This is a genomic window from Sphingobium sp. D43FB, from assembly GCF_002312805.1.
In the GTDB taxonomy this organism is placed as follows: Bacteria; Pseudomonadota; Alphaproteobacteria; order Sphingomonadales; family Sphingomonadaceae; genus Sphingobium.
The window spans coordinates 1-53578 of record NZ_NMUA01000026.1 but is presented as its reverse complement, the minus strand read 5'-3'; the positions used below and the strand labels follow the sequence as shown (position 1 = coordinate 53578).

Genomic DNA, 53578 nt, shown 5'->3' with positions numbered 1-53578 from the left:
GCATCGGCAAAGTCGCCGATCGCGCCGGGGCGGATCAGCCGACCGGTGACACCGTCCGTCACCAGGCTTTCGCTGCCGGTCGCCCGCGCGGCCACGGTGGGCAAGCCACAGGCCATCGCCTCCAGCGTCACATTGCCGAACGTCTCCGTAACCGACGGATTGAACAGCATGTCCATGCTCGCAACCGCGCGCCCCAGATCCGGCCCGCCCTGAAAGCCGGTGAAGACGGCGTTCGGCAACCGGTTCTGGAACCACTCGCGCGCCGGGCCTTCGCCCACGATCAACACCTGATGCCGCACCTGCCGCGCCGCCAACTGGTCGATCGCATCGGAAAAGACGTCCAGCCCCTTTTCCATCACCAGCCGCCCGATAAAGCCGATCACCGGCGCGTCATCGGCCATGCCCAGCGACTGCCGCCATTCCAGGCTGCGGCGGCCGGGGTTGAAGATGTCGCGATCGATACCCCGCGTCCAGATGCCGACATCATAGCTCATCCGCTGTTCGCGCAGCAGCTGCGCCATCGAATCGGACGGCGCGACGATCGCATCGCAGCGGCGATAGAAACGCCGCAGCATCGATTCGATCAGCGGCTCCAGAAAGGCGAGGCCATAATAGCGCGGATAGGTTTCGAACCGGGTGTGGACAGACGCCACCGTCGGCAGGCCATGATCCCGCGCCCAGCTGAGCGCCCGATGGTTGAGCGGGTCGGGGCTGGAAAGATGGATAAGATTGGGCTGGAACGCCTTGAGATCGCGGCGAACCTGCGCCGACATGCGATAGGGGACACGATATTCCTTGCGCCCCGGCACCGGGAAAGACGGCGTGCTGACCAGGTCACCGGCAGGCGCGAACGCCGGCGTGTCGGTTGTCGGCGCATAGACCCGCACCGCCGCGCCTTGCCGCAGCAGATAGCCGACAAAGCGGTTGAGCGCCTGGTTCGCCCCATCGCGCACATAATTATAGTTGCCGCTGAACAGGGCAACGCGAAGGCCGGATGCATCCATCGCCGCCCCTTAGCCCAACAGAATGTAAAACCCAAGGGAACCGGTTAAGCCGTTGGGAATTTTGACCTTCGCTTGTCATGTAAACCGGCTGGCGCAGCATGCGCCCGACAGGAAGAGGATGCCCTGATGACCGAGACATTTCGCAAGGGAAAGCGGGTCAAGTGGAACTGGGGGCAGGGCGTCGGCCGGGGTCACATTACCGAGCGGTTCGACCGCCATGTCGAACGCACGATCGAAGGATCGCTGATCCGTCGCAATGGATCGCCCAACGATCCCGCCTTCCTGATCCATTCCGACAATGGCGGCGAAGTCCTCAAGCTGCGTTCGGAAATCAGCCCAGCCTGACGCCACCTGCCGCCGATCGGCCCTCGCCAGCGGTCCGCAGCCATGGCAACATGGCGGCATGGATACGCCCTTCATGACAGTCGATGCCTTGCTCGTCGGCAAACCAGCGCCCTTTCGCGGCCCCGACTATAGCGCCATCGCCAAGACCCCCGTGACCGGCCCGGTGCGGATCGGCTGGGGCGGTCTGGAGGGCGATCAGGTCGCCGATCCCATCCATCATGGCGGCTGGGACAAGGCGATCCATCTCTACCCGCAGGACCATTATGCCTGGTGGCGCGACCGCAAGCCGGGCCATCCGCTGCTGGACGCGCCCGGTGCCTTTGGCGAAAATATCGCCGCGCGGGGCATGACCGAAGAGACGATCTGCTTAGGGGACCGCTTCACCCTGGGCAGCGCGATCGTGGAGGTCAGCCATGGGCGCCAGCCCTGCTGGAAGCTCGATCATCGCTTCGGCGCGCGCGATGTCTTGGCCACCATCGTCAAGACCGGCCGCAGCGGCCTCTATTTCCGTGTGATCCGCGAGGGCGAGGCGCAGGCAGGCGAGCGGATGGCCTTGCTCGACCGCCCCTTGCCGGAATGGCCCATCGCAAGGGTCTTTCACCTGCTGATCGGCGGCGGGCATAAGGCAGACCGCGACGCGGTGGCGCAACTGGCCGACATGCCGGTCCTGGCGGAAGCATGGCGGGACCGGGCGTGGCACTTGGCGGCGTGACCCGTCCGCCGGTGGCTTACGATAGTCGGTTTCTCGCCACGCTCCGGCAGGCCAAAGCCGCGTCATGATCCACGATATATCGTCCATTGCCATCCTGGCCGTCGCAGGCATTTCCGCCGAAAGCGGCTTTGCCACCTTTCGCGGGCCGGATGGGCACTGGGAAGGGCATCGCGTCGAGGATCATGGGCACGCCCATGGCCAATGATTTCTGCAAGCGACCAAAGCAGGTCATAGGTAACTAACGGATTAAAGCCTCAAAGCAGACGTTTAAGTGAGCGGTTGCCAGAGCGCCATCTCAGGCGCTGTATCGGCTGAATGAAGGCTGTATTGACCATCTGCACGATAGGCAAAGACGTCGTCTGGCCCATAAATGAACCATTGTTCTGTAGTCGGATCGTCGCCGGCTGGCCAAGTTTCGAGAAGGCCTCCAAGATCAAATTCAAATTTGGATCGGCCAGCAGAAGGAAGCACCGAAATCTTAGTCAGTTTTTGCCCATCGAGGTTAGCGGTGGCGCGGGAGATGTCATCTCTACTATCTTCGCTCCACGCGATTGGCTGACTGTCAACGATTACACGCCACTCGCAGCAATAAATCCAGACGTGCCACCGGCCTTGAACATAAGCCTGCCGTCGAAAGCCTCGCTGCTCCGAGCGCCATTCTTGTATTTTTAATTCAGGGTCGCCGAACTCGAAGGTCAAAAAGCTGGCATAACCTTGCTTGGCTCCCCACGTTGGTTGGCCGATCATTGGCAAGGTAAAACTATCAAGAGCTGTCATGAGGAGTTGATCGCACCGATCGCGCAAGTCTGCAATGCATGGCTAAATCTTCGAAACCAGACAGTCTGCTTTCCACCTTTGATCGCCGTTCGCAGCGGTGGTTTACGCTGGGTCTACGTGATTGAACCATCACTACGGCCCTTGGAAAATCGTCACGATGCCGATCGCGGCCATAAGAAATGAGAATAGCATTCCTATCGAAGCAAAAATCGTTGTCGCACCGTAAGCTACAGGCGTTTCGCCCTTTGAATATATAACGCCTTTGACGTTCAACTCGCCCTTGGTCACAAGCAGGTAAAGCCTCGTCGCCATAAGGCATCCGACAATTGCGAAAAATACCGTAAAGAGAATGTCGCTCATCGGGGACAGCTACCATGAAAATGCCCGACTGGTCAGCAGCCAATTGACGGCTTCTGATTGTGTCTGCTTCTTCCTCTAATCGAACGAAAGCTGACCGTCCCCATTCCACCCATTCTCGTCCCAGCAATTTCGGCTATAGTCATGCCATGAATCCCGACCTCCAGACCATCGTCATCCTCACCGGCGCGGGCATCTCCGCCGAGAGCGGCCTTGCCACCTTTCGCGGGCCGGATGGCCTGTGGGAAGGGCATCGCGTCGAGGATGTCTGCACCCCTGAGGCACTGGCGCGCAATCCCGCGTTGGTGCATCGTTTTTACGACGAGCGTCGGGCGAAGCTGGCAACCATTTCCCCCAATCCGGCGCATGAAGCGCTGGCCGCGCTCGATGCGGCCTGGCCGGGCGAATTGCTGATCGTGACGCAGAATGTCGATGACCTGCATGAGCGCGCCGGGGCAAAGCGGCTGATCCATATGCATGGCGAACTGCAATCCGCGCTCTGCGCCGCGTGCGGCAAGGCGGTGCCCTGGACGCAAGCCTTGCCGCCGGGGACGGTCTGCGCCGGATGCGCGCAGCCCCGTCTGCGTCCCGACATCGTCTTCTTCGGCGAAATGCCCTATCAGATGGATGCCATCGACGGAGCGGTGCGCCGCGCCGATCTGTTTGTGTCGATCGGCACATCGGGCGCGGTCTATCCCGCCGCCGGGTTCGTGCAGACGGCCCGCCATTTCGGTGCCCGAACAATGGAACTCAATCTCGATCCATCGGCCGGCAGTATCTATTTCGAGGAAAGCCGCCTCGGCCCGGCCAGCCACCTCGTGCCGCAACTGGTGCGGGAGCTATTGGGTTAAGACCTGTCGCCCTCGCTCGCCTGCGTCGGTTCTTCGTCGCGATAGAGCAGCATGACCGATCCATCCTCGCCCCGCACGGTACGCACCGGCAAGGTGCGTTCCAGCGCCGATAGGAATGCGCGACTGTCATGCACGCGGAAGCGGCCGCCGATTCGGAGCGGAGACACGCGGGTATCGCCGATCAGGATCGGCGCTTTGCGATAGCGGTTGAATTCGGCCGTCGCCTGCTCGATGGTTTCGCCATCCAGTTCCAGCATTTGATGGCGCCAGGCGATGCGCTGGCTGACCAGCCTGTCGCCCAACCGCGTCAGCACGATGGTCCGCGGCTGTATCACCGCGCCATTGCCAGCGGTCACCCGTTGCTGCGCCTTGTTGCCGCAATGGACCGTCACCGTGCCGTGCGTCACCGTCAATTCGGTCAGCGCTGGCCGCATCCGCACGTTGAAGGCGGTGCCGACGGCGCGGATCAGGGCGGATCGCACTTCCACGTCGAACGGGCGTTCGCTGTCGGGGGCCACCTCGAAAGAGGCCTCGCCCTTGACGATCCGCACCTTGCGGCCATGGCCGGTAAAGCGGACTTCCACTTCGCTGTCGCTGTTGAGGTGAACGATCGAGCCATCATCCAGCGTGACGTCGCGAATTTCGCCCAGGGCCGCTTCATAGCGATCGACGCCGCTGAACGTGCGGACGGTGACGATGGCGGCAAAGATGAAGAACAGGATCGCGACGGCAGCGGCGATCATGATGTTGCGCGACAGGCGGCGCTGCTGTTCTTCGCTGACGATCTCCGGCATCGAAGGCAGGGTGACATCGGCGGCGGCGCTCTTGAGGCGCTCGGCCGCATCCCATGCGGCTTCGGCACGGGCAAAGGCTACGGCATGGCGTGGGTCGCACTCGACCCAGTCGCAAATCTCGGCTTCTTCCTGGGGTGTCGGATCGCTATGGAGCTTAGCCAGCAGGCGCGCGGCTTCCGCTTCGATCGCGTCCCTGGGACCGCTGCTTGAAGTTGGCCCCGACGCCTGCACGCTCGAAATCCGTTTCCTCACGTTCCGCCCAGGCCCGCATAACTATTGCGATTGCTTTGGCTAGATGTTTTTCAACAGTAGAAACGGATAGCGACATGTCCTCCGCTATTTCCAGCATCGATTTTTCGTGGATGCGACGAAGAATGAAGACGCGCCGACATTGCGGCGGCAGCGATTCGACAATGGTTTCGACCTGACGCAGCGCCTCGCGGGCGTGCAATTGCGCTTCGATATTATTGTCGCCACCCAGCAATTCCAGATCGGCGATCGTTTCGAAACTGACCACCTTGTTGCGGCGGGCCGTGTCGATCACGAGGGTGCGGGCGATGGTGAACAGATAGGCGCGGCCCGTCGTCACATTTTCCCAATTATCGGTGGCATAGGCCCGCGCCATGACTTCCGCGCACATATCCTCCAGCTCATGGGCTGAGGGAAGGATGCGGCGAAGGCGACCGCGTAGCGCGGCCTCCTGCGGCAATATCACGGTTTTGAACCATTCTAATTTGGCGCGAACCTTATGCACGTCGACCCCCTTATTTTATCAGCCGCGCCTCTCCCGATTTCTTTTTTCTTTCACAATTCAATCATGCTTGCAGGGGGCTGTCCAGCGGCGCGGCGACGAAATTTTTGCGATCGACCAAATTGTTCCAACTTTGAGTAAGAAAATTATCGATATGTGGTTTTCATCACACTGTTCGTTACTCAGTCAGGGGGAAACTCTGCCGGTGCGCGGTTGGGCTGGTCATAATCCGGGCCGACAGGCACGATTTCGTCCGGCTCTGTCATCGGCAATTCGACCGGAGTCGCGGGCGGGGGCATCTCATCGGGCGACTGCGGCTCGATGATGTCGGGTGGGGGCAGGCCGTCGGGATTGGGATCGGGCTGGGTAGCCATGATTGCGGCACTCCTTTATGGGGTTGGTCGATAGGCTACGCACGGCCCGGCAACAGGGTTCCCGGCATCATGCCACTATCCCTTGCCTCTTTCCCCGCTTTTCTCTATGCCGCGCCGACCGGCGACCGATGCGGGCGTGGCGAAATTGGTAGACGCGCCAGATTTAGGTTCTGGTATCGCAAGATGTGGGGGTTCGAGTCCCTTCGCCCGCACCAGTGCGCCAGGCCCCGGCCCATCGCAGGCGCCACCGAAATTCAGCTGAAGAAAGCGTTTGAGAGAAGAGATGCAGACTGTCGAGACGTTGAACGAGGGCCTTAAGCGCGCCTACACCGTAACCATCACGTCGAAGGATATCGACGCGCGAGTGGAAAAGGAAGTCAAGACCATGGCGCCGCAGGTGCGGATGCCTGGCTTCCGTCCCGGCAAGGTGCCTGCCAACCTGGTCAAGAAGATGCATGGCGAGGCTTTGCAGCGCGACGCGCTCAACAACAGCATCCAGGAAAGCATCCAGAAGCTGATCGCCGACCAGAAGCTGCGCCCCGCGATGCAGCCTTCGGTCGAACTGGACGAGGGTTTCGAGTTCGGCAAGGATGCCGAGATCAAGGTCGCGCTGGAAGTGCTGCCTGAAATCGCCGCCCCCAGCGTCGATGGCCTCAAGCTTGAGCGCCTGACCGTTCCCGTCAGCGACGAGCAGGTTGCGGAATCGGCCGGTCGCATCGCTACCCAGCAGGGCGCGCTTGAAGAACATGCCGACGATCATGTCGCGCAGGACGGCGACACGCTGGTCATCGATTTTGTCGGCAAGGTCGATGGCGAAGCCTTTGAAGGCGGTTCGGCCGACGACATCCGCCTCAAGATCGGTGCAGGCCAGTTCATCCCCGGTTTCGAAGAACAGCTGACCGGCGTGAAGAAGGGCGAAGAAAAGACCATCGAGGTCACCTTCCCCGAAGATTATGGTGCGGAACATCTGGCCGGCAAGGCGGCGACCTTCGACGTCACCGTCAAGTCGATCCTCGACGGCGACAAGCCCAAGTTGGACGATGAATTCGCCAAGTCGCTGGGCCTGGAAGGGCTCACGCAACTGAACGACCTGCTCAAGGGGCAGATCGAGCAGGAGCATAACGGCCTGACCCGCACCCATATGAAGCGCAAGCTGCTCGACCAGCTCGCCGCCTCGCACGACTTCGAGGTGCCGCCGAGCATGGTGGAAGCCGAATTCGAGCAGATCTGGGCGCAGCTTCAGCATGAAGCGGGTCATGAAGAAGACCCCGCTGCCGCGCTCGCCGAAATGGAAGCTGAAAAGGAAGACTATCGCGCCATCGCCGTGCGTCGCGTCCGCCTTGGCCTCCTGCTTTCGGAAATCGGCCAGGCCAATGGCGTGACCGTGTCGGAACAGGAAATGAACCGCCTGATCATGCAGGCTGCGCAGCAGTACGGTCCGCAGGATCGCGAGCGTTTCGTGCAATATGTCCGTCAGGACGCGATGGCCGCCGCCCAGCTGCGCGCCCCGCTCTATGAGGACAAGGTCGTCGACTATCTGTTCGACAAGGCCGAAGTCACCGAACGCACCGTGACCAAGGAAGAGCTGGAAGCGGCGATCGAAGCCGAAGACGGCGACCTCAAGCCGCATGTCCATGGCCCCGATTGCGGTCATGACCATGACGAAAAGCCTAAGGCCAAGAAGGCTGCGCCCAAGAAGAAGGCCGAGGCAGAAGACGCCCCGGTAGCCGACGAAGCACCTGCCGCCGAAGAAGCCGCGCCCAAGAAGGCCGCGCCGAAGAAGGCTGCCGCCAAGAAGGACGTCGCCGAGGACGCGGTCGCAACCGAGGAGGCGCCCGCCGCCGAGGCCGCGCCCAAGAAGAAGGCCCCTGCCAAGAAGGCCGCTGCCAAGGCCGAATAAGGCCATAGCCCGATGAAAAGAGCGCCCGGCTTCCTCGTGAAGCACGGGCGCTTTTCATGTCTGGCCCGCTATGGCAGAGGAAATATTAACCCTGCCGGTCCATGTCTTGGTGCGCGGACGACCAGAGGATAGGCTGACGATGAAGGAATTTCCGCCCGTGGATATGGCTCTCGCCAGCGATACTGCCGCCGGATCGCCGCGCATCGCGGTCATCCTGCCTTGCTATAATGAGGCCGGCGCCATCGTGCAGACGGTGGCCGACTTCCGCCGCGCTTTGCCGCAGGCGGTCATTTACGTCTTCGACAATAACAGCAGCGATGGCAGCCGTGATCTCGCTGCCGAAGCAGGCGCGGTCGTCAGGCGCGTGTCGCAACAGGGCAAGGGCCATGTCGTCCGCCGCATGTTCGCCGACGTCGATGCCGACATCTACATCATGGCCGATGGCGACGCGACCTACGAAGCCGCCGCCGCCCCGGCGATGGTGGCCGCCATGCTCGCCGACAATCTCGACATGGTGGTCGGCTGTCGCAAGAGCGAGGCGGAGGAGGCCTATCGCCCCGGCCATCGCCTCGGCAACTGGGCGCTGACCGGCCTGCTCAAACAATTGTTCGGCCGCAGCTTCACTGACATCCTGTCGGGCTATCGCGTCTTTTCCCGCCGCTTCGTCAAAAGCTTCCCGGTGCTGTCCGCCGGATTCGAGATCGAAACCGAGATCAGCGTCCACGCGCTCGAACTCGCCATGCCGGTGGCCGAAGTCATCACCGCCTATGGCGCGCGACCCGAAGGATCGGTCAGCAAGCTCAGCACCTATCGCGATGGTTTCCGCATCCTGCGCACCATCATCACCCTCTATCGCATCGAGCGGCCGGTGCTGTTCTTCGGCATCATCGCCGCCTTCCTGGCTCTGCTCGCGCTCGGCCTCGCTGCACCCCTGATCGTCACCTATATGGAAACGGGCCTCGTGCCGCGCTTCCCGACCGCGATATTGGTGACTGGTCTCATGATCCTTGCCACCCTTTCGGCGATGTGCGGCCTGATCCTCGATACCGTCGTGCGGGGCCGCCGCGAAGTGCGTCGTCTGGCCTATCTCGCCCACCGCGCGCCGTCCGATTACGCCGCGCGCGATTAGCCCGATCCCGCTGCACCTGTTCCCCCTTGAACCTGCCGCCTTTTGTGACGATGTAGGGGTGGGCAAAAGCAGCTGACTGAAAGAGCATAATGACCGATATCATGACCAACCCCATGGCCGCGCTGGTCCCCATCGTGATCGAACAGTCGAACCGTGGCGAGCGCAGCTTCGACATCTTCTCGCGCCTGCTGCGCGAACGGATCATCTTCGTGACCGGCCAGGTCGAAGATCATATGGCCTCGCTGATCGTTGCCCAGCTGCTGTTCCTCGAATCGGAAAATCCGAAGAAGGACATCTGGATGTACATCAACTCGCCCGGCGGCGTGGTGACGTCCGGCATGGCGATCCACGATACGATGAAATATATCCGGCCCAAGGTCGGCACGCTCTGCGTGGGCCAGGCCGCCTCGATGGGCAGCTTCCTGCTGGCCGCGGGCGAGCCGGGCATGCGCTTTGCCACCACCAACAGCCGGATCATGATCCACCAGCCTTCCGGCGGCGCACAGGGCATGGCGTCCGATATCGAGATCCAGGCCAAGGAAATCCTGCGTATCCGCCGTCGCCTGAACGACCTGTATGTCAAATATACCGGACGGTCGTTGGAAGAGGTCGAAAAGGCGATGGATCGCGACACCTTCCTCGAAGCGGATGAGGCCAAGGCTTTCGGCCTTGTCGATGAAGTGTTCGACCAGCGGCCTTCCTTGGCCGATCCGTCGGATAGTTGATGGCTGACTTTGCCGCGGCGCGCCACTTCTCCCCTTGTGGAAACGGCGCGCCACGGTCTAGGATGGCCTTTGGACCAGAATATCCCTCGCCGATGCGATCAGGTCGATCGTGGAACCGGCAGGGAAGAAAGAATGGCGAATGACTAAGCTTACCGGCTCCGATTCAAAAAGCACGCTTTACTGCTCCTTCTGCGGCAAGTCGCAGCATGAGGTGCGGAAGCTGATCGCGGGGCCGACCGTGTTCATCTGCGACGAATGCGTGGAACTGTGCAACGACATCATTCGCGAGGAGACCAAGGGCGGTCTCGTCGGCAAGAAGGATGGCGGCGTGCCGACCCCGCAGGAAATCTGCGATGTGCTGGATGATTATGTCATCGGCCAGAACCGGGCGAAGCGCGTCCTGTCGGTCGCGGTCCATAACCATTATAAGCGCCTCAACCACGGCTCCAAGCCGGGCGAGGTCGAACTCGCCAAGTCCAACATCCTGCTCGTCGGTCCCACCGGTTGCGGCAAGACCTTGCTCGCGCAGACGCTGGCCAAGACGTTCGACGTGCCCTTCACCATGGCGGACGCCACGACGCTGACCGAAGCGGGTTATGTCGGCGAGGATGTCGAAAATATCATCCTCAAGCTGCTCCAGGCGTCCGACTATAATGTCGAAAAGGCGCAGCGCGGCATCGTCTATATCGATGAGATCGACAAGATCAGCCGCAAGGCCGAGAACCCGTCGATCACCCGCGACGTTTCGGGCGAGGGCGTGCAGCAGGCGCTGCTCAAGCTGATGGAAGGCACAACCGCGTCGGTGCCGCCACAGGGCGGGCGCAAGCATCCGCAGCAAGAGTTCTTGCAGGTCGATACGACCAACATCCTCTTCATCTGCGGCGGGGCCTTTGCGGGTCTGGAAAAGATCATCGGCGACCGTCTGGAAGCCAAGTCGATCGGCTTCGGTGCCTATGTTGCCGCGCCCGAAGAGCGCAAGACCGGCGAATTGCTGCGGTCGAGCGAGCCGGAAGATCTGCTCAAATTCGGCCTGATCCCCGAATTTGTCGGTCGTCTGCCCGTCATCGCGACGCTCGAAGATCTGGATGTCTCCGCGCTGGTCAAGATTTTGGTCGAGCCGAAGAACGCGCTGGTTAAGCAATATGGCAAGCTTTTCGACATGGAAAATGTCGACTTGAGCTTCACCGACGACGCGCTGACCGCGATCGCCAAGCGCGCCATCGAACGCAAGACCGGCGCGCGCGGCCTGCGCTCGATCCTCGAATCGATCCTGCTGGACACCATGTTCGATCTCCCCTCGATGCAGGGTGTAGGCGAAGTGGTGGTCGACAAGGATGTGGTCGCAGGCAAGAAAGAGCCGGTCCGCGTATTCAGCGAAAAGCAGAATCGGGCCGAAGACGCCGCCTGACGTCTTCCTGTCCATAACTGATCCCAAAGGGGCCGACGCGCGATCGTCGGCCCCTTTTTTATGATCTGCGGGTGCAGCGCACAAAAATTCCTGCTGCGTTGCAAAATTGCACCACTGTCAAACTAAGTCCCCACCGCACCATTAAGTCACTAAAATGCAATGATTTATGGCCAGAAGCGGGGCGTCCCCAAGCGCAACGGCGCGGGGTGGAGGGGGAATGTGACAGTCTGGATGCTGCATTGTAACAAATTTGCAATCAGAGCATCACAGGGCCGTCGCCAGTAACCGCCAAATGCGGTCCCGGCTTGAGAGAACAGCACAGCACAGGCGCCCACGCGCCACCTTTGAAAAAGGGAAAAGGGTCAAATGAAACAGTTTCTAATGGGCAGCGCCGCGATCATCGCCGTCGCCATTCCGGGCGCCGCCTTCGCGCAGTCGACCGGTTCGCAGGATTTCGACGATTCCATCGTCGTCACCGGTGCCAAGGTTGATCAAGGCATCGGCGGTGTACGCATCCCCGACTCGGCCAAGGCCAAGGTCGTTCTGACCCAGGAAATCATCGAGCGTCAGCGCCCTGGTCAGTCGGTCAATGAAATCATCAACTTGGTGCCTGGCGTCAGCTTCACCAACAACGATCCCTGGGGTTCGTCGGGCGGCAGCTTCACCATCCGCGGCTTCAGCTCGGATCGTATCGCGCAGATCCTGGACGGCATCCCGCTGAACGATTCCGGTAACTACGCAATCTACACCAACCAGCAGTTGGACCCGGAACTAGTTGAAAGCATCAACGTCAACTTGGGCGCAACGGATGTCGACAGCCCGACGGCCGCAGCTGTTGGCGGCACCGTCAACATCAACTCGCTGACGCCGACCGACGATTTTGGTGCGATGGCGAGCGTGAGCTATGGTAACATCGTGGCTGAAGGCTCCGGCGATCGCCCGTTCCACCGCGTATTCGGCATGATCCAGACCGGCGACCTGACTGGCCAAGGCACCAAAGCCTGGCTCTCGGCCTCGCGCGCCTACAATAAGGCGAGCTTCTCGGACTACGGCAAGATCGAGAAAGCCCAGTATAACGGGAAAATCTGGCAGGACATTGGCACCAACGGCGATTTCATCTCGCTTGCAGGCCATTATAACGTCAACCGCAATAACTTTGGTGGTTCGCCAGCGTCGGCTGCTGCGTTCAGTGGTGACAAGAGCGCTCGCTTCTACAATGTGTCCGGCGGCATTCCCTGCGCGATCAACACAGTCGCGGATGCAGGCATCGCTGATCAGACGAACAGTTGCGGTACCCAGTTCGAGCGTCGTTACAATCCGTCGAACACCGGTAACGCCCGCCTTAGCACGCGCCTGACGCTGACGGATCGTTTGATCTTCTCGGCCGACGCAGCCTATCAATATGTGAAGGCCAACGGCGGTGGTACGACCTCGGCCTATGAATCGGCCTTTGCTCAGGGCGACAACCTGTTGTCCGGCTATTTCAACGGCAGCGCCTATTTCAACCGTGATCTGAACGGCGACGGCACGCTTGGCGTTGATCTGAACGGCGACGGCATCATCCAGGATTACACAATCACCAACTCGGACGGGACGCGCACGACCGTTCGCGAATCCGATCGTGTTCTGATTGGCAACCCCAGCCAGACGCAGACCAAGCGTTGGGTCGCCATTGCGAACCTTTCCTACGAACTGGACGACAACAACCGCGTTCGTCTGTCGTACAGCTTCGATCGCGCACGTCACCGTCAAACGGGCGAGGGCTCGCTCATTCAGTTCAACGGTGAGCCAACCGACGTATTCCCGGTGAACGATCCATTGGCCGATGCCGCTGGCAACATCCTCCAAAAGCGTGATCGCAAGTCCTATGCGATCCTGCATCAGGTTGCCGGTGAATATCGTGGTACGTTCTTTGACGATCTGCTGACGGTCAACCTTGGTGTTCGCGCACCCTTCTTCAAGCGCGACCTGACGCAGAACTGCTTTACGAGCGCGCCAAACGGCAATGTGAACTGCATCGCCAGCGGCAATGTTGCGGCCTATGCCGCTGCTAACCCGACCTTCGCGGCGCCGCAGAACCGCGTCTATAATTATGACAAGCTGCTCCCGAATGTAGGTGCGATCTTCAAGATCACGCCTGAAATCAGCCTTGCGGGTAGCTATGCTGCGAATATTTCGGTCCCCGGCACGGATACGCTGTATAACTCCATTTACCTGCCGAGCAGCAACGATGCATCGAAGCCAGTGGCGGAAACATCGGACAGCTTCGACCTCGCCCTGCGTTACCAGAACAATATCGTTCAGGCGGCTGTCACCGGTTGGTATGCGAAGTATAAGAACCGCATTGCTTCGGCCTACAGCTTCGAATGCGATTGCAGCATCGACACCAACCTGGGTGGCGTGAAGAAATATGGCGTAGACGCCAATATTTCGGTGCGCCCAATGGACGGGCTGTTGCTCTATGCCTTCGGTTCGTACATCGAGTCCGAAATCGGTGCGGATGTCCAGACCGGTGCGACCACCTTCGCGGCAACCAAGGGTAATCGCGAACGCGGTGCCCCGGCCTATCTGTGGGGCGGTCGCGTTCAAGGTACACTGGGCCCGGTCGATCTGGGTGCCCAGATCAAGCGCACCGGTTCGCGTTACCTGAACGATATCAACACGTTCAAGGTGGCGGGTTACACCGTCGTCGATCTTGACCTGCGCTACAATTTGGCGAACCTTGGCCTGGAAAAGTCGTTCTTCCAGCTGAACGTGTCCAACCTGTTCGACAAATTCTACATTGGTTCGTTCAGTGGCGGTCTGACGACTGCGGCGAGCACCTTCGTCAACTATGGCGCGCCCCGCGCGATCAGTGCGTCGATGATTGTGGCTTTCTAAGTCCAGACGATCAGAAATCGGGAAAAGGGCGGGGAGCAATCCCCGCCCTTTTTCCATGCCTGCAATCGCGCTGTCCTACTTGGCTACGCCCGCCTATAAAAGGATGTGGCCCGTTCGGCCGCACTTGCCGATAGGATCAGCCACGCACAACTTTATATCGAAATCTGCGGGAAATATGCGAAGTTAAGAGGGGGCGTCACCGCAAACAGCTATCCAGCCCGTCCCGCTGCACTGCGCCGATCCGTGCCGCGATCGTGTTGCCATAGCGGCGGGTGAACCCCGTGGGCGCAACGGCCGCGCGCTTCTTGGGGAGGGGGAGAACGGCGGCGATGCGAGCGGCTTCCGCGCGCGTCAACTGGCCCGCGCCATGATTGAAATAGCGGATCGCGCCCGCCTGCGCGCCATAGGTGCCGATACCGGTTTCGGCGACGTTGAGATAGACTTCCATGATCCGCGGCTTGCCCCAGATCGCCTCGATCAGCACCGTGAACCAGGCCTCCAGCCCCTTACGCACGAAACCGCCACCCTGCCAGAGAAACACATTCTTGGCGGTCTGCTGGCTGATCGTCGATCCGCCCCGGATGCGTCCGCCGCTGGCATTGTTCAACGCAGCCTTGGTGATGGCATCGACATCGAAGCCATGATGGGTGCAGAATTTGCCATCCTCCCCGGCGATCGCCGCGCGGGCCATATCCGGGTCCATCTCGTCGAGCGGCATCCAGTCCTTGGTGATGCCATTGGGATCGAGCAGCATGGTCATGGTCACCGGCGGCGGCACAAAACGATAGACCACCACCATCAGCAGCGACAGGACGACAAAGCCGAGAATGATCTTGAAGGGAAGGACGATCCAGCGCGAACGGCGACGGGGAGAGCGGAGGGGTTTTGCGGTCATGGCCGGAGCGTAACGCACTCCCGCCACGCCGCTCAACCCGCGCGCACAAAAAAGGCCCCGGCTTTATGCCGGAGCCTCTTAATGCCGGTAGTGCTATCCGTCAGGCAGCGGCGAAACGCGCCATCTGGCCCAGCCGGTCACCTGCAATCCGCATCATCGCCTTTTGCAGCTTCTCGAACGCCCGGACCTCGATCTGGCGCACCCGCTCGCGGCTGACGCCATAGACCTGGCTCAGTTCTTCCAGCGTCTTGGGCTCTTCGGCCAGACGACGCTCGGCCAGGATATGCTTCTCGCGATCGTTGAGGTCGGTCATCGCTTCTTCCAGCATTTCATGGCGCTGGGTCCGCTCCTGCTCGTCGGCGACGCGCTCTTCCTGCAGCGGATCATGATCCTGCAACCAGTCCTGCCACTGACCTTCGCCATCTTCGCGCATCGGCACGTTGAGCGACGTGTCGCCGCCCATCGCCATGCGACGGTTCATCGACACGACATCCTGTTCAGACACGCCAAGATCAGTGGCGATCTTGGTGACGTCCTCAGGCTTGAGATCGCCATCCTCGAACGCTTCGATATTATTCTTCATCCGGCGCAGGTTGAAGAACAGCTTCTTCTGCGACGCGGTGGTGCCCATCTTCACGAGCGACCAGGACCGCAGGATGAATTCCTGGATCGAGGCGCGAATCCACCACATGGCGTAGGTCGCCAGGCGGAAGCCGCGCTCGGCCTCGAATTTCTTCACGCCCTGCATCAGTCCGATATTGCCTTCGGAAATCAGCTCGCTCACCGGCAGGCCATAGCCGCGATAGCCCATCGCGATCTTCGCCACGAGGCGCAGATGCGAGGTGACCAGCTGCGCTGCCGCTTCAGGATCCTGATGTTCCTCATAGCGTTTCGCCAGCATATATTCCTGCTCAGGGGTGAGCAGCGGAAATTTGCGAATCTCCGACAGATAGCGGTTGAGGCTGGCTTCACCGCCCAGCGCCGGCACCGCGGGGACATTGCTCTTGTTGGCCATGTCGCTTCACCTTTCCCTTTCATGCGCGGCGGGACCCAGAAGAGGCATCCAAATCGCCGTCACAAACGTGTCGAAACCTATACTCTAAGCTCGCTTAACAGTTCCTGCATGTCCATGGGCAATGCACTTTGGAACAGGAGGGGCGAGCCCGTCACCGGATGTATGAACCCTAGGGTTTTGGCGTGCAATGCCTGCCTTTTGAAACCCAGCGTTTCCAGTATTGATTTGAAACCTTTTCTATCCCTACTGTAAACCGGATCCCCGATCAAGGGGTGCCCGATATGCGCCATATGCACGCGCACCTGATGCGTTCGGCCGGTTTCCAGTCGACATTCGACCATCGCCGCGCCGCTCAAGCGTTCTTCTATCTTATAGAAGGTTATCGCCCGTTTTCCCCGTCCCTCACGATGAACCGCCATTTTCTTTCGATCGGCGTCGGATCGGCCGATCCATGTATCGATCGTCGCACTGGGCGGGACGGGATGGCCATAGACGATCGCGGCATAGAGACGGTCGATGCTGTGATCCTTGAACTGGACGGACAGGCCTTCATGCGCCCGGTCTGTCTTAGCAACGACCAACAGGCCCGATGTATCCTTGTCGATGCGATGAACGATGCCGGGACGAGCGACACCGCCGATGCCCGACAACTGCCCGGCGCAATGATGGAGCAAGGCGTTGACCAATGTGCCATCGAGATTGCCCGCCGCCGGATGAACCACCAGGCCAGCGGGCTTGTCCACCACGATCAGGTCGGCATCTTCATGGACGATGGTGAGAGGAATATCCTGCGCGATCGCATCCAGCGCCGCGGGGGCAGGGAGGGTGATCGCGAAACGCTGCCCGGTCGCGACCTTGGCCGAGGCGCTGAGTTTGATGGTCTCGCCCTTCGCGCGGACATGACCTTCGCCGATCAGTGCCTTGATCCGTTCGCGCGAGAGGTCGGGCAAAAGGTCGGCGAGCGCACGGTCGAGCCGCTGGCCATGCTGGCCCGCGTCGATAATTGCTTCGATGATGGAAACCCCCGCGGCCATTGGCTAGGGATGTAGGCATGAGCGTGACTATTTCAAGCCTGTTACGGGACCGGATCGTGACGCTGGCAGCGGCGGACGATCGGGAGATTTGCGGGCTGTTGCTGGGGGTGGCGGGCCACATCGAGGCGATTGCCCCGGCGGCCAATGTTGCGGCCGACCCGGCACGCCATTTCGAACTGGACCCGGCGGTGCTGATCGCCGCGCACCGCGCTGCGCGGTCGGGTGGGCCAACAGTGATCGGCCATTATCACTCGCACCCGTCGGGCGTCGCTATCCCCTCCGCTACGGACGCAGCCTGTGCGATGCCCGATGGAACGCTATGGCTGATCGTGGCTGGCGAGGCGGTGCGTCTGTGGCGCGCGCAGCCGGGGCAGGGCGGGACCGTGGCATTCGTGGAGGCGTTGCTCGACATAAGGTGAGGGAAAGGCGGCGAGCCGGGGTTGCATCGCGCGGCGGGGCAGCGCATTAGCCGTGAGAGCCCATTTTCCTGACCCCTATCCGGCGATCCAGACCCCGCATGACCAACCCGACCGACAGCATCGAATTTGCCAGCCTGCTCTGTTCGCGCCTGTGCCATGACCTGCTCAGTCCGGTCGGCGCGCTGAACAACGGCCTGGAACTGATGGCCGACGAGACGGACCCGGAAATGCGCCAGCGTTGCCTGGAACTGCTGGGCGACAGCGCGCGGACGTCGGCCAACAAGCTTAAATTCTTTCGCTTGGCGTTCGGCTCTGCCGGCGGGGTCGGCGATGTGGTGCCGCCCCATGAAGCGCGGGTCGCGATCGAGGGCATGTTCGTCACCACCGGTCGGGTGAAGGTCGGCTGGATGGTCGATGAACAGATGCTGGGCAAGCTGGCTGTCAAAGTCCTGCTCAACCTCGCGCTGATCGCGGGCGATGCGCTGGTGCGTGGTGGGCAACTCGACATTGGCGCGGAAGTGCGGCCGGGCGTGACTGAGATCGTGGTGCGTGGCGAGGGACCAAAGGTAGTGCTCGACCCCGATCTGCGCGCGGCGCTGGCAGGCACCTTGCCGATCGAGGGACTGGCATCGCGGACGGCGGCAGCCTGGATGGTGCGCGCGCTGGTCACCGGCGCAGGCGGCGAGATCGCGCTGTCGCCACCAGGTGACCCCATGCTGCTCTTCGGCGCTTCGATACCGGGCTGAGGCGGGCGGCGCAGGCATTTTGCGCTTAGCTTCGCACTTTTCCTGCACATTTTGATATTTTATTGCGAGCCGCTGATCCTATCGGTTGGTCGCGTGCGCCTCTCGCTGGTCTTCAGTGCGCCTAAATGGAACCTGGCAGAATTCGCCGTGATAGGACAGCGCAATGACGCAGCGGCATAGGCTCAACTATGACGAAAGGCCCGGCCGCTGCCAAGCGACCGGGCCTTTCGCGTGATATCGGACTGAAAGGATCAGCCGCTATAATACATGTCGAATTCGACCGGCGAGGGGGCCATTTCCCAGCGATATACTTCGGGCCACTTCAGTTCCATATAGGCGTCGATCTGGTCCTTGGTGAACACGCCGCCCTTGAGCAGGAAGTCCTGATCCTTTTCCAGGCTTTCGAGCGCTTCGCGGAGCGAACCGCAGACGGTCGGCACCTTGGCCAGTTCGACCGGCGGCAGGTCATAGAGATTCTTGTCCATCGCTTCGCCGGGGTGGATCTTGTTCTCGATGCCGTCGATGCCCGCCATCAGCAAAGCGGCGGTGGCGAGGTAGGAGTTGGCGAGCGGGTCGGGGAAGCGGAATTCGACGCGCTTCGCCTTGGTGCCGGCACCATAGGGGATGCGGCATGACGCCGAACGGTTGCGCGCCGAATAAGCGAGCAACACGGGGGCTTCGAAGCCCGGCACCAGGCGCTTGTAGCTGTTGGTGGTCGGGTTGGTGAAGGCGTTCAATGCCTTGGCATGCTTGATCACGCCGCCGATGAAGAACAGGCAGGTCTCCGACAGGCCGGCATAGCCGTCGCCGGCAAAAGTGTTCTGACCCTTGTTCCAGATCGAGATATGCGTGTGCATGCCCGAACCATTGTCCGCCTTGATCGGCTTGGGCATGAAGGTCGCGGTCTTGCCATAGGCCTGGGCGACCATCTTCACGACGTACTTGTAGATCTGGATGCGGTCGCAGGTTTCCACGAGCTTGCCGAAGGTCAGGCCCAGTTCGTGCTGGCTGCCAGCGACTTCATGATGATGCTTGTCCATGGGCAGGCCCATTTCCATCAGCGTGGTCACCATTTCGGCGCGGATGTCGGTGGTGACATCGACCGGGCCGACCGGGAAATAGCCGCCCTTGGCGCGCGGGCGGTGACCCATATTGCCGCCATCATAGCTGGTGCCGGTGTTGGTCGGCAGCTCGACATCGTCCAGCTTGTAGAAGGAGGAGGCATAGGTGTTGTCGAATTCGACGCTGTCGAACATGAAGAATTCGGGCTCAGGGCCGATATAGACAGTGTCGCCGAGGCCGGTCGACTGCAGGAACATTTCGGCGCGCTTGGCGGTCGAGCGCGGATCGCGCGAATAGAGCGAGCCGTCGAGCGGTTCGACGATGTCGCAGACCAGGATCATCATCGGCGTCGCGCTGAACGGATCGAAGAAAACCGCGTCCAGATCGGGCTTGAGGATCATGTCCGATTCGTTGATTTCCTTCCAGCCCTCGATCGAGGAGCCGTCGAACATCAGGCCGTCAGTCAGTTCATCTTCGCCAATGACGTTGGCGCACATGGTCAGGTGATGCCAGGTGCCCTTGGGATCGGTGAAGCGGACATCGACCCATTCGATCTCCTTTTCTTCGATCATCTTCAGGATGTCTTTTGGCGTATTGGCCATGTGCAGTTGCCCTTCTCTCAAAATACCCCCCCGAAGGGGTAAGGTGGATGCCCATCATGTTCCGGTCCGCGAAGAACCGGGCAGAAACTTACATAGTGCCAGCCTGAAAGTCGGGCTGGCGGAGAACCATCAGATCGCGTCGCTGTCCCGCTCGCCGGTGCGGATGCGGACGGCGCCCTCGATGTTGGAGATGAAGATCTTGCCATCGCCGATGCGGCCGGTCTGCGCGGCGGCGCAGATCGCTTCGACCACGCGGTCGGCCAGCGCGTCGTCAACGACCACTTCCAACTTCACCTTGGGCAGGAAATCGACGACATATTCAGCGCCGCGATAGAGTTCGGTATGGCCCTTCTGGCGGCCAAAGCCCTTGGCTTCGGTCACGGTGATGCCAGACACGCCCACTTCGTGGAGTGCTTCCTTCACCTCGTCCAGCTTGAACGGCTTGATGATCGCTTCGATCTTTTTCATCACTCGTAATCCCAACCCATGACGCCCGACAGGATACGGTCGATCCGCATCCCTCTCTCCCGTGCGAGAGACGAACATCATGCCCCCCTTGGCCTGCGTCGTCCCTCTTTTTCTTCAATTACCGTGCCAAATGGCGAATCGCCTGCATATGCTTTCGGCGATGCCGCAATCTTTGTCCATATTGCCCGGATTCAGGGCAATTTCCTGTGGCGCTGCCCGTTTTTTAAGCAGCAAAAGACTGGCTCACAGATAGGGCGGCGCGTCCAGGCCAGCGGGGCTTTTGGTGAAAATCTCGCAGCCGGTTTCGGTGATGCCGATACTATGTTCGAACTGGGCCGACAGGGTGCGGTCGCGCGTCACCGCCGTCCAGCCATCGTCCAGCATCTTCACGCCCGCCTTGCCGATGTTGATCATCGGTTCGATGGTAAAGAACATGCCGGGCTTCAATTCGGGGCCAGTGCCGGGGCGACCGACATGGACCACCTCCGGGCTGTCATGAAAGACGCGGCCTAGGCCATGGCCGCAAAAGTCGCGGACCACGCCATAGCGGTGCTTTTCGGCATGGCGCTGGATCACCGCGCCGATGTCGCCGAGATGATTGCCGGGCTTGGCCTGTTCGATGCCCAGCATCAGACATTCATAGGTCACCTCGACCAGGCGGCGCGCCTTGATCGGCGCTTCGCCCGCGATGAACATGCGGCTGGTGTCGCCATGCCAGCCATCGACCAGGGGGGTGACGTCGATATTGACGATGTCACCATCTTTCAGCCGATAGTCGCCGGGGATGCCGTGGCAGATGACATTGTTGATCGATGTGCAGCAACTATGGGTATAGCCGCGATAGCCCAGCGTCGCGGGCACGCCGCCGCCGTCGAGCGTCATGCGCCGGACGATATCGTCCAGTTCGCCGGTCGTGACGCCCGGCACGACATGCGGCACCAGCGCGTCGAGTATCTCGGCGGCGAGCCGTCCGGCCTTGCGCATGCCAGCAAAACCGGCTGCGTCATAGAGTTTGATCGCAGTCGAGCGGGAGATCGGCGCGTCCGCCGTCATCGTCATATATTCGGTCATGGCATGACTATAGGGGCAGATGCGCGATAATGCGAGAGGGCGGCTAGGCAGCGCGACCAGCGCAGGCTATGCAGCCGCCATGGCCGATACCACCCGCATCTGGACCGCAGCGCTGATCGTGATCGGCGACGAGATATTGTCTGGCCGGACCCAGGACAAGAATGTGGCGCAGATCGCGCTGTGGCTCAACGTCCAGGGCATCCGCCTGCGCGAAGTGCGGGTCGTCGCCGACGATCAGGACGCGATCGTCGAGGCGGTCAACATATTACGGGTACGCAACGATTATCTTTTCACCACCGGCGGCATCGGCCCGACTCATGACGACATCACGGTCGATGCGATCGCGGCGGCGCTGGGCGTGGCGGTGGAAATCCACCCGCAGGCGCGGGCGATGCTGGCGGGCTATTATGAGACACGCGGCGGGCTGACCGACGCGCGGCTGCGCATGGCGCGGGTGCCTGCGGGCGCGAGCCTGATCGAAAATCGCATGTCGGGTGCGCCCGGCATCCGGCATGGCAATATCTTCATCATGGCAGGCGTGCCGCACATCACCGCCGGGATGCTCGACAAGCTGACCGGGACGCTGGAGGGTGGCTTGCCTGTCCAGTCGGCGACGGTGGGCTGCTGGGTCGCGGAAAGCGAGATTGCCGACCTGCTGGGCACGACCGAGCGCGCGCATGAGGGCTGCCAGATCGGCAGTTACCCCTTCTTTCGTGAAGGCCGCACCGGCGCGAATTTCGTGGTGCGATCGACCGATACCGAACGGCTCGATGCGTGCGTTACGGCATTGTCCGAAGGCCTGGAAGCGGGCGGTTGGCCCGTGACGGCCGGGGGCATCTGACACCCCCCGCCGCCGGTCAGCGTTCGCGTGGCCGGTTCAGGTGCGAGATCACCCCGCGCAGCGTCCGCACCTCCAGATGATTCCAGCCCGGCTTGGTCAGCAGGTTGCGCAGCGTCAGCTTGGTCGCGGGCGCGCGGTCTGGCGGGAAGAAATAGCCGACCTTTTCGAGCAACGTGGTGAACTGGTCGATCATGCCTTCCAACTCCTCCTGCGGCGCGGGTACGCCAAGGTCGGTGATGGTGGGCTGGGCTAGGTTCGCCTGCTTCGACCATTCATAGGCGCACAGGATGACCGCTTGCGCGAGGTTCAGCGAGCCGAATTCCGGGTTGATCGGGACGGTCAGGATTTTGCGGGCGAGGGCGACATCCTCTGTTTCCAGGCCAGAGCGTTCGGGGCCGAAAATATAGGCGCAGCGGCCTTGCGCGGCGTGGATTTCGCGGGCGGCTTCTTCGGGCGTCACGACAGGCTTGGTGACGCCGCGCTTGCGGACCGTGGTCGCGTACACATGGGCGCAGTCGGCCACCGCATCGGCGAGCGTTTCGTAGACTTGGGCCTGATCCAGGATGAAATCCGCACCCGCCGCCGATGGGCCTGCGTCGGGATTGGGCCAGCCATCGCGGGGCGTGACAAGGCGCATCTCGGTCAGCCCGAAATTCAGCATCGCGCGCGCGGCCTTGCCGATATTCTCGCCCAGTTGGGGACGGACGAGGACGATGACGGGGGGTGGGGGTGCATGTTCTATCATATTACCGTTCGTCCTGAGTAGGGGCTGAGCTTGTCGAAGCCCCGTATCGAAGGATTTGCGCGCCGCGAGCCGGATGGCGTCCCAGTCCCCGGCGATCAGCCCTTCCTTTTTCTTGCGCGACCAGCCTTTGATCTGCTGTTCGGCGGAAAGCGCTTCATCTCGTGTGCCGAAATCCTGGCTCCAGACCAGGGCGACCGGGCGACGGCTCTGCGTGTATCCCGGAATTTCGCCTGACTGGTGCTGCGCGACGCGCTGCTCCAGATTGTCCGTGTGGCCGAGATAATAGCTGCCATCGGCGCAATGCAGCATGTAGGTGTGGAACGTCATTGCGCGGTCCTTCGATACGCCATTTGGCCTTCGGTCGTCTTCGACTCCGACTTCGCTCAATGGCTACTCAGGACGAACGGATGTGGGAAGCGTTCGAACCGAACGGAGGGAGTGTGTGGTCAGGGCGAACGGAGGCAGGAGCGTGTTCACCCGCCCACTTCCTTCACCGTTCCGGCGAAATCCTCGAAATCCTTCGCATCCGTGAAGTCCTTATAGACGCTGGCGAAGCGGATATAGGCGACGCTGTCGAGGCGTTTGAGGCCTTCCATCACCATTTCACCGATGGCGCGGGCGGGGACTTCGGTGTCGCCGCTGGTTTCGAGCTGGCGCTGGATGCCGGAGATGAGTTTCTCGATGCGGCTGGGGTCGATCGGGCGCTTGCGGCAGGCGATGCCGATCGAGCGGGCGAGCTTGTCGCGCTCGAACGCTTCCTTGCGGCCCTCGCTCTTGACCACCCAGATGTCGCGGAGTTGGATGCGCTCGAAGGTGGTGAAGCGCGCGGCGCACGCTTCACACTGGCGGCGACGGCGGATGGCGGCACCATCTTCCGTCGGCCGGCTGTCCTTCACCTGGCTGTCTTCATGGGAACAGAAGGGGCAGCGCATGGACTCTTCAACTCCGTTCGTCCTGAGTAGCCATTGAGCGAAGTCGAAATGGCGTATCGAAGGACAGGTTCTGCAAGACCCTTCGATACGGGTCTTCGACAAGCTCAGCCCCTACTCAGGACGAACGGGTTAAAGCAAGTTACCTTCAATAAATCGGAAACCGCCCGGTCAGTGCCAGCACCTTTTCGCGCACATGGGCTTCGACCTGGCCGTCGCCGTCATCGCCATTGCGCTTGAGGCCTTCCACGACCTCGGCAATCAACTGGCCGATCTCGCGGAACTCGGCCTCGCCGAAACCGCGCGTCGTGCCAGCGGGCGTGCCCAGACGCACGCCCGACGTCACAAACGGGCTGGCGGTGTCGAACGGCACGTTATTCTTGTTGCAGGTGATGTAGGCGCGATCCAGCGCCTTTTCGGCGGCCTTGCCGGTGGTGTTCTTCGCGCGCAGATCGACCAGCATCAGATGATTGTCGGTGCCGCCCGACACGATCGACAAGCCAGCGTCGGCCAGCGTCGCGGCCAGCGTCTTGGCATTGGCGACGATCTGGTGCGCATAAGCCTTGAATTCCGGCGTCAGCGCTTCCTTGAACGCCACGGCCTTGGCGGCGATGATGTGCATCAGCGGGCCGCCCTGCAGGCCGGGGAAGATGGCGCTGTTGAACTTCTTGGCCAGCGCCTCGTCATTGCACAGGATGATGCCCGAACGGGGACCACGCAGCGACTTGTGGGTCGTGGTGGTGGTGACATGGGCATGGGGGATGGGCGAGGGATGCGCGCCGCCCGCGACCAGGCCGGAGAAATGCGACATGTCGGCGAGCAGATAAGCGCCCACTTCGTCGGCGATTTCGCGGAAGCGTTCGAAATCCCAGTGGCGCGAATAGGCAGTGCCGCCGCAGATGATGAGCTTGGGCTTGCTCTCGCGCGCGATGCGGGCGACCTCGTCCATGTCGATCAGATGATCGTCGGCACGCACGCCATAGGCGACGGGGTTGAACCATTTGCCCGACATGTTGACCGGCGACCCATGGGTCAGATGGCCGCCCGACGACAGGTCGAGGCCCATGAAGGTGTCGCCCGGCTGGAGCAGTGCCAGGAACACGGCCTGGTTCATCTGGCTGCCGCTATTGGGCTGGACGTTGGCGAATTTCGCGCCGAACAGCGCCTTCGCCCGTTCGATCGCCAGCGTTTCGACGACGTCGGCATATTCGCAGCCGCCATAATAGCGCTTGCCCGGATAGCCTTCGGCATATTTGTTGGTGAAGATCGAGCCTGCGGCTTCCAGCACGGCTTTGGACGCGATATTTTCGGACGCGATCAGTTCGATCTTGTCCTGCTGGCGCTTCAGTTCGTTTTCGATCGCGCCGAAGATTTTGGGGTCCGCGCTGCTAAGCGATTCGCTGAAGAAGCCGTCCTGACGGATGGCCGGGCTGAGGGTGTCGATGCTCATCGAAATATCCTTTCAGAGCGCGGGCTGGGATAGTTTGTCGACGCGGCCGGCATGGCGGCCTCCGCCAAATTCAGTGGTTAGGAAGGCGATGACGCAGGCCTTGGCCATGTCCACGCCGGTCAGGCGCGCACCCATGGCCAGCACATTGGCGTCATTATGTTCGCGCGACAGGGCCGCCGACAACGGTTCGCCGACCAGCGCGCAGCGGCAGGCCGGGTTGCGATTGACCGCGATCGAAATGCCGATGCCCGACCCGCACAGCGCAATGCCGCGATCCGCCGCGCCAGTGGCCACCGCTGTCGCGAGTTTGTAACCATAATCGGGATAATCGACGCGGTCGGCGGTCGCCGGGCCGAGGTCATCGACTTCATGCCCTTCATCGCGCAGCCATTGCGCCAGTTCCGCCTTCAATTCGACGGCGGCATGGTCGGATGCGATGGCGATCTTCATCTGCGGTGCGTCCCTTCACCGATGGGGTGATTCGTTCCCGCGCCTCTTAGGGGCAGAAGCGGTAGATTGCCACCTTGGTCCGCCGCCCTTATGGGCAGAGCCATGACAGGCACGATCCTCTCCATCCTGATGCTGGCAGGGCTGCTGCTGACCGGCGGTGGCCTATATGTGATGTTCCGCTTGCGCGACCGCAAGCGCGGCGCGCTGATGATCATCGCGGGGCTGGTGATGTTCGGCAATGTCGCGATCACGGCGATACCGGGGCCGGAATTGCCGGGGCTGGAACGGCGCTGAGCCGCAGCGCCAGCGTCGCCAGCAGATCGGTCTGCGTCACCAGTCCGAGCAGGCGATGATCGGTGTCGACCACCACCGCAGCATGGCGCGCGCCGCTGCTGAACGGACCGATCAGGCGCGCGACCGGCGTATCGGCATGGACGAAGAGCGGCCGGTGGGCGACGTCGGCGACAAGTACGCCGTCCTGCAACAAGTCGCGCGTATTGATCATCCCCTGCACCCGGCCAACATCGTCCAGCACCGGCAGCGACAGGAGATTGCGCGCCTGCATCAGCGTGCGGGCCTCTGCCACCGTCTGACCGGCGGCGATATGCAGCACATCGCGCGCCATGATCTCATCGCACCGCATCGCGCCATGCCTGCGTTCGGCCGCGCGCAACTGGGCATCGGCCAGCAAGGGGCGCAGGTCCGCCTCGTCCACGTCCAGCCGTGCGCCAAAGCCATGGAGCGCGTCGGCAATATCCTGCGCGCTGGGGGCGGCGCGTAGCAGGGGGGCGGGATCGTTCGTGGCGTGGGGCGACGGTGCCTTGGGCGGTACATGGGGATAGTTTTGGCCGACCATGCGGTGGAACAGCATCGCCACGATCAAGAGCAGCAGCGTGTTCGCGCCCACCGGCGTTAGGGCGAACAGATAGCCGGTATCGTTTCCGGCCAGCACGGCCGAGAGCGCGACTGCGCCGCCAGGCGGGTGGAGGCAGCGCAGCAGCGACATGATCGCGATCGCCCCGCCGACCGCCACGGCCGCCGCCATGGTCGGGTTGGGGATCATGTGGGCGATGGCGATGCCGACCAGCGCGGAGATGATGTTGCCGCCCAGCACCGGCCAGGGTTGCGCCAACGGACTGGCGGGCACCGCGAACAACAGCACCGCCGACGCGCCCATGGGGGCCACCAGCAGCGGATGGGCCAGGCCATTGCCGAGCATCAGGCCGCATAGCAGCCCGGTGATCGCGATCCCGCCGATCGCGCCGCTTGCGGCCTTGATCCGGTCGAGAAAGCTGGGACCGGGCGGGGCGGGTATGAAGCTGCTATAATAGCGGCTCCAGACCATGCGGGGCTTGGGTTCGGGGGTGTCGGACATGATCGCTGCGCTAACGGGCGGAAGCCAAGGATGCCACGCCGAATAATCAGGCCCGTTGAAAGTCTGGCTTTGCCTTTGCCCAAATAAAAAGGGGCCACCTTGCGGCAGCCCCTTTTTCTGTTTCGCGGGCGTTGCCCCTCAGCGGATCGGCGAATCCGGGGACAGGCGCATGTCGAGATAATTGTCGACCGACTTCATCAGCTGGTCGAGTTCATGTTCGAAGAAGTGATTGGCACCCCGGATTTCATCATGGTGGATGGTGATGCCCTTTTGCGTGCGCAACTTGTCGACCAGTTTCTGGACGGCGCTGGCGGTCACGACTTCATCGGACGTTCCCTGCACGATGATGCCCGATGAGGGGCAGGGGGCGAGGAAAGAGAAGTCGTACATGTTGGCAGGCGGGGCGACCGAGATGAAGCCACGAATTTCCGGGCGGCGCATCAGCAATTGCATGCCGATCCAGGCACCGAAGGAGAAGCCCGCAATCCAGGTGGTCTGCGCTTCGGGGTGGAAGCTCTGGACCCAGTCGAGCGCGGCGGCTGCGTCGGAGAGTTCGCCGATGCCATTGTCGAACGTTCCCTGGCTGCGGCCGACGCCCCGGAAATTGAAGCGCAGCACGGCAAAGCCGCGCTTCACGAAGGTCTTGTAGAGCGCCTGGGTGATGCGGTCGTTCATGGTGCCGCCGCCCTGCGGATGCGGGTGCAGGATCATGGCGACCGGCGCACGCGGGCGGGGCGGGGGGCTGAAACGGCCTTCGAGACGGCCTTCGGGTCCGGTAAAGATTACGTCGGGCATGGCACCTGTTATCGTTCTGGGCCACTCGGCCCGGATGGGCAGGGCGGCAAATGGAGTCGCGTCGGGCACGCCAAGGGATGTGCTGGCGCAGCGCGGCAGACCGCCTATATAGAAGCCGCCGCCATTTCCGCAATCAATGAGTAGCCCCCTTGGCCGCCGACCGTCTCTATCTCGATCATGCCGCGACGACACCGATGCTGGCCCAGGCCCAGGCGGCGATGGTCGCCGCCATGGGCAGCTGGGCCAACCCGTCCAGCCCCCATGCCGACGGCCGCGCCGCGCGCGCCGCGCTGGAGGACGCCCGCGCCCGGATCGCGGCGGCGCTGGGCTGGGACGGGCATGTCATTTTCACGTCGGGGGCGAGCGAGGCGATCGCGATCGGGCTTGGCCGGGCGAAGGCGGGGCGGGTCGTGACGTCGGCGGTGGAGCATGATGCGGTCCTGCGGGTGACGAAGGGGGCCGGGCGGCTGGCGGTGGATGGGGATGGTCGCGTCCATATGCTTCGTCATTCCCGCGAAGGCGGGAACCCATCTCCCAGCCTCGCCACGGATATAGCCGGGGAGATGGATCCCCGCCTGCGCGGGGATGACGGGGGGGCAACAGTTTTCGCCATCCAGCACGTCAATAATGAAACCGGCGTCATCCAGCCGTTGGACGAATTTGCACGGGATAGCGCGATCCTGTTCGCCGATTGTGCGCAGAGCGCGGGCAAGTTGCCGCTACCCGATGCCGACATGATCGCGATCAGCGGGCATAAATTCGGTGGTCCGCCGGGCATCGGCGCGCTGCTGATCCGCGATCTGGCGCTCATTGAGGCGAGCGGCGGGCAGGAGCAGGGCTATCGCGCGGGGACAGAGAATCTGCCTGCGATCCTGGCGATGGCCGCAGCGCTGGAGGCGCGGGCAGACTGGTTGCCGGGTGCTGCGATCCTGCGCGCGCGGCTCGATGCGGGGATCAAGGCAGCGGGTGGCGTGATCGTCGCGCGTGATGCGCCGCGTATCCCGGCCATCGCCAGCTACCGGATGCCGGGCCTATCGGCGCGCGCGCAACTCATTCAGTTTGATATGGCGGGCATTTCGGTGTCTGCGGGCAGCGCCTGTTCGTCGGGGTCGCTCAAGACCAGCCATGTGCTGCACGCCATGGGCTGGGACGAGGCGGTGGCGAGCGAGGTGGTGCGGGTGAGTTTCGGGCCGCAGACGCGTGATAGCGATGTCGATCGCTTCCTGGCCGCCTGGACGGCGATGGCGACGCGGGCGCGGCGATGATCTATCTCGATTATCAGGCGACGACGCCGCTGGCCCCCGAAGCCTATGAGGCGATGGTCCCGCTGCTGCGCGACCAGTTCGCCAATCCGCACAGCGCACATCGGCCGGGGCGGATGGCGGCGGCGCAGGTCGAGGTGGCGCGCGAGGCGATCGGCGCGCTGTTGCCGTCGGGCGGGCGGTTGCTGTTCACGTCGGGCGCGACCGAGGCGCTCAACATCGCCATTCAGGGTGCGCCCAAGGGCGATATCGTCACGATCGCGACCGAACATGCGGCGGTGCTGGATACGGTGGAGGCCTTGGCGCGCGCGGGGCGGACGGTGACGGTGCTGCCGGTCGGCGCGGATGGTGTCGTGGACTTGGAAGCGGCCGCGCAGGCGATACGGCCCGGCGTGGCGCTGGTGGCAGTGATGCTGGTCAATAATGAGATCGGCGTGATCCAGCCCGTCGCGCCTCTAGCGCAGTTGGCGCATCAGGCGGGCGCGTTGCTGCTGTGCGACGCGGTGCAGGGCTATGGCCGGGTGCCGATCCCCGACACCTGCGACATGGTGGCGATCAGCGCGCACAAGATCCATGGGCCAAAGGGGGTGGGTGCCTTGTGGCTACGCGACGGGATCAGTCTCGCGCCGCTTATCCATGGCGGCGGGCAGGAAGGCGGGTTGCGCTCCGGCACGCTCTCGCCTGCGCTGTGCGCGGGATTCGGGGTTGCCGCGCGATTGATGCGCGAACGGGCGGAGGCGGACCGCGCGCACATTGAATCGCTGTCCGACCTTGCCCGCACCCTGTTCGCTGACTGGACGATCAATGGCAGCATGACGGCGCGCTATCCGGGCAATCTCAACCTGCGCCGCGCCGGAATCGACGGCGCGCGATTGTTGTCGGATTGCCGCAATATCGCTTTTTCGCTCGGCAGCGCTTGCGCAAGCGGGTCCGGCAGGCCTAGCCATGTGTTGCGCGCACTGGGCCTGACAGACGCACAGGCGCGTGGATCGGTGCGGATCGGCTTTGGCCGCTATACGACACCGGCCGAACTGGAGAGCGCTGCGGAGGCATTGAACAAGGCAGCAGCCGCACAAGCGGCGCTGTAAAAAAAGGGAGCGTCGCACCATCATGACCAGGGTTACCTTCATCAGCGCTGACGGGGAACGGCGACAGGAGGTCGATGCCCCGGCGGGATCGGTGCTGCTCGACATCGCACAGGCGGCGGGCCAGCCGCTCGAAGGGACGTGCGAGGGGCAGATGGCCTGTTCCACTTGCCATGTCATCGTCGAAGCCACCGATTTTCCGCGCCTGGGCCGCGCCAGCGAGGATGAGGAGGATATGCTCGACCTCGCCGCATCCGCCACGCGCACCAGCCGCTTGTCGTGCCAGATCATCCTCGCCGATGGGCTGGACCAACTCACCGTGCGTATTCCGCCCGAATCCTATAATATGCAGGGTATGTGAAGCCAATGAAACGCCTGTCCGCGCTTGCCATGCTGCTGCTGATCGCCGCGCCGTCCAGCGCCGCCGACAAGCAGAACGAGACCAAGGAGCCGGTGCCGACCGGACGGCTTGATTCGCTGCTGCCGCCTGCGCCGCGCTATCTGGTGCCGCAATCGGCGCTGGCGCAGGTGCGCAATCCCAAAGAGATCGAGCAGGAAACCGGCGGGCGGCTGGGCGTTGCGCTGGTCGACAAGCAGGGCGCGCTCTTGCTGGGCTTCAACCGCGATGAGCCGTTCGCGATGTGCTCGACCTTCAAGGGGCCGCTGGCGGCGGCGGTGCTGATCGGCGCTAAGGGTGGTAAATTCGGGCTGGAGGGGGAGATATCCTTCAGCAAGGACGATATTCTCGATTATGCGCCGGTGGTGAAGGCGAACCGCAAGCGCGGCCGGATGAGCATGGCCGAACTGGCGCAGGCGGCGGTCGAGGTGAGCGACAATAGTGCGGCGAACCTGCTGCTGCCGATGCTGGGCGGGCCGCAGGGGCTGACCGCCTTCATGCGCGCGCATGGCGACAGCGTGACCCGGCTGGACCGCAACGAGCCGGAGTTGAACGAAAACGCCGAGGGCGATCCGCGCGATACAACCACGCCCGCCGCCATGGCCGGATTGATGGGGCGGCTGCTGTTCCGCGACATGCAGGGCGAGAGCGCCGAGCGGCTGCGCGGCTGGCTCAACGCCAGCAGCACGGGCGACAAGCGGATCAAGGCGGGCCTGCCGGAAGGCTGGACGTCTGGCAGCAAGACCGGCAGCTGCGGCACCGCTTATAATGACGTGGCGCTGGTCAAGTCGCCGGCGGGCGATGAATATATATTGGCGGTCTATCTCGATCGGCCGACGGTCGATGCCAAGAAGGCCGAGGCGGCGATTGCGGAGACGGCGCGGGCTGCGCTGGAATTTGTCGGGCAGGCGCAAAAGAGCGGGCTGGAATAGGAGTATTCCACCGTTCCGTTCGTGTCGAGCGAAGTCGAGACACGCTTGCGCCAAGGTCGCCGCTTCTCGACTTCGCTCGAAGCGAACGGCTTTGGTTGCCCCTTGCCATCCTGTCACCCTTTCGCCATATGCGCCGCGGGAGTCGGGCGGACGTGATCGTCGCGAACCGGGTCAGGTCCTGACGGAAGCAGCCACAGTGATTTCGTCACGGGTCGTTCCGGCTCCCACCTTCCAGCCATCATCCCGCTTCGACAATGGCGGCCCGAACGGCTAGACCAGACCGATGTCCGATTCCCAGCAGCCCTATCGCGTCCTCGCGCGCAAGTATCGACCGCGCAGCTTTCATGAGCTGATCGGGCAGGATGCGATGGTCCAGACGCTGGGCAATGCGATCCGGCGCGGGCGGCTGGCCCATGCCTTTTTGATGACGGGCGTGCGCGGGGTCGGCAAGACATCGACCGCGCGGCTCATTGCCAAGGCGCTCAACTGCATCGGCGCGGACGGGCAGGGCGGGCCGACGATCGACCCGTGCGGGGTCTGCGAACCTTGCACCGCGATTGCCGAGGGACGGCATATCGACGTGGTCGAGATGGACGCGGCCAGCCATACCGGCGTCGATGACGTGCGCGAGATTATCGAGGCGGTGCGCTACGCCGCCGTCTCCGCGCGCTACAAGATCTACATCATCGACGAAGTGCATATGCTGTCTAAAAACGCCTTCAACGCGCTGTTGAAGACGCTGGAGGAGCCGCCTGCCCATGTGAAATTCCTGTTCGCGACGACTGAAGTGAACAAGGTGCCGGTTACTGTCCTGTCGCGCTGCCAGCGGTTCGACCTGCGGCGCATTCCGGCCGAATTGCTGGCCAGCCATTTCGCTCATGTGGTGGAGGCCGAAAAGGTCGCGGCCGAGCCGGACGCGCTGTCGCTGATCGCGCAGGCAGCCGAAGGGTCGGCGCGCGATGGCCTCTCCATTCTCGACCAGGCGATCGCCCATGCGGAGATGGGAGAGGGTGAGCCGGTCGTCACGGCGGCGCAGGTGCGCGATATGCTCGGCCTGTCGGATCGCGGTGCGGTGCGCCGTCTGCTGGGGCTGTTGCTGGCGGGCGATACCGCCGCGCTGCTGGCCGCCGTGCGTGACCAATATGCGCTGGGTGTCGAGCCGCTGGCGCTGATGCGCGGGCTGATGGAACTGGTCCATGCCGTGACATTGGTGAAGGCGGGGCGTGATATTGCCAGCCCCGGCCAGTCCGCCGAGGAACGCGATGCGCTGGCCGACTGGGCCGCGCAGATCGGCTTCGCGCCGCTGCATCGGTTGTGGCAGTTGCTGGTCAAGGGCCATGACGAGGTGGCGAGCGCCATCCTGCCGATCGAAAGCTGTGAAATGGCGCTGCTGCGGGTGATGCATGCCGCGACCATGCCCGATCCGGGCGAGATTGCGCGGATGTTGCGCGAGGGCGGGCCTGTTGCTGCGGCGGTGCCGGGCGCGGTGGCTGCGACGCTAGGTGCTGGTCCTGCCGCGCAATTGCCAGCGATTTTTCCCGACCTGATCGAGGCCTTCTGGCAGCGGGGCAAGGGGCAGTTGGCGCAGGAACTGCATGATAGCGTCGCGCTGGTACGCTATGCGCCGCCTGAAATGGACTATCGGGCGGCACCCTCGCTATCGGCGGATTTTGCCGCGCGGATCGCGCCTGCGCTTAAGGAGGTGACGGGTGTTGCCTGGCGCGTGGCGCAGAGCGATGGCGAGGCGCAGCCCACATTATTAGCGCAGGAGCAGGCCGCGCAGGCCAATGCCCGCGCCACTATTCTCGAAACCCCGGTGGTGAAGGCGGCGATGGCGGCCTTTCCCGATGCGGAGCTGGATGACCGGCTCGAACAATGGAGTGTAGGACAATGAAGGATCTGAACGAAATCCTGGGCATGGCGAGCCGTGTGCAGGAAGAATTGCAGCGTGCGCAGGACAATCTCGACAAGCTGGAAGTCGAAGGCGCGGCGGGCGGTGGGCTCGTCAAGGTCAAGGCGTCGGCCAAGGGCCGCATCCTGGGCGTGTCGATCGACGACAGCCTGCTCGCCCCGTCGGAAAAGCAGATGCTCGAAGACCTAGTGACCGCCGCGTTCAACGACGCGCGCAAGAAGGCGGACGAGGTCAGCAATGCCGAAATGGGCAAGATGACGGCTGGCCTGCCCTTGCCCCCCGGCTTCAAACTGCCGTTCTGAGCGCGGATGTGCGCGAAGAGCCCTATAATAACCCTGGGTTCATCGTGACCGCATTATGACATCCCCTGATTGATTGACGCGATAGGCATCCCCATAAAGGCGATGAACCGTAGGACAGGCCCCATTTGGCCCGGAGTGTGAATGACTGTGCAATATCCCCTTCTGCCGCTGCGTGACATCGTCGTCTTTCCGCAGATGATCGTCCCGCTCTTTGTCGGTCGCGACAAGAGCGTCTCCGCGCTGGAAGCGGCGATGGAAGGCAATAAGGAAATCTTCCTGGTGTCGCAGCTCGACCCGGCCGAGGATGATCCGGGTCAGGATTCGCTCTATGATACGGGCGTCGTGGCGGTGGTGCTGCAATTGCTCAAGCTGCCCGATGGCACGGTGCGCGTGCTGGTCGAAGGCAAGCATCGCGCGCGGCTGACGACGATGGCGGAGACCGGCACGCATCTGGTCGCCGATGTCGAAGCGATCGAGGATATTGCTGCCGAAGGGCCGGAAGCTGCCGCGCTGATGCGCTCGGTCGCCGAACAGTTCGAAAATTACGCCAAGCTCAACAAGAAGCTGCCCGCCGAAACGCCGGTGCAATTGCGCGAGATCGAGGATGCCGGGCGGCTGGCCGATGCCGTGTCCGCCAACATCAACGTCAAGGTGTCCGACAAGCAATCGCTGCTGGTCGAGGCTGATCCGGTCAAGCGGCTGGAGATGGTGTTCGCTTTCATGGAAGGCGAACTGGGCGTGCTGCAGGTCGAAAAGAAGATCCGTGGCCGCGTGAAGCGCCAGATGGAAAAGACCCAGCGCGAATATTATCTCAACGAGCAGTTGAAGGCGATCCAGCGCGAGCTGGGCAATGGCGAGGGCGAGGAAGGCGATGAACTGGCCGAACTGGCCGAGAAGATCGCCAAGACCAAGCTTTCCAAGGAAGCACGGGCGAAGGCCACTGCGGAGTTGAAGAAGCTCAAGGGCATGCAGCCCATGTCGGCCGAAGCGACCGTGGTGCGCAACTATCTCGACGTGCTGCTGGGCCTGCCATGGGGCAAGAAGGGCAAGGTCAAGAATGACCTTAAGCGTGCGCAGGATGTCCTTGATGAGGATCATTTCGCGCTCGACAAGGTCAAGGACCGGATCATCGAATATCTCGCGGTGCAGGCGCGCACCAATAAGCTCAAAGGCCCGATCCTGTGCCTCGTCGGCCCGCCGGGCGTGGGCAAGACCTCGCTTGGCCGTTCGATCGCCAAGGCGACCGGGCGCGAATTCGTACGCCAGTCGCTGGGCGGCGTGCGGGACGAGGCGGAAATTCGCGGTCACCGCCGCACCTATATCGGCTCGCTGCCGGGCAAGATCGTGACGAACTTGAAAAAGGCGGGGACGATGAACCCGCTGTTCCTGCTCGATGAGATCGACAAGCTCGGCCAGGATTTCCGAGGCGATCCGGCATCCGCACTGCTCGAAGTGCTGGACCCCGAACAGAATAGCAAATTCCAGGACCATTATCTGGAGATCGACGTCGATCTTTCGGATATCATGTTCGTGACGACCGCTAATTCCTTGAATTTGCCGCAGGCCTTGCTGGACCGGATGGAGATCATCCGGCTGGAAGGCTATACCGAGGACGAGAAGGTCGAGATTGCGCAGCGGCATCTGATCGCCAAGCAGATCGACGCCCATGGCCTGAAGGAAGGCGAGTTCGAAGTGACCGAGGCGGCCGTTCGCGACCTCATCCGCTACTATACCCGCGAGGCGGGCGTCCGCACGCTGGAGCGCGAAGTCGCGCGGCTGGCGCGCAAGGCGCTGCGCAAGATCCTTGAAGGCGTCTATGAGAAGGTCGTCATCACGCCGGACACGCTCGCCGACTATGCCGGGGTGCGTAAATATCGCCATGGCGTCGGTGAAGAAGAACATCAGATCGGCGCGGTCACGGGTCTGGCCTGGACCGAGGTGGGCGGTGAATTGCTGACGATCGAGGCGGTGACTGTGCCCGGCAAGGGCATGATCAAGACGACCGGCAAGCTCGGCGACGTGATGACCGAATCGATCCAGGCGGCCTTCTCCTATGTGAAGGCGCGCTCGCCGGGCTATGGCATCAAGCCCAGCATCTTCAATCGCAAGGACATCCACATCCATCTGCCCGAGGGCGCCGTGCCCAAGGATGGGCCATCGGCGGGCATCGGCATGGTGACCTGCATCGTGTCGACGCTGACCGGCATTCCGGTCCACAAGGACGTCGCGATGACCGGCGAGGTGACTTTGCGCGGTCGCGTCCTGCCGATCGGCGGCTTGAAGGAAAAGCTGCTGGCGGCGCTGCGCGGTGGCATCAAGACAGTGCTGATCCCGCAGGAAAATGAGAAAGACCTAGCGGAAATTCCGGCCAACATCCGTGACGGGCTGGAAATCGTGCCGGTGAGCCATGTGGACGAAGTGCTGGCGCGCGCCTTGATGTCGGTGCCCGAAGCGATCGCCTGGACCGAAGAGGATGACCTGGCCGCGCAGCCGAGCAATGGCCAGGGGCGCGATGGGGACGCTACGCTGCGGCATTGACCGACGGGCCGATAGGGCAAAAGCGACGGGTTTCCGGCATTTTCATGCTGCATTGCGAAATTGCATGCGATCCGGGAACTTCGTCGCTTTCCCTTTGACAGCCACTCAAAGCTGCGCCTTATTGCCGCCTTTACGCCGCGATTCCTAAACTAACCAACAGCATCAGGGGGTTCCCAAGGCATGAACAAGCAGGATCTGATCAGCGCGGTTGCCGAGAGCAGCGGCCTTACCAAGAATGACGCGACCAAGGCTGTGGAAGGCGTGTTCGATGCCATCACCGGCGCGCTGAAAAAGGGCGACGAAGTGCGCCTGGTCGGCTTTGGCACTTTCTCCGTCACCCAGCGCAAGGCATCAACCGGCCGCAACCCGCGCACCGGCGAAACGATGACTATCAAGGCATCGACCCAGCCCAAGTTCAAGGCCGGCAAGGGCCTCAAGGATTCGGTCAACTGACGGTCCGGGCATCGGCACAAGATGCATATGCCCGCGTCGAACGATCTTAAGGGCGTCGCGGCCTGAATAGCTCCATATTATGTGATGACGGGAATCGACCCGCGCGCATGGACGGAAGACAATGGGGTGGGTGCTGGATTAGCACCCGCCCCATTTTGTCAGAGGTGGTCGCCACATCCTGTTCGAACGAGGCGATGCGGTTTTGTTCGAGGGGGATCGGCATCCCGTCGAAACTGATATGCGCACCTGGCGACGACACGCGGCAGGCGACCCATGCGTCATTTGACGTAGAGGGGGGATAGGCTGGGGTTGCCATAACCCGGTGGTGCCTAGTGAAAGGGTCTTGCGCTGATGCGCCGTCTGTCTGCTTCGCTGCGGGGATTTTTCGCCCGCGATCCGTTCATCCTGTTCCTGGCGGTGTCGGGCGTCATCTTCGCGCTCTACTGGGCGGTGACTGCGCGGCGCGAGACGATCGACGTGCCCTTGTCTGTCCAGAAAAGCCTGTCCGACGATTATGAGATGATGGCGGGCAAGAAGCCGGATGTGGAGGCGCGCGCCAAGCTGATCCATGATTATGTCGCCGACGAATTGCTGTTCCGCGAAGCGGTGGAGCGGGGCATGCACATGACGGACAAGACGACCAAGCAGCGGCTGATCGACCGGGTGCGCTTCATGATTGCGGGCGCGCCAGCCGAGCCGAGCGAGGACCAGTTGATGGGCTATTATGCGGCGCATCGCGACCTCTACCGGGCCGAACCGCGCCTGTCGGTGGACCATGTCTTCTTTGAACAGAGGCCGGCTGATGCCCCCGCCTTGCTGGCGCAGTTGCAAGCGGGCGGCACCGTGAAGGGGGATGATTTCTGGATGGGGCATGATCTGCCCGATTATGGCGTGTCGATGCTGCGCGGCATGTTCGGCCAGCCTTTCCTCGACACGCTGAACAAGACGCCGACGGGCCAGTGGATCGGCCCGCTGCAATCCACGCGCGGCTGGCATTTCGCGCGGGTGCGCGATCGTGGACCGGCCGCGATGCTCGCCTATCCCGCGGTGCGCGATCAGGTGAAACAGGATTTTCTGGCCGAGCAGAGCGGCGCGCTGGTCGAGAAGGAAGTGCAGAAGCTGGAGGATGGCTATCGCGTGCGGGTGGAGCAATAAAATGCTGCGTTGGCTCCTGCTGCTGCTGGCGTTCGTCGCCGTGCCCGCGCAGGCCGATGTGTTCCGCGTCGGCGACTATGCGATCCAGCCGGGCATGGAGCCGGGCAGCTTTGACCTTAGCGCGTCCATCCCGTCCGTTCTGGCCAGCAACGATCCCCTGGGCCTGCCCGAAGGCTGTCGCGAGACGGCGCGTGAGCGGATGAACGAGGCGACCGTTACCCGCTATGCGATCAGCATCGATTGCGACCGGGCGGTCACGGCCGAGGATGCGATCATTACGCCGTGGGCCGTCGATGGCGGCACGTTCCTGTCGACCGCCACCGGAACGCGGGTGCAGCAGGCGTTGCAGCCAACGGGCGATGCGCTGTCATTGCCGATTGGTGCGGTGGCGGCACGGCAGCGAGCGCTGCCGGAAATCGCGGTCGAATATACCTGGCAGGGGATCGTCCACATATTGGGCGGGTGGGACCATCTGGGCTTTGTCCTGTGCCTCTGCCTGTTGGCGCGCGGACGTTATTTGTTGGCGCTGGTGACGACCTTCACCATCGGTCATTCGCTCAGCCTGGCGCTGGCCTTCTTCGACATCGTCAAAGTGCCGGTGCCGCCGGTGGAAGCGGTGATTGCGCTGTCGATCGCCTTCATGGCGCGCGAGGCGATCCGGGCACGGGCGGATGACATGGCCGATCCGCACCGCCGCCGTCGTCAGCTTGCCGTGGTCGCGGGCTTCGGGCTGCTCCATGGCCTGGGCTTTGCCACCGTGCTGCGTGAACTGGGTGTTGCGCCGGATGAACGGCTGTCGGGCCTGCTTTTCTTCAATGGCGGGGTCGAACTGGGGCAGTTGATCTTCGTTGGCTGCGTGCTGGGCGTCATGAAACTGGCGTCGATCTTCGACCGGGATCAATGGGTGCGGCAGGCGGCGCTGTATGGCGCGGGGATCGTTGGCTGTTTTTGGATGATCGAGCGGGTGGCGGGCTTCACCCTGGGGACGGCATGACGCTGGAAGCGCAGGCCCGCGCGGCGCTGGCGCGGGGCGACCTGGCGCAGGCGGCGCAGGCGGCGCAGCAATTGGCGATGACGCGGCCGAACGATCCGGCGGGCTTTTTCCTGCTGGGGCTGGCCGCGGCGGAGGCGGGGCAGGTGGCCAAGGCGCTGCCGATGCTGGAATATGCGGTGGCGCGCGGGCCGGAGGCGGAGCATCTGGCCCAATATGCGCGGTTGCTGATCCTGCTGCGGCGCGATGGCGAAGCGGGACAGGCGGCGCGGCAGGCTTGGGCGATGGGGCAGGGCGATGCGCGCACGTTCGACACGATCGGTTGCGTGCTGGCGCGGCTGGGCGATCATGCGGCATCGCTGGCGCCCTTCGAGGCGGCGGTGGCGGGCGAGCCGGACAATCTGGATTATCGCTATAATTTGGCCGCGGCCTGCGGTTTCACTGGTCGGGTCGAGGCGGCGGCCAGCCATTATGAGGTCATCCTAGCCGCTGACCCCGGCAATGCGCGCGCGCATTATGGGCTGAGCCTGTTGTCGCGCCAGACCGAAGCGGCCAATCCTGTGCCCCGGCTGGAAGCGGCGCTGGCGCGGGCGGATCGGCCGGAAGATGCGTTGCGCATCCGCTATGCACTGGCCAAAAGCCACGAGGATATGGGCCATGCCACCGAAGCCTTCGCGCACCTGTCGGCGGCTAACGCCGCGCATAAGCGGGCGATCGGCTATGATTTTGCGCAGGATGCCGCGATCTTCGATGCGATCGAGCAGTTGTTTGCCGATGGTTCGCCGTCCGCTTGGGGAACTGGACTGGAGAGCGAGGACGCACCGATCTTCGTGACCGGTATGCCCCGCACCGGCACCACATTGGTTGATCGTATCCTCTCTTCGCATCCGCTGGTCGGATCGGCGGGCGAGTTGCAGGCGATGCCGCTGGCGGTCAAGCAGATGGCAGGCACGCGGTCGCGGCTAGTGATCGACCCGGAGACGATTGCGGCGAGCGCGGCGGCCGATCCGCTGGCGATCGGGCAGGCCTATATGGCGCGGGCGAACCATCATCGGCCGGAGGGCAAGGCGCGCTTCATCGACAAATTGCCCGCGAATTTCCTCTATATCGGCCATATTCTCCACGCCCTGCCGCAAGCGAAGATCGTCTGTCTGCGTCGGCATCCGATGGATACGATCTGGAGCAATTATAAAAATCTGTTCGCCAGCCAGTCGACCTATTATGCCTATAGCTATGACCTGATGGACATTGCGCACTATTATGCGCGCTTCGACCGGTTGATGGCATTGTGGGACAGGCTGTTTCCCGGCCGGGTGCTGCAACTCTCCTATGAAGCGCTGGTGGCGGATCAGGAGGGGCAGACGCGTCGCCTGCTCGATCATGCCGGGCTGGAATGGGATGCGGCTTGCCTGTCGTTCCACGAAAATGAGGCGGCGGTCGCCACCCCCAGCGCGGCGCAGGTGCGCCAGCCGCTCAATGCCGATGCGGTTGCGCGGTGGAAGCGGCATGAAACCGCGCTGGCTCCCGCGCGGGACTGGCTGGCGGCGCAGGGAATATCAGTCAATTAGAGGCGGCGGGCGATCGCGCCTGCGGCCCAGCCCATGCCGACCGCAAGGGCGATCGCAACCAGGCCGTAGAGGAACGACCAGTTTTCCGCCGCGCTGGCCATGAACTGTTCGAATCCCGACTTGCGCACCGTAATGTCGCGCACGGCCGCCGCGACGACCCGGCCATCCTGCACCAGGAAGGTTTCAGCGGTGTAATCGCCGACGATCACCCGCGCGGACAGCGGCAGGCGGGCGCGATACAGCACGCCGTCGCTGATTTCGACTGCGCCGGGACGTTCGACGAACAGACCGGCACGGTCGCGCAAATCGACCAATCCTGCCTGGAACCGGTCCATCTCGGCACTGTCGTTTAGCGATGAGGGCGAAAGTTGCAGCTTGTCGACACCCAGTTCGTAGATGGCCGCCGTGCGTTCATCTACGATCTGGTCGATCGGGCGGGAGGAGGCCATGGCGTAGAAAGTGGGGGCGGATTCGAAGCGGGCGCTATCGGCATTGACCCACATGCCCGCGATCTGCTGCTTTTCGCGCATCAGGATGGACTGGTCCGGTCCTTTGAGAACGACCACGATGTCGGCGGGCTTTTCCGGCCGGACGCCGCCGGGATAGACGATCGCGCCGAACAGCAGCAGGTTCGCGCCGGTGAAGCTATATTGGATGATGACTTCGCGCTGGGAGACGTCGGGCACTAGCTGCGGTTCGTCGGCAGCGGCCAGCATCATTGCGGCGGGCAGCAGCAGGGCTAAGGCGCGGCTGCGCATCAGCGCACCTCAATCGTGAAAATCTCGTCCGGCCGCCACACCAGCCCCAGCGTCATGCGGGCCGCGACCAGCAGCACGATCGCGGCGAGCAAGACACGCAGATATTCCGGCCGCATCGTCATCGACAACCGGGTGCCGACCTGCGCGCCGGTCACGCTGCCGATCAGGAGCAACATAGCCAGCACCAGATCGACGGCCTTGGTGGTCATGGCGTGCATCATCGTGGTGGCCATGGTGACGAACAAAATCTGGAACAGCGACGTGCCGACCACGGACTGGGTGGTCATGCCGAGTAGATAGAGCATCGCAGGCACCAGGATGAAGCCGCCACCGACGCCCAGCAACATGGTCAATATGCCGGTCGCCATGCCCAGCAACAGCGGCGCAAGCGGCGAAATGTAGAGGCCTGAACCATAGAAGCGCCAGCGCATCGGCAGTGCCGCGACCAACGGATGATGCCGCCGTTTGCGCGCCGGGGCACGCTTGCCGGTCTTGAGCGCGACCAGCGCCTGGATCGATTCCTTGGCCATCAACAGGCCGATGCCGCCCAGCATCAGGACGTAAAGGAGCCCGATCACCGTATCGATCTGCCCCAGATATTGCAGCAGGCGAAAGATCAGCACGCCGAGGCCCGCACCGACCACGCCGCCCGCGATCAAGACGCCACCCATGCGGAAATCCACGGTGCCGCGCGCAATATGGGTGACTACGCCAGAGACCGAAGCACCGGTCACCTGCGAGGCGGCGGACGCGGCGGCGACGGTTGGGGGGATGCCGTAGAAAATCAGCAGCGGCGTCGTCAGAAAGCCGCCGCCCACGCCGAACATGCCCGACAGCAGGCCTACGACCCCGCCGAGGCCAATGATGACCAATGCGTTGACCGAAAGATTGGCGATGGGCAGATAAAGATCCATGGCCCCCCACGGGTAGAACTAAAGGACGGAGATATAAAGCCGTTGTGGCGCTCCGCCGTCAAAAATCCGCGCCAAGCGTGAGGGCAAGGCCCGACGCGGGGGCGGCGCGCCCGGCTATCCGTTCCCGCCACTCGATCGATAGCCGCGCGGCGACGGGTTGAAGCGGAAGACGGACCTGTATCTCCGGGCCGATGTCGAGCCGCTCTACGCCCGGCTGCGCGCCCCCCGATATAGCCGCGCCGACCCGCATGGCCGTGTTTTGGACAGGAGTGAGCAACGATAATTTGCCATCGATGAAAGCGTCGCGCTGACGAAAGCCGACGATGCCGGTCTGGGCATAGGCTTGGGCCTCCATGCCCAGGGCGACCGGCGTTGGACCAAAGCCGCCGACGGCCATCACCGCCATGGCGTCGCGCGCGCCTGCGCCAAGGGCGATGCGTCGTTCGATTGCGACGTTGACGGGGAGGGGGGTGAAGGGTTGGAGGGAGATGCCGATGGCAGCCTCCGGGGCGGCGGGACTGTCCAAGGCGCTGCTGGCGCGAGCATAGGCCGTGGCACGGTGGCGAGCGGCAGGGTTCAGGACATAATCCAGCCGCGCGCCGACCTGCGAGCCGCCCAGACGCCCTGTCCTCGCAAGGTCGGTTTGCGACATGCCGCCACCGCGCCAAAGCATCCAACTGCTGCCATGCCAGCGATCTGCCCGGTTTGGAGGGCCGGGTGCGGGGATCGGTAGAGGAGAGGGAAAGGCGTAGGGGGCTTCAGTAGGACCATCCGAGATGGCGGCTGGAGCCGGTGCGCTGCTGTGGGGTGTCGGATCAAGCGCTACATCGACCATATTCCTTGCTATTCGCGCGCCGCTAACCCTGAGAGCGGCTGGTTTGATGGCGACGGCGCGGGGTATAACGGCCTTTCTTGTCGGCGGCTTCGCGCTGAATTGTTGGGGCACGATCGCCGCTGTCGCAGGACGGCCGCGAACCAGTGGTAAGGGGTTGAGCGGTGACGGCCCGGACTGTGCGGCGATGCGTATGGCGACCCAGGCGATCATCAGCAGCGCCAGGAAGCGCAGAGGTTGACCGCTTTTGTCGTTGGTCACGGATCGGCCGAGAGATTGGGGAAATGATGTTGCGTCTTGTCCCAGGATAGCGGTTTGCCCAAAAGCGATCGGGCATAGAGCGAGATGGCGCGCTGGGTCGCCATGATGGCGATGAGGTTGGCGAGAAAGGTGCGCGGGATCGCGGCCAGTCCATAGCGCCAGCCATAGGCATGGCCGACGAACATAGCGCGCATCAGGGCCCGCCATATCATCAGGGCGAAGTTGAGCCGGAGCAGCGCATCAACGGCGGGCGAGGGGGGGCGATGATAGTCTGGCTGGAACTGGTCCACGATCCACAATAGCGGCCATAGCAAGAAGGCGGTATAGGCCGCACATAGTATGAGGGCGGCGATCGCCGCCCGCCGATCCCGCACCCGCATCCATAATTCCGCGGTACCGCCGCGCCAGCCCATGCGGTCCCACCCCGCCAGCGAAATGCCGACGATCCAGCGCGCCTTCTGCTTGATCGCTGCCTCCATCGTGTCAGGGAAATATTCGCGGGTCGCGACCAGATTGCCGTGCGCATCGCGAATACGCACGAACACGCCATGGCCGCCGCCGTCGCGTATGCGCAATCCCGCTTCATAATCTTCCGTCAGGGACGAAGGGTCGAATGGCCCATGCGCAGGATTGTCGGCCAAAGCAGCCAGCGCATCGCGTTCGAAGGCGCAGGCGACCCCGGCCGATGGGACTGACGCGCCGAGCGCTTCGCGCACGGTCAGATATTTGCCGTGGCTCTCGGCAAATTCATCGCAATAATGGTTGGCGATGGCGCGGGAGAACCAGGAGCCCTCGCCTGGCAAGGGCAGGACGGGTAACTGGACCAGCTGAAACCGATCGATCATGAAATCGAACAGGCGAATTTCGTCGGGGTGGACGACATCTTCCGCGTCATGAAGAACGACCGCCTTGTAGCGGCGTCCTAGCCGCGCTTCATCGGCCAGCATCGCGCGCCAGAGGACGTTGAGGCAGTCCGCCTTCGTACTGGGGCCGGGCAGCGGATTGATGCCGACCACCACGCGCGGGTCGCCCTCGGCCACAGCGGCGATGGCGTCGATCGTATCGGGATCATTGGGATAGGTGCCGACGAAGATACGATAGTCGGCGTTGCCCCAGCAACCGAGCGCATGGGCCAGCATCGGACCGATCACCTCGACTTCCTTCCAGGCCGGGATGAAGACGGCGATCCTGCCCGGATTTGCCGAAGCGGGAAGCGTTGCCGTCGTCATGCGAGGATAGCGGGCGTAGATGACAAGATCGCGCCAAAGCCGACGCGACAGGAACAGAAGGTCGATGAGCAAGTCGTCAATCCCGCCTATGGCGAGGCCGACGACGGCGAATAGCAGGATTTCATGATGCAGGGTCGCAAGGAAAGCGACCGCCATGTCCCCCAATTTTCCGCCCTTCCCCTGCAAGCGTGATGCAGAATGCCATTGGCGCAGGGGGATGCCAACCCTTTTTACTGTGCGTATCCGGGATGTTATCCCTTACCATCATGGCTGTCTTGCAATCGCGCCTGTTTGGCCGATGGTTGAATGGGCCAGGTCGCCTGTCAATTGCGTCGAATGGCGTGTCGATACTCTACCGCTTACTTCGCGATCATCGCCGATCGTGATATAAGCTGAGTCGCTGCTTCTGCCTATTCCTTGCCAGCGCAGCCAATCGACCAGTCTCATGCGAAGAGAGGACGGCGACATGACTAGGGAGACGGATATCAATTATTTGCTGCATCGGCAGCAGATGTCCCTGATCCGGGCGCAAAGCTGCCCGTCGCATCAGGCGCGTATCGCTTATGAAAATCTGGCGCGCGGTTATATCGACCAGGTGGACGCCTATCGACGGCGTAATGAAAGCATGACCGGCCGGGCGCACTGAGGCTTATCGTCGTTTGAGCAGCCGCTCGATCACGAGATGATAGTCTTCATCGTCGCGGCAGTCCTGTTCCAGAACGGCCTTGATACGGTGAAGTTCGGTTTCGGTCAGATGTTCGATGCCGATGAAATCGTTGCGCGCGTTGTCGATGGCGCGGATCAGTTCGTCTAGCTTCGCCTGTATGGCTGAACCATCGCGATTTTGCGCATTCTGGATCAGGAATACCATCAGGAAGGTGATGATGGTGGTTCCGGTATTGATGACCAGCTGCCACGTATCGGAATAGCCGAAAAGCGGGCCGGTCGTCAGCCAAATCAGGATGGTGGTGCTGGCCAGGATGAAGGCCAACGGCTGGCCGGTCCATCCGGCGACGCGATGGGAAAGCCGGGTGAATATCCTGTCCATCTGCTTATGCTCCCCTATGGCGCGCGATGACCATTGCGCCTGTCAACGCCTGTTGCCATCAGCGGCGGATGACCGCCATCCTCTTTCGCCCCTTGACCGTCGCGCTGTGCCTTCTGCTGCCCGCCTGCGCCAGCCTTTCGCCCGAATCACGGCTGCGCGCCGGATTGGTCGAAGCCGGTTTGGCGCCCAAGCTGGCGGGGTGCATGGCGGAAGAGATGGCTGACAGGCTCAGCCTCACACAGTTGCGCCGCCTGCAATCGCTGGCATCGGTCCGCAAGTCGCACATCGGGACGCTTGGCGTCGATCAATGGCTGCATAAGGTGCGCGCGCTCGGCGATGCGGAGATATTTTTGGTGACCAGCAAGGCGGCGGTGCGCTGCACTTTTTAGCACCAATTTCGCAATAATTCGGCCAGGGGCTTCGCAAAGGTTTTGCAATTTTGCAAAGTCGTCTTGCGAAATCACTCTGGCCATCAAAACAGGCCTGTGCTTTATCCGTCGTATCACGGTTCGACGGAAAAGGACGGCAAGCCCCATGAATATTCATGAATATCAAGCCAAGGAATTGCTCGCGAAATATGGCGCGCCGATCGCGGCTGGCTACCCCGCTTTCTCGGTCGAAGAAGCCGTCGAAGCTGCCAAGAAGCTGCCCGGACCGCTCTATGTCGTGAAGTCGCAAATCCATGCCGGTGGCCGCGGTAAGGGCAAGTTCAAGGAACTGGCTCCCGAAGCCAAGGGCGGCGTGCGTCTTGCCTTCAACCTGGACGAGGTCAAGGCCCACTCGACCGACATGCTGGGCAATACGCTGGTGACGATCCAGACCGGTGATGCCGGCAAGCAGGTCAACCGTCTCTACATCACCGACGGCGCCGACATCGACAAGGAATTCTACCTTGCCTTGCTGGTCGATCGCGGCAGCAGCGAAGTCGCGTTCGTCGTATCGACCGAAGGCGGCATGGACATCGAAGAGGTCGCCCACTCGACGCCTGAAAAGATTCACAGCTTCTCGGTTGATCCCGCCACCGGCTTCATGCCGCATCATGGTCGTTCGATCGCCGCTGCGCTGGGTCTGACCGGTGACCTCGCCAAGCAGGCATCCAAGGTCGCCTCGTCGCTTTATGCCGCGTTCCTGGATACCGACGCCGAGCAGATCGAAGTCAATCCGCTGGCGCTGACCAAGCAGGGCAATTTGCTGGTGCTGGACGCCAAGGTCGGTTTCGATGGTAACGCCATGTTCCGTCACAAGGACATCGCGGAATTGCGCGACCTGACCGAGGAAGATGCGGCGGAAGTTGAAGCGTCCAAATATGACCTCGCCTACATCAAGCTGGACGGCAATATCGGCTGCATGGTCAACGGCGCTGGCCTCGCCATGGCGACGATGGACATCATCAAGCTGAATGGCGAATTCCCGGCCAACTTCCTGGACGTTGGCGGCGGCGCCACGACCGAGAAGGTGACGGCGGCGTTCAAGATCATCCTGCAGGATCCGGCCGTGAAGGGCATCCTGGTCAACATCTTCGGCGGCATCATGAAGTGCGACATCATCGCCGATGGTATCGTTGCAGCGGCCAAGGAAGTGAACCTGTCGGTTCCGCTGGTGGTTCGCCTGGAAGGCACCAATGTCCAGCAGGGCAAGGATATTCTCGCGGCTTCGGGCCTGGCGATCGTCCCCGCGGACGACCTGGGCGATGCGGCACGCAAGATCGTGGCGGAAGTGAGGAAGGCAGCCTGAGGCCGCTTTCAACCTGAACTGACACCATTTGGGTGCGGGTAGTCCGGTGACGGGCTGCCCGCGCCCGTGTTGGCGTTTATAATGGAGGATGTTGAAATGAAGATCCTTGTGCCCGTGAAGCGGGTGATTGATTATAATGTGAAGCCGCGCGTGAAGGCGGACGGCACGGGCGTCGATCTGGCGAACGTCAAGATGAGCATGAACCCGTTTGACGAGATCGCGGTCGAAGAAGCCATCCGCCTGAAGGAAAAGGGCGTGGCGACCGAAGTGATCGCCGTGTCCATCGGCGTCGCCAAGGCGCAGGAAACGCTGCGGACATCGCTCGCCATGGGTGCCGACCGCGCGATCCTGATCCAGACCGATGAAGAGGTCGAGCCGCTGGCCGTCGCGAAGCTGCTCGCCAAGGTACAGGAAGAGGAAGGCGCTGGCCTTATCATCCTGGGCAAGCAGGCGATCGACGATGACAGCAACCAGACCGGCCAGATGCTGGCGGCGCTGCTGAACCTGCCCCAAGGCACGTTCGCGTCGAAGGTCGAGGTCGAAGGCGACAGCGTGTCGGTGACGCGTGAAGTCGATGGCGGGCTGGAGACGGTGAAGCTGTCGACCCCGGCGATTATCACCACCGACCTGCGCCTGAACGAGCCGCGCTATGCGTCGCTGCCCAACATCATGAAGGCCAAGTCCAAGCCGCTCGCGCAGAAGACGCCAGCCGATTATGGCGTGGATATCGGCGCACGGTTGGAGACGCTGAAGGTGGTCGAACCGCCCAAGCGCACCGCCGGCGTCAAGGTCGCCGACGTCGATGAACTGGTTGCCAAGCTCAAGGCCATGGGAGTTGCCGCATGAAGACGCTTGTATGGGTTGAACATGAGGGCGGCGCGGTCAAGGACGCGACGCTTTCCGCCATCACCGCCGCTGCCAAGCTCGGCGAAGTGCATCTGCTGGTCGCTGGCGAAGGCGTCGATGGCGTTGCCGCCGCCGCTGCGCAGATTGCGGGCGTGGGCAAGGTGCATGTCGCCGACGATGCCGCCTATGGCCATGCGCTTGCCGAAAATATCGCGCCGTTGGTCGTTGAACTGATGGGGCATCATGATGCCTTCATCGCGCCTGCCACCAGCAACGGCAAGAATATCGCGCCCCGCGTCGCGGCTCTGCTCGACGTGATGCAGATCAGCGATATCCTGTCGGTCGAGAGCGAAGACACGTTCACGCGGCCAATCTATGCGGGCAATGCGATTGCTACGGTCAAGAGCAAGGATGCCAAGAAGGTCATCACCGTTCGCGGTACGGCTTTCGAAAAGGCGGCTCGTGAGGGCGGTTCGGGGACGGTGGAAGCGGTGACGTCGACCGGGGACAAGGGGCTGTCGTCCTTTGTCGGGGCGGAGATCGCCAAGCTGGAGCGGCCGGAACTGACCAGCGCCAAGATCATCGTGTCGGGTGGCCGGGCGCTCAAGGACGGGCCTACCTTCGAGGAAGTCATCTATCCGCTGGCCGACAAGCTCGGCGCTGCGGTCGGGGCGAGCCGGGCGGCTGTCGATGCGGGCTATGTGCCCAACGACTATCAGGTCGGGCAGACCGGCAAGATCGTCGCGCCGGAAGTCTATGTTGCAGTCGGTATTTCCGGGGCGATCCAGCATTTGGCGGGGATGAAGGACAGCAAGACCATCATCGCCATCAACAAGGATGAGGATGCGCCGATCTTCCAGGTGGCGGACATCGGTCTGGTGGGCGATCTGTTCAAGATCGTGCCGGAGCTGACCAGCAAGCTGTAAGAACTGGGCAAGACACAGGAAAGGGCGCGGACCATGTGGTTCGCGCCCTTTTTTTGTTCGTCGTCGGCGGGGTTATTCGCAGTTGACGTCGTTCTTGTCGATGGCTCGACCGGCCAGAGCGCCAGCGCCGCCGCCCAGGATGGTGCCGAGCGTCTTGGAGCCGCCGGGAGCGATGACGTTGCCGAGGACGCCGCCAGCCAGGGCACCGACGATGGTGCCGGTGGTGCCGTCGTCGCGCTTGCAATAATAGCGGCCGTCGCGGTCGCGGTAGATTTGGTCATTGTCGCGCAGTGGGCGGCGCTGACCGCGGGGCGGGCCGCGACGGTCGCTGGGACGGTCGTAGCCGTAGCCGCCGCCGCCGTAATTGTCGGTGGCGCAGGCTGCGAGGGGCAGCATGCTGAGGATCGCAGCGGCGAGGATGGGTTTGCGCATGGGGTGGCTCCTTCTTTGGGATGGCCGGGCAGACGGGGATGCCGCCCGTCCGAGCCGCTAGAGGGAGCGGCGGCTCAGGACGGACGGCGACCGGCGGCGAACGGGGGGTGAGCGGCCGCCGGTATCTGAAAAAAATCAGTTGAAGTTGGTCGCCGATGCCACCGAAGGGCTGGTCATGGCAGGGGTCGTCGGGCGCAGCGTGGTGTCGCTCTTGTCGGCCAGTTCCGCCTTGGCTTCGCCATAGCGGGCGACGATGTCGTCCTTGAACTGGGTCAGCTTGCCGTCGTCATACAGCTTCTTGCCGACATAACCTGCGATGGCGCCGAAAATCAGGGTGCGGATCATGATATACTCCTTGGGGATGGGGTTCGCCAGTCATAACCGGCGGCGGCCCCAGGAGTTCCGCAACGATGTGGATTGTCAGGCGGCGTCGAGCGCTTCCGGAGCGGTCTTGTCGCGGCGGGCGCGGCCCGCGTCGGTCAGATCCTGGCGGCCGGCCATGGCGAGCCATGCGGCTTCAGCGCGCAGGCAGCGGTCGCGGACATTGTTGAGGGTGGCGGCGTCGGCGTCAGTGCGCGCCTTGGCAGCGAGGGTGCGGTAATCAGGGGCGGCCATGTCGGGTCTCCTCTTGGGGAAAGGGAAAGTGGGGCGGGCGCGGCGCTCTTTTGCAAAGCGCCGCGCCCGATCCGAAGGCCGTCTATATTACTCGGCGTGCGAGATATTCACCGCAGCCATCTTGCCGCGCTTGTCCTGCTCCAGGTCATAGGACACGCGGTCCTTTTCACGCAGGGTAGCCAGGCCAGCACGCTCAACGGCGCTGATGTGAACGAACGCGTCCGCGCCGCCATTGTCGGGGGCGATGAAGCCATAGCCCTTGTCGGCGTTGAAGAACTTGACGACGCCAGTGATGCTGCTCATAAATTATTCCTTCTTTGCTGTCGGCGAACCCCGTGTGGACGCGCCGTGTTGCTAAGGGGCAGGGAAAGAAGGAAGTAAGGTGCCGCAAAGCGCCAAAAACCGTCGATTTGCGACTGTAGCCTCCCCTATGTAGGGCAAGGCGCAGCAAATAGCAAATGGCGTGCGCGCGGCCGACCCGATGCCCCTTTCTTGCGATCGCAAATACTGCCCGTTCAGCCCCAAACGCCGCGCGTTCAGCCAGAAGCGGCGGTCTGGGCGGTGCCGAAATAGGCGTCGCGGGCGCGGGCGGCGGCTTCCTCATAGGGGCGGCGATCGGCGGCGATGCGGGCGTTGACGGCGTCTTCCTCGTCCGGCGTCAGGTCACGCTCATAGGCGTCGATCTCATAGATGCTGTCGCTTTCCTCGCCAACGAAGCCGGGCGGAGGGGGATAATCGGTGCGCCATTGTTCCAGAAATTCATCCCACCAGATGCCGCGCAGATGGGTGACGGCCTCTTCGGGCGGCAGGGTGGTGAGGTCCAGCTCCGGTTCGCGGGGCGGATCGGGCGGAAGTTCACACCGTTCCTGGAAGGCGGAAAAGGGCGGATAAGCGGACTTGGCGGTGCCGGTCATCAGCGTCATGCGCGCGGCGACGAAGAGCGCGGCGGAGGCACCGGGCGACAGGGCGGTGGCGGCGGTTTCGACCGCTTCGGGCGTGGCGGGGCTGGTACCGTCGAGAAGGCGGGCGTCGTCCATGTCGCGCGCCATCGTTTCGGCACCGGGGCGGGGCAGGCCGAGCCGGTCGGCCTCCGCCTGCGCTTCGTCGGCCGGGCAGAGCATGTCGAGATAGGCGGCGAAATCCTGCGCGACGACGCGGGCGAGCGCGGCTTCGCTGCCCGGTGTCGGGCAGTCGGCCATGCGATCGAGCCGGGCGAGCATCGACATGGCGAGGCGATTGTCGTGGCGGTGGCGGGTGACTTCGAAATTATCCTCTTGCCTGCGGATGGTTTCGGTCTGGCCGACAATGGCGCGGGCCATCAGATCATCGGCGAGGCGCGCGCGGGCGATGAGGATGGCCGCGTCCCAGCCCAGGCGAAAGGCCGCGCCGTCCTGACGAATGCGCAGATTATAGGCCGAGCGGGCGGTGATGCGGACCGCTTCGCAGGCGAGGCGGATGACGCCGGTGGCGGCGAGGGTTTCAAGAAAGCGGCGTTGGCGCGCGGGGGACCAGCCATCGGCGCGGGTTTCGGGCGACGGGGTAAGGGTGGGGAAGTGGTACGACATGAGTGCGCGCGCCTCCAGCTGTGGGGTTTGCGGCAAGGGTAGGCAGAAAGGGGGGATGTAGGAAAGAACAAAATGGGAACAGTCCTGCCATTCCGCCCATACGGGCCTGCAAAGCGCGATTTCCTGTGCTTCGGTGCTCACGGACATTAAGTCCGCTGCGCTCCAATGCTCGCAAATCACGCCTTTCGTCTCCGTCTGGACGAAATGGCAGGCCTGTTCCGGCGGCGCGTTTTACCAGTTGCCGCCAATGTCCTTGATAGCTTTGAGCAATGCCTTCTTGCTTTCGGTGCGGCGGGTGCCGCTGTTGCGCGGCATGTCGGCATCGGTAATGCCAAGTTCTGCGCGACGGCGTGCGACATCACGCCCGAACGCATCGAGCGAAATGGCCGGTCGGCTAGACTTATAGGTCCGAAACGCCAAAGTCATTCCCCGTTTCTTCGCGAATGCGCCTTTCCATATAATGGAGGTCGAGGTCTTTAGAAAGGGCGAACAAGGTGCGGGCCTGCTCCAGCATTTCCGGGGCGGAGCCGGACGCATATTGGCCCATGCGATCGGCAATCAGGTCTTCCGGGGCGATGGTCAGGAACTGGTCGCCATTGGCTGCGTCGAACAGGCGGACGCGGTCGAGATCGGCCAAGCCATCGAGCAGGATCGAGCCGACGAATTCGAAGCCGAGTTGCAGGTCGGGATGAATCCATCCCCTCGTCATCATGCCGGGACCGCTTGGGCGAATGAAGCCATGGGCCTGCAAGGCAGCCTCAAAGGCGTCTTGCCGGCTGACTATGTCGAAGTCGCCCGTGGCAATCGCACCGCTGGAATAGAGTTCGGCCGCCGCCCCGCCGACCAATATGGGCGGACGAATGCCTTGCGCATCCATATGCTGGCTGACAGCGGCGAAGATTCCCAGCGCGGCGGTGAAGGCGGGGCGATAGGGAGTCATGCCGATCATGTGCGGTTCTTATGCCGGTCGAGTATGGCCTGCATCCGTGCCATTACGATGTCGTGCGGAATGCCGGGAGCCGGATTGGCGAGAGCCGCTTCTACCTGTGCGCGGAGCCAAGCGTCATATTCGGCGGGGTCTTCCGGCGACCTGAGGTGGGGTGGCGGGTCGAAGTCGGCTTCAGTGAAGGCGTCGTCGTCGGGCATTGGACGATTGTAGCAGTTTGCGCATGTATCTGATAGTTTCCTCGTCATGACTCTCGCAGGCTTTCCTCGTATCGCTATAGATCCTGCCGTGTGCGGCGGGCGGCCGATTATTGCCGGAACGCGAGTGCGGGTGAGCGATATATTGGACATGCTGGCGGGTGGGGCGGATGTCGCCGAGATCGTCGAGGATTTCCCGTATTTGAGCGTGGATGATGTGCGGGCGGCGCTGGGCTATGCAGCGGCCATGACCAGCCATAGCGTCGTGCTTGCCGAATGAAATTCTTGGTCGATGCGCACTTGTCGTATCTTCCACTCATCATCCTAAAGTTCTAGCCTGGATAATATACTCGAATGGTGTAGCGCTCCTTCGCTTCCGACGTAAGCCGAAAGCTGTTTCAACAGAAAACACCGGAGCGAACGCCGCCAGAGCTTGCCAAGCAGTAGACACCAGCGGCAAACCCATGGCCATACCATGCAAAGCTGCGCCAGTGCCTGCTAAAATTGACGGATTCGTAGCGAGTTCATTCCATTGAAACTTCACTTCAACGCTAGCGAGTCTTTTTAGAAAATTTGCTTCTCTTGAAACGGAGGCGTGCTCTGCAAGTGCTTGATGAAATTTCTCAAACGCTACTGTTTCAGCAAGGCCTGCGCGGCGACTGACAGGATGCGAGCGTAGCGACAATCAAGATGAGAATCGGTTGTTGGGGTGTCGGTGAAGGGCGGAGGGCGTAGCCCGAAGCCCGTAGCCGAGACCCCAACAACCGATGGCCCTT

Annotated in this window: 60 protein-coding genes, 1 tRNA gene, 1 other RNA gene and 1 pseudogene (1 of these 63 cut by a window edge); 32 read left to right on the top strand and 31 right to left on the bottom strand. The window is 62.6% G+C overall.

The features are described 5' to 3' along the window. Positions 1 to 1004 carry the 5' portion of a glycosyltransferase family 1 protein gene (locus SxD43FB_RS18440; protein WP_096063429.1) on the bottom strand. Its footprint begins 175 nt before the window's first position, so 1004 of the gene's 1179 nt are visible here — the first part of the coding sequence; the start codon lies at positions 1002 to 1004; the stop codon falls past the left edge of the window. Positions 1005 to 1130: 126 nt separating this feature from the next. Between SxD43FB_RS18440 and SxD43FB_RS18435 the strand changes: the two genes are divergently transcribed. The 3 genes and pseudogenes from SxD43FB_RS18435 to SxD43FB_RS18425 all read left to right on the top strand — a co-directional run. Continuing rightward, positions 1131 to 1349, top strand: a complete 219-nt coding sequence (locus tag SxD43FB_RS18435) for a DUF2945 domain-containing protein (RefSeq protein WP_037473443.1) — start codon at positions 1131 to 1133, stop codon at positions 1347 to 1349. Between the two features lie 58 nt (positions 1350 to 1407). After that, complete coding sequence (locus tag SxD43FB_RS18430; RefSeq protein WP_096063428.1) at positions 1408 to 2061, top strand: MOSC domain-containing protein; 654 nt, start codon at positions 1408 to 1410, stop codon at positions 2059 to 2061. A gap of 64 nt (positions 2062 to 2125) precedes the next feature. Continuing rightward, positions 2126 to 2242: pseudogene (locus tag SxD43FB_RS18425) on the top strand (NAD-dependent protein deacylase); the annotation flags it as partial. A gap of 86 nt (positions 2243 to 2328) precedes the next feature. Here the strand turns inward: SxD43FB_RS18425 and SxD43FB_RS18420 are convergent. Together SxD43FB_RS18420 and SxD43FB_RS18415 are read right to left on the bottom strand one after the other, a co-directional pair. After that, the gene (locus SxD43FB_RS18420; RefSeq protein ID WP_096063427.1) at positions 2329 to 2838 is read right to left on the bottom strand and encodes a hypothetical protein; all 510 of its coding nucleotides are present in this window, start codon (positions 2836 to 2838) and stop codon (positions 2329 to 2331) included. 132 nt (positions 2839 to 2970) lie between these two features. Further along, positions 2971 to 3198 (bottom strand): hypothetical protein, encoded by a 228-nt coding sequence (locus tag SxD43FB_RS18415; RefSeq protein ID WP_096063426.1) that lies wholly within the window; start codon positions 3196 to 3198, stop codon positions 2971 to 2973. 146 nt (positions 3199 to 3344) lie between these two features. On the opposite strand from SxD43FB_RS18415, the gene SxD43FB_RS18410 reads away from it, so the two are divergent. Further along, on the top strand, positions 3345 to 4046 hold the full coding sequence (locus SxD43FB_RS18410; protein ID WP_096063425.1) for an NAD-dependent deacylase: 702 nt from the start codon (positions 3345 to 3347) through the stop codon (positions 4044 to 4046). Here the strand turns inward: SxD43FB_RS18410 and SxD43FB_RS18405 are convergent. From SxD43FB_RS18405 to SxD43FB_RS18395, 3 genes are all read right to left on the bottom strand, one after another. Next, positions 4043 to 5071 (bottom strand): FecR domain-containing protein, encoded by a 1029-nt coding sequence (locus SxD43FB_RS18405; RefSeq protein WP_096063424.1) that lies wholly within the window; start codon positions 5069 to 5071, stop codon positions 4043 to 4045. The two genes, SxD43FB_RS18410 and SxD43FB_RS18405, sit on opposite strands and share 4 nt — an antisense overlap. Then, entirely contained in the window at positions 4995 to 5594 is a 600-nt protein-coding gene (locus SxD43FB_RS18400; RefSeq protein WP_096063423.1) for a sigma-70 family RNA polymerase sigma factor, read from the bottom strand. Before SxD43FB_RS18400 ends, SxD43FB_RS18405 begins: the two co-directional genes overlap by 77 nt. A gap of 179 nt (positions 5595 to 5773) precedes the next feature. Next, positions 5774 to 5965 (bottom strand): hypothetical protein, encoded by a 192-nt coding sequence (locus SxD43FB_RS18395; protein WP_069066355.1) that lies wholly within the window; start codon positions 5963 to 5965, stop codon positions 5774 to 5776. Positions 5966 to 6095: 130 nt separating this feature from the next. Here SxD43FB_RS18395 and SxD43FB_RS18390 point away from each other — a divergent pair. From SxD43FB_RS18390 to SxD43FB_RS18365, 6 genes are all read left to right on the top strand, one after another. Next, a tRNA-Leu gene (locus tag SxD43FB_RS18390) sits at positions 6096 to 6180 on the top strand. 68 nt (positions 6181 to 6248) lie between these two features. Continuing rightward, positions 6249 to 7865: a trigger factor gene (gene tig / locus SxD43FB_RS18385; protein ID WP_096063422.1), complete on the top strand. Its 1617-nt coding sequence runs from the start codon at positions 6249 to 6251 to the stop codon at positions 7863 to 7865. Positions 7866 to 8004: 139 nt separating this feature from the next. Beyond that, complete coding sequence (locus SxD43FB_RS18380; protein ID WP_096063421.1) at positions 8005 to 8994, top strand: glycosyltransferase family 2 protein; 990 nt, start codon at positions 8005 to 8007, stop codon at positions 8992 to 8994. Between the two features lie 89 nt (positions 8995 to 9083). Beyond that, positions 9084 to 9719 carry an ATP-dependent Clp protease proteolytic subunit gene (locus SxD43FB_RS18375; protein ID WP_037475003.1) on the top strand — a complete coding sequence of 212 codons (636 nt, stop codon included), beginning with the start codon at positions 9084 to 9086 and terminating at the stop codon, positions 9717 to 9719. Positions 9720 to 9858: 139 nt separating this feature from the next. Further along, positions 9859 to 11127, top strand: coding sequence for an ATP-dependent Clp protease ATP-binding subunit ClpX (clpX, locus tag SxD43FB_RS18370; RefSeq protein WP_069066358.1), 1269 nt, complete (start codon positions 9859 to 9861; stop codon positions 11125 to 11127). 366 nt (positions 11128 to 11493) lie between these two features. After that, entirely contained in the window at positions 11494 to 14007 is a 2514-nt protein-coding gene (locus SxD43FB_RS18365; RefSeq protein ID WP_096063420.1) for a TonB-dependent receptor, read from the top strand. A gap of 196 nt (positions 14008 to 14203) precedes the next feature. Here SxD43FB_RS18365 and mtgA read toward each other — a convergent pair whose 3' ends face one another. From mtgA to SxD43FB_RS18350, 3 genes are all read right to left on the bottom strand, one after another. Further along, positions 14204 to 14902: a monofunctional biosynthetic peptidoglycan transglycosylase gene (gene mtgA, locus SxD43FB_RS18360; RefSeq protein ID WP_096063419.1), complete on the bottom strand. Its 699-nt coding sequence runs from the start codon at positions 14900 to 14902 to the stop codon at positions 14204 to 14206. A gap of 100 nt (positions 14903 to 15002) precedes the next feature. Further along, a complete protein-coding gene (rpoH, locus tag SxD43FB_RS18355) occupies positions 15003 to 15917 on the bottom strand; it encodes an RNA polymerase sigma factor RpoH (RefSeq protein ID WP_096063418.1) in 915 nt (304 codons plus the stop codon). A 77-nt stretch (positions 15918 to 15994) separates the two neighbouring features. Then, complete coding sequence (locus tag SxD43FB_RS18350) at positions 15995 to 16951, bottom strand: RluA family pseudouridine synthase (protein WP_096063417.1); 957 nt, start codon at positions 16949 to 16951, stop codon at positions 15995 to 15997. Between the two features lie 17 nt (positions 16952 to 16968). On the opposite strand from SxD43FB_RS18350, the gene SxD43FB_RS18345 reads away from it, so the two are divergent. After that, on the top strand, positions 16969 to 17370 hold the full coding sequence (locus SxD43FB_RS18345; protein WP_096063416.1) for a M67 family metallopeptidase: 402 nt from the start codon (positions 16969 to 16971) through the stop codon (positions 17368 to 17370). Between the two features lie 98 nt (positions 17371 to 17468). Further along, positions 17469 to 18116 (top strand): histidine phosphotransferase family protein, encoded by a 648-nt coding sequence (locus tag SxD43FB_RS18340; RefSeq protein WP_096063415.1) that lies wholly within the window; start codon positions 17469 to 17471, stop codon positions 18114 to 18116. A 251-nt stretch (positions 18117 to 18367) separates the two neighbouring features. On the opposite strand, the gene glnA is transcribed toward SxD43FB_RS18340, so the two are convergent. The 3 genes from glnA to map form a co-directional block, all read right to left on the bottom strand. Beyond that, positions 18368 to 19780, bottom strand: a complete 1413-nt coding sequence (gene glnA / locus SxD43FB_RS18335; protein ID WP_069065066.1) for a type I glutamate--ammonia ligase — start codon at positions 19778 to 19780, stop codon at positions 18368 to 18370. Positions 19781 to 19909: 129 nt separating this feature from the next. After that, on the bottom strand, positions 19910 to 20248 hold the full coding sequence (locus tag SxD43FB_RS18330; protein ID WP_037476853.1) for a P-II family nitrogen regulator: 339 nt from the start codon (positions 20246 to 20248) through the stop codon (positions 19910 to 19912). 243 nt (positions 20249 to 20491) lie between these two features. Next, a complete protein-coding gene (gene map, locus SxD43FB_RS18325) occupies positions 20492 to 21319 on the bottom strand; it encodes a type I methionyl aminopeptidase (protein WP_037476852.1) in 828 nt (275 codons plus the stop codon). Positions 21320 to 21398: 79 nt separating this feature from the next. On the opposite strand from map, the gene SxD43FB_RS18320 reads away from it, so the two are divergent. After that, the gene (locus tag SxD43FB_RS18320; protein WP_096063439.1) at positions 21399 to 22160 is read left to right on the top strand and encodes a molybdopterin-binding protein; all 762 of its coding nucleotides are present in this window, start codon (positions 21399 to 21401) and stop codon (positions 22158 to 22160) included. Between the two features lie 16 nt (positions 22161 to 22176). Here SxD43FB_RS18320 and SxD43FB_RS18315 read toward each other — a convergent pair whose 3' ends face one another. The 4 genes from SxD43FB_RS18315 to rpiB all read right to left on the bottom strand — a co-directional run bounded on the left by SxD43FB_RS18315 (position 22177) and on the right by rpiB (position 25734). Next, the gene (locus SxD43FB_RS18315; protein WP_096063414.1) at positions 22177 to 23232 is read right to left on the bottom strand and encodes a TrmH family RNA methyltransferase; all 1056 of its coding nucleotides are present in this window, start codon (positions 23230 to 23232) and stop codon (positions 22177 to 22179) included. Positions 23233 to 23378: 146 nt separating this feature from the next. Next, positions 23379 to 23837 carry a transcriptional regulator NrdR gene (gene nrdR, locus SxD43FB_RS18310; RefSeq protein ID WP_037477501.1) on the bottom strand — a complete coding sequence of 153 codons (459 nt, stop codon included), beginning with the start codon at positions 23835 to 23837 and terminating at the stop codon, positions 23379 to 23381. Between the two features lie 145 nt (positions 23838 to 23982). Continuing rightward, positions 23983 to 25284 carry a serine hydroxymethyltransferase gene (gene glyA, locus SxD43FB_RS18305; protein WP_096063413.1) on the bottom strand — a complete coding sequence of 434 codons (1302 nt, stop codon included), beginning with the start codon at positions 25282 to 25284 and terminating at the stop codon, positions 23983 to 23985. A gap of 12 nt (positions 25285 to 25296) precedes the next feature. Further along, positions 25297 to 25734 (bottom strand): ribose 5-phosphate isomerase B, encoded by a 438-nt coding sequence (rpiB, locus tag SxD43FB_RS18300; RefSeq protein ID WP_096063412.1) that lies wholly within the window; start codon positions 25732 to 25734, stop codon positions 25297 to 25299. A 102-nt stretch (positions 25735 to 25836) separates the two neighbouring features. On the opposite strand from rpiB, the gene SxD43FB_RS18295 reads away from it, so the two are divergent. Next, the gene (locus SxD43FB_RS18295; protein WP_096063411.1) at positions 25837 to 26028 is read left to right on the top strand and encodes a hypothetical protein; all 192 of its coding nucleotides are present in this window, start codon (positions 25837 to 25839) and stop codon (positions 26026 to 26028) included. Here the strand turns inward: SxD43FB_RS18295 and SxD43FB_RS18290 are convergent. Both SxD43FB_RS18290 and SxD43FB_RS18285 read right to left on the bottom strand, forming a co-directional pair. Continuing rightward, positions 25982 to 27109: an HPP family protein gene (locus tag SxD43FB_RS18290; protein ID WP_096063410.1), complete on the bottom strand. Its 1128-nt coding sequence runs from the start codon at positions 27107 to 27109 to the stop codon at positions 25982 to 25984. The two genes, SxD43FB_RS18295 and SxD43FB_RS18290, sit on opposite strands and share 47 nt — an antisense overlap. Before the next feature lie 138 nt (positions 27110 to 27247). After that, positions 27248 to 27904 carry an alpha/beta hydrolase gene (locus tag SxD43FB_RS18285; RefSeq protein ID WP_017184627.1) on the bottom strand — a complete coding sequence of 219 codons (657 nt, stop codon included), beginning with the start codon at positions 27902 to 27904 and terminating at the stop codon, positions 27248 to 27250. Between the two features lie 149 nt (positions 27905 to 28053). On the opposite strand from SxD43FB_RS18285, the gene SxD43FB_RS18280 reads away from it, so the two are divergent. The 12 genes from SxD43FB_RS18280 (at position 28054) to SxD43FB_RS18225 (ending at position 40499) form a co-directional block, all read left to right on the top strand. Next, the gene (locus tag SxD43FB_RS18280; protein ID WP_096063409.1) at positions 28054 to 29169 is read left to right on the top strand and encodes an aminotransferase class V-fold PLP-dependent enzyme; all 1116 of its coding nucleotides are present in this window, start codon (positions 28054 to 28056) and stop codon (positions 29167 to 29169) included. Beyond that, the gene (locus tag SxD43FB_RS18275) at positions 29166 to 30254 is read left to right on the top strand and encodes a cysteine desulfurase family protein (RefSeq protein ID WP_096063408.1); all 1089 of its coding nucleotides are present in this window, start codon (positions 29166 to 29168) and stop codon (positions 30252 to 30254) included. Before SxD43FB_RS18280 ends, SxD43FB_RS18275 begins: the two co-directional genes overlap by 4 nt. 22 nt (positions 30255 to 30276) lie before the next feature. Next, a complete protein-coding gene (locus tag SxD43FB_RS18270; RefSeq protein ID WP_037477515.1) occupies positions 30277 to 30612 on the top strand; it encodes a 2Fe-2S iron-sulfur cluster-binding protein in 336 nt (111 codons plus the stop codon). 5 nt (positions 30613 to 30617) lie between these two features. Further along, a complete protein-coding gene (gene blaSGM / locus SxD43FB_RS18265; RefSeq protein ID WP_096063407.1) occupies positions 30618 to 31580 on the top strand; it encodes an SGM family class A beta-lactamase in 963 nt (320 codons plus the stop codon). Positions 31581 to 31714: 134 nt separating this feature from the next. Continuing rightward, positions 31715 to 31812: signal recognition particle sRNA small type (gene ffs / locus SxD43FB_RS18260), an RNA gene on the top strand. A 51-nt stretch (positions 31813 to 31863) separates the two neighbouring features. Then, complete coding sequence (locus tag SxD43FB_RS18255; protein ID WP_096063406.1) at positions 31864 to 33474, top strand: DNA polymerase III subunit gamma/tau; 1611 nt, start codon at positions 31864 to 31866, stop codon at positions 33472 to 33474. Further along, positions 33471 to 33794 (top strand): YbaB/EbfC family nucleoid-associated protein, encoded by a 324-nt coding sequence (locus SxD43FB_RS18250; protein ID WP_037477519.1) that lies wholly within the window; start codon positions 33471 to 33473, stop codon positions 33792 to 33794. The genes SxD43FB_RS18255 and SxD43FB_RS18250 overlap by 4 nt, the downstream gene beginning before the upstream one ends. Before the next feature lie 141 nt (positions 33795 to 33935). Continuing rightward, positions 33936 to 36332, top strand: a complete 2397-nt coding sequence (gene lon / locus SxD43FB_RS18245) for an endopeptidase La (RefSeq protein WP_096063405.1) — start codon at positions 33936 to 33938, stop codon at positions 36330 to 36332. A 180-nt stretch (positions 36333 to 36512) separates the two neighbouring features. Further along, entirely contained in the window at positions 36513 to 36785 is a 273-nt protein-coding gene (locus tag SxD43FB_RS18240; RefSeq protein WP_037477523.1) for an HU family DNA-binding protein, read from the top strand. Between the two features lie 351 nt (positions 36786 to 37136). Beyond that, complete coding sequence (locus SxD43FB_RS18235; protein ID WP_096063404.1) at positions 37137 to 37940, top strand: peptidylprolyl isomerase; 804 nt, start codon at positions 37137 to 37139, stop codon at positions 37938 to 37940. Between the two features lies 1 nt (position 37941). Continuing rightward, a complete protein-coding gene (locus SxD43FB_RS18230; RefSeq protein WP_096063403.1) occupies positions 37942 to 38934 on the top strand; it encodes a HupE/UreJ family protein in 993 nt (330 codons plus the stop codon). After that, complete coding sequence (locus SxD43FB_RS18225; protein WP_096063402.1) at positions 38931 to 40499, top strand: sulfotransferase; 1569 nt, start codon at positions 38931 to 38933, stop codon at positions 40497 to 40499. Before SxD43FB_RS18230 ends, SxD43FB_RS18225 begins: the two co-directional genes overlap by 4 nt. Here SxD43FB_RS18225 and SxD43FB_RS18220 read toward each other — a convergent pair. From SxD43FB_RS18220 to SxD43FB_RS18205, 4 genes are read right to left on the bottom strand one after another with little or no spacing between them, the layout of a single operon-like run. Beyond that, a complete protein-coding gene (locus SxD43FB_RS18220; RefSeq protein WP_096063401.1) occupies positions 40496 to 41257 on the bottom strand; it encodes a TIGR02186 family protein in 762 nt (253 codons plus the stop codon). The genes SxD43FB_RS18225 and SxD43FB_RS18220 overlap by 4 nt on opposite strands. Further along, the gene (locus SxD43FB_RS18215) at positions 41257 to 42171 is read right to left on the bottom strand and encodes a sulfite exporter TauE/SafE family protein (protein WP_096063400.1); all 915 of its coding nucleotides are present in this window, start codon (positions 42169 to 42171) and stop codon (positions 41257 to 41259) included. Before SxD43FB_RS18215 ends, SxD43FB_RS18220 begins: the two co-directional genes overlap by 1 nt. 58 nt (positions 42172 to 42229) lie before the next feature. Then, positions 42230 to 43264: a hypothetical protein gene (locus SxD43FB_RS18210; protein WP_255245802.1), complete on the bottom strand. Its 1035-nt coding sequence runs from the start codon at positions 43262 to 43264 to the stop codon at positions 42230 to 42232. After that, complete coding sequence (locus SxD43FB_RS18205; RefSeq protein ID WP_096063399.1) at positions 43261 to 44649, bottom strand: glycosyl transferase family protein; 1389 nt, start codon at positions 44647 to 44649, stop codon at positions 43261 to 43263. The genes SxD43FB_RS18210 and SxD43FB_RS18205 overlap by 4 nt, the downstream gene beginning before the upstream one ends. Before the next feature lie 310 nt (positions 44650 to 44959). On the opposite strand from SxD43FB_RS18205, the gene SxD43FB_RS18200 reads away from it, so the two are divergent. Continuing rightward, on the top strand, positions 44960 to 45139 hold the full coding sequence (locus SxD43FB_RS18200) for a hypothetical protein (protein WP_096063398.1): 180 nt from the start codon (positions 44960 to 44962) through the stop codon (positions 45137 to 45139). Positions 45140 to 45142: 3 nt separating this feature from the next. Here SxD43FB_RS18200 and SxD43FB_RS18195 read toward each other — a convergent pair whose 3' ends face one another. Then, positions 45143 to 45541 carry a low affinity iron permease family protein gene (locus tag SxD43FB_RS18195; protein WP_096063397.1) on the bottom strand — a complete coding sequence of 133 codons (399 nt, stop codon included), beginning with the start codon at positions 45539 to 45541 and terminating at the stop codon, positions 45143 to 45145. 68 nt (positions 45542 to 45609) lie between these two features. Between SxD43FB_RS18195 and SxD43FB_RS18190 the strand changes: the two genes are divergently transcribed. The 4 genes from SxD43FB_RS18190 (at position 45610) to SxD43FB_RS18175 (ending at position 49047) form a co-directional block, all read left to right on the top strand. Continuing rightward, positions 45610 to 45930, top strand: coding sequence for a hypothetical protein (locus SxD43FB_RS18190; RefSeq protein WP_096063396.1), 321 nt, complete (start codon positions 45610 to 45612; stop codon positions 45928 to 45930). A gap of 145 nt (positions 45931 to 46075) precedes the next feature. Then, complete coding sequence (gene sucC, locus SxD43FB_RS18185) at positions 46076 to 47275, top strand: ADP-forming succinate--CoA ligase subunit beta (RefSeq protein ID WP_096063395.1); 1200 nt, start codon at positions 46076 to 46078, stop codon at positions 47273 to 47275. Positions 47276 to 47371: 96 nt separating this feature from the next. Continuing rightward, the gene (locus SxD43FB_RS18180) at positions 47372 to 48121 is read left to right on the top strand and encodes an electron transfer flavoprotein subunit beta/FixA family protein (protein ID WP_069064938.1); all 750 of its coding nucleotides are present in this window, start codon (positions 47372 to 47374) and stop codon (positions 48119 to 48121) included. Continuing rightward, positions 48118 to 49047 carry an FAD-binding protein gene (locus tag SxD43FB_RS18175; protein WP_096063394.1) on the top strand — a complete coding sequence of 310 codons (930 nt, stop codon included), beginning with the start codon at positions 48118 to 48120 and terminating at the stop codon, positions 49045 to 49047. Before SxD43FB_RS18180 ends, SxD43FB_RS18175 begins: the two co-directional genes overlap by 4 nt. Before the next feature lie 72 nt (positions 49048 to 49119). Here the strand turns inward: SxD43FB_RS18175 and SxD43FB_RS18170 are convergent, their stop codons facing one another. From SxD43FB_RS18170 to SxD43FB_RS18135, 8 genes are all read right to left on the bottom strand, one after another. Then, positions 49120 to 49479 carry a glycine zipper 2TM domain-containing protein gene (locus tag SxD43FB_RS18170; RefSeq protein ID WP_069064936.1) on the bottom strand — a complete coding sequence of 120 codons (360 nt, stop codon included), beginning with the start codon at positions 49477 to 49479 and terminating at the stop codon, positions 49120 to 49122. 135 nt (positions 49480 to 49614) lie between these two features. Beyond that, a complete protein-coding gene (locus SxD43FB_RS18165) occupies positions 49615 to 49824 on the bottom strand; it encodes a hypothetical protein (protein ID WP_037479446.1) in 210 nt (69 codons plus the stop codon). Between the two features lie 75 nt (positions 49825 to 49899). Next, on the bottom strand, positions 49900 to 50094 hold the full coding sequence (locus SxD43FB_RS18160) for a hypothetical protein (protein WP_069064935.1): 195 nt from the start codon (positions 50092 to 50094) through the stop codon (positions 49900 to 49902). 87 nt (positions 50095 to 50181) lie between these two features. Beyond that, entirely contained in the window at positions 50182 to 50397 is a 216-nt protein-coding gene (locus tag SxD43FB_RS18155) for a cold-shock protein (protein WP_037479442.1), read from the bottom strand. Positions 50398 to 50630: 233 nt separating this feature from the next. Further along, entirely contained in the window at positions 50631 to 51659 is a 1029-nt protein-coding gene (locus tag SxD43FB_RS18150; RefSeq protein ID WP_096063437.1) for a hypothetical protein, read from the bottom strand. A 231-nt stretch (positions 51660 to 51890) separates the two neighbouring features. Further along, positions 51891 to 52085 (bottom strand): hypothetical protein, encoded by a 195-nt coding sequence (locus SxD43FB_RS18145; RefSeq protein WP_255245801.1) that lies wholly within the window; start codon positions 52083 to 52085, stop codon positions 51891 to 51893. Further along, positions 52060 to 52608 carry a hypothetical protein gene (locus tag SxD43FB_RS18140; RefSeq protein ID WP_343228852.1) on the bottom strand — a complete coding sequence of 183 codons (549 nt, stop codon included), beginning with the start codon at positions 52606 to 52608 and terminating at the stop codon, positions 52060 to 52062. The genes SxD43FB_RS18145 and SxD43FB_RS18140 overlap by 26 nt, the downstream gene beginning before the upstream one ends. Further along, on the bottom strand, positions 52605 to 52805 hold the full coding sequence (locus SxD43FB_RS18135; RefSeq protein ID WP_096063393.1) for an addiction module antitoxin: 201 nt from the start codon (positions 52803 to 52805) through the stop codon (positions 52605 to 52607). The genes SxD43FB_RS18140 and SxD43FB_RS18135 overlap by 4 nt, the downstream gene beginning before the upstream one ends. A gap of 46 nt (positions 52806 to 52851) precedes the next feature. Between SxD43FB_RS18135 and SxD43FB_RS18130 the strand changes: the two genes are divergently transcribed. Then, positions 52852 to 53082 carry a DUF433 domain-containing protein gene (locus tag SxD43FB_RS18130; protein ID WP_096063392.1) on the top strand — a complete coding sequence of 77 codons (231 nt, stop codon included), beginning with the start codon at positions 52852 to 52854 and terminating at the stop codon, positions 53080 to 53082. The last annotated feature ends 496 nt before the right edge of the window (positions 53083 to 53578 follow it).

Coding starts and splice junctions, on each gene's coding strand:
- SxD43FB_RS18435 (WP_037473443.1), top strand. CDS start 1,131: ATGACCGAGACATTTCGCAAGGGAAAGCGGGTCAAGTGGAACTGGGGG.
- SxD43FB_RS18430 (WP_096063428.1), top strand. CDS start 1,408: ATGGATACGCCCTTCATGACAGTCGATGCCTTGCTCGTCGGCAAACCA.
- SxD43FB_RS18420 (WP_096063427.1), bottom strand. CDS start 2,838: ATGACAGCTCTTGATAGTTTTACCTTGCCAATGATCGGCCAACCAACG.
- SxD43FB_RS18415 (WP_096063426.1), bottom strand. CDS start 3,198: ATGAGCGACATTCTCTTTACGGTATTTTTCGCAATTGTCGGATGCCTT.
- SxD43FB_RS18410 (WP_096063425.1), top strand. CDS start 3,345: ATGAATCCCGACCTCCAGACCATCGTCATCCTCACCGGCGCGGGCATC.
- SxD43FB_RS18395 (WP_069066355.1), bottom strand. CDS start 5,965: ATGGCTACCCAGCCCGATCCCAATCCCGACGGCCTGCCCCCACCCGAC.
- tig (WP_096063422.1), top strand. CDS start 6,249: ATGCAGACTGTCGAGACGTTGAACGAGGGCCTTAAGCGCGCCTACACC.
- SxD43FB_RS18380 (WP_096063421.1), top strand. CDS start 8,005: ATGAAGGAATTTCCGCCCGTGGATATGGCTCTCGCCAGCGATACTGCC.
- SxD43FB_RS18375 (WP_037475003.1), top strand. CDS start 9,084: ATGACCGATATCATGACCAACCCCATGGCCGCGCTGGTCCCCATCGTG.
- clpX (WP_069066358.1), top strand. CDS start 9,859: ATGACTAAGCTTACCGGCTCCGATTCAAAAAGCACGCTTTACTGCTCC.
- SxD43FB_RS18365 (WP_096063420.1), top strand. CDS start 11,494: ATGAAACAGTTTCTAATGGGCAGCGCCGCGATCATCGCCGTCGCCATT.
- mtgA (WP_096063419.1), bottom strand. CDS start 14,902: ATGACCGCAAAACCCCTCCGCTCTCCCCGTCGCCGTTCGCGCTGGATC.
- rpoH (WP_096063418.1), bottom strand. CDS start 15,917: ATGGCCAACAAGAGCAATGTCCCCGCGGTGCCGGCGCTGGGCGGTGAA.
- SxD43FB_RS18350 (WP_096063417.1), bottom strand. CDS start 16,951: ATGGCCGCGGGGGTTTCCATCATCGAAGCAATTATCGACGCGGGCCAG.
- SxD43FB_RS18345 (WP_096063416.1), top strand. CDS start 16,969: ATGAGCGTGACTATTTCAAGCCTGTTACGGGACCGGATCGTGACGCTG.
- SxD43FB_RS18340 (WP_096063415.1), top strand. CDS start 17,469: ATGACCAACCCGACCGACAGCATCGAATTTGCCAGCCTGCTCTGTTCG.
- glnA (WP_069065066.1), bottom strand. CDS start 19,780: ATGGCCAATACGCCAAAAGACATCCTGAAGATGATCGAAGAAAAGGAG.
- SxD43FB_RS18330 (WP_037476853.1), bottom strand. CDS start 20,248: ATGAAAAAGATCGAAGCGATCATCAAGCCGTTCAAGCTGGACGAGGTG.
- map (WP_037476852.1), bottom strand. CDS start 21,319: ATGACCGAATATATGACGATGACGGCGGACGCGCCGATCTCCCGCTCG.
- SxD43FB_RS18320 (WP_096063439.1), top strand. CDS start 21,399: ATGGCCGATACCACCCGCATCTGGACCGCAGCGCTGATCGTGATCGGC.
- SxD43FB_RS18315 (WP_096063414.1), bottom strand. CDS start 23,232: ATGACGTTCCACACCTACATGCTGCATTGCGCCGATGGCAGCTATTAT.
- nrdR (WP_037477501.1), bottom strand. CDS start 23,837: ATGCGCTGCCCCTTCTGTTCCCATGAAGACAGCCAGGTGAAGGACAGC.
- glyA (WP_096063413.1), bottom strand. CDS start 25,284: ATGAGCATCGACACCCTCAGCCCGGCCATCCGTCAGGACGGCTTCTTC.
- rpiB (WP_096063412.1), bottom strand. CDS start 25,734: ATGAAGATCGCCATCGCATCCGACCATGCCGCCGTCGAATTGAAGGCG.
- SxD43FB_RS18295 (WP_096063411.1), top strand. CDS start 25,837: ATGACAGGCACGATCCTCTCCATCCTGATGCTGGCAGGGCTGCTGCTG.
- SxD43FB_RS18290 (WP_096063410.1), bottom strand. CDS start 27,109: ATGTCCGACACCCCCGAACCCAAGCCCCGCATGGTCTGGAGCCGCTAT.
- SxD43FB_RS18285 (WP_017184627.1), bottom strand. CDS start 27,904: ATGCCCGACGTAATCTTTACCGGACCCGAAGGCCGTCTCGAAGGCCGT.
- SxD43FB_RS18275 (WP_096063408.1), top strand. CDS start 29,166: ATGATCTATCTCGATTATCAGGCGACGACGCCGCTGGCCCCCGAAGCC.
- SxD43FB_RS18270 (WP_037477515.1), top strand. CDS start 30,277: ATGACCAGGGTTACCTTCATCAGCGCTGACGGGGAACGGCGACAGGAG.
- blaSGM (WP_096063407.1), top strand. CDS start 30,618: ATGAAACGCCTGTCCGCGCTTGCCATGCTGCTGCTGATCGCCGCGCCG.
- SxD43FB_RS18255 (WP_096063406.1), top strand. CDS start 31,864: ATGTCCGATTCCCAGCAGCCCTATCGCGTCCTCGCGCGCAAGTATCGA.
- SxD43FB_RS18250 (WP_037477519.1), top strand. CDS start 33,471: ATGAAGGATCTGAACGAAATCCTGGGCATGGCGAGCCGTGTGCAGGAA.
- lon (WP_096063405.1), top strand. CDS start 33,936: ATGACTGTGCAATATCCCCTTCTGCCGCTGCGTGACATCGTCGTCTTT.
- SxD43FB_RS18240 (WP_037477523.1), top strand. CDS start 36,513: ATGAACAAGCAGGATCTGATCAGCGCGGTTGCCGAGAGCAGCGGCCTT.
- SxD43FB_RS18235 (WP_096063404.1), top strand. CDS start 37,137: ATGCGCCGTCTGTCTGCTTCGCTGCGGGGATTTTTCGCCCGCGATCCG.
- SxD43FB_RS18230 (WP_096063403.1), top strand. CDS start 37,942: ATGCTGCGTTGGCTCCTGCTGCTGCTGGCGTTCGTCGCCGTGCCCGCG.
- SxD43FB_RS18225 (WP_096063402.1), top strand. CDS start 38,931: ATGACGCTGGAAGCGCAGGCCCGCGCGGCGCTGGCGCGGGGCGACCTG.
- SxD43FB_RS18220 (WP_096063401.1), bottom strand. CDS start 41,257: ATGCGCAGCCGCGCCTTAGCCCTGCTGCTGCCCGCCGCAATGATGCTG.
- SxD43FB_RS18215 (WP_096063400.1), bottom strand. CDS start 42,171: ATGGATCTTTATCTGCCCATCGCCAATCTTTCGGTCAACGCATTGGTC.
- SxD43FB_RS18205 (WP_096063399.1), bottom strand. CDS start 44,649: ATGGCGGTCGCTTTCCTTGCGACCCTGCATCATGAAATCCTGCTATTC.
- SxD43FB_RS18200 (WP_096063398.1), top strand. CDS start 44,960: ATGACTAGGGAGACGGATATCAATTATTTGCTGCATCGGCAGCAGATG.
- SxD43FB_RS18195 (WP_096063397.1), bottom strand. CDS start 45,541: ATGGACAGGATATTCACCCGGCTTTCCCATCGCGTCGCCGGATGGACC.
- SxD43FB_RS18190 (WP_096063396.1), top strand. CDS start 45,610: ATGACCGCCATCCTCTTTCGCCCCTTGACCGTCGCGCTGTGCCTTCTG.
- sucC (WP_096063395.1), top strand. CDS start 46,076: ATGAATATTCATGAATATCAAGCCAAGGAATTGCTCGCGAAATATGGC.
- SxD43FB_RS18180 (WP_069064938.1), top strand. CDS start 47,372: ATGAAGATCCTTGTGCCCGTGAAGCGGGTGATTGATTATAATGTGAAG.
- SxD43FB_RS18175 (WP_096063394.1), top strand. CDS start 48,118: ATGAAGACGCTTGTATGGGTTGAACATGAGGGCGGCGCGGTCAAGGAC.
- SxD43FB_RS18170 (WP_069064936.1), bottom strand. CDS start 49,479: ATGCGCAAACCCATCCTCGCCGCTGCGATCCTCAGCATGCTGCCCCTC.
- SxD43FB_RS18165 (WP_037479446.1), bottom strand. CDS start 49,824: ATGATCCGCACCCTGATTTTCGGCGCCATCGCAGGTTATGTCGGCAAG.
- SxD43FB_RS18160 (WP_069064935.1), bottom strand. CDS start 50,094: ATGGCCGCCCCTGATTACCGCACCCTCGCTGCCAAGGCGCGCACTGAC.
- SxD43FB_RS18155 (WP_037479442.1), bottom strand. CDS start 50,397: ATGAGCAGCATCACTGGCGTCGTCAAGTTCTTCAACGCCGACAAGGGC.
- SxD43FB_RS18150 (WP_096063437.1), bottom strand. CDS start 51,659: ATGTCGTACCACTTCCCCACCCTTACCCCGTCGCCCGAAACCCGCGCC.
- SxD43FB_RS18145 (WP_255245801.1), bottom strand. CDS start 52,085: ATGACTTTGGCGTTTCGGACCTATAAGTCTAGCCGACCGGCCATTTCG.
- SxD43FB_RS18140 (WP_343228852.1), bottom strand. CDS start 52,608: ATGATCGGCATGACTCCCTATCGCCCCGCCTTCACCGCCGCGCTGGGA.
- SxD43FB_RS18135 (WP_096063393.1), bottom strand. CDS start 52,805: ATGCCCGACGACGACGCCTTCACTGAAGCCGACTTCGACCCGCCACCC.
- SxD43FB_RS18130 (WP_096063392.1), top strand. CDS start 52,852: ATGACTCTCGCAGGCTTTCCTCGTATCGCTATAGATCCTGCCGTGTGC.